At 65.1% G+C, this 53710-nt stretch carries 58 protein-coding genes (2 of these 58 only partly in view); 24 read left to right on the top strand and 34 right to left on the bottom strand.

All coding sequences use genetic code 11. From position 1 onward, the window contains the following. Positions 1 to 54: the 3' portion of a GGDEF domain-containing protein gene (locus ADE01S_RS04440; RefSeq protein ID WP_062680250.1), read on the top strand. Its footprint begins 1122 nt before the window's first position; the window shows 54 of its 1176 coding nt (coding positions 1123-1176); the start codon falls outside the window, past its left edge; the stop codon is at positions 52 to 54. Between the two features lie 10 nt (positions 55 to 64). On the opposite strand, the gene ADE01S_RS04435 is transcribed toward ADE01S_RS04440, so the two are convergent. Continuing rightward, complete coding sequence (locus ADE01S_RS04435) at positions 65 to 3361, bottom strand: autotransporter outer membrane beta-barrel domain-containing protein (RefSeq protein WP_062680249.1); 3297 nt, start codon at positions 3359 to 3361, stop codon at positions 65 to 67. A 471-nt stretch (positions 3362 to 3832) separates the two neighbouring features. Here ADE01S_RS04435 and ADE01S_RS04430 point away from each other — a divergent pair, with 471 nt between their 5' ends. Then, positions 3833 to 4978 (top strand): alpha-hydroxy acid oxidase, encoded by a 1146-nt coding sequence (locus ADE01S_RS04430; protein ID WP_062680248.1) that lies wholly within the window; start codon positions 3833 to 3835, stop codon positions 4976 to 4978. 51 nt (positions 4979 to 5029) lie between these two features. Here ADE01S_RS04430 and ADE01S_RS04425 read toward each other — a convergent pair whose 3' ends face one another. From ADE01S_RS04425 to ADE01S_RS04400, 6 genes are all read right to left on the bottom strand, one after another. Further along, a complete protein-coding gene (locus tag ADE01S_RS04425) occupies positions 5030 to 5479 on the bottom strand; it encodes a GNAT family N-acetyltransferase (RefSeq protein WP_062680247.1) in 450 nt (149 codons plus the stop codon). A gap of 3 nt (positions 5480 to 5482) precedes the next feature. Next, positions 5483 to 5872 (bottom strand): hypothetical protein, encoded by a 390-nt coding sequence (locus ADE01S_RS04420; RefSeq protein WP_370511529.1) that lies wholly within the window; start codon positions 5870 to 5872, stop codon positions 5483 to 5485. A 77-nt stretch (positions 5873 to 5949) separates the two neighbouring features. Further along, positions 5950 to 6843, bottom strand: a complete 894-nt coding sequence (locus tag ADE01S_RS04415) for an NAD(P)-dependent oxidoreductase (protein ID WP_062680245.1) — start codon at positions 6841 to 6843, stop codon at positions 5950 to 5952. Then, positions 6840 to 8582, bottom strand: coding sequence for a dihydroxy-acid dehydratase (ilvD, locus tag ADE01S_RS04410; protein ID WP_062680244.1), 1743 nt, complete (start codon positions 8580 to 8582; stop codon positions 6840 to 6842). The genes ADE01S_RS04415 and ilvD overlap by 4 nt, the downstream gene beginning before the upstream one ends. A gap of 25 nt (positions 8583 to 8607) precedes the next feature. After that, on the bottom strand, positions 8608 to 9387 hold the full coding sequence (locus ADE01S_RS04405; RefSeq protein ID WP_062680243.1) for an SDR family NAD(P)-dependent oxidoreductase: 780 nt from the start codon (positions 9385 to 9387) through the stop codon (positions 8608 to 8610). Then, positions 9384 to 10712, bottom strand: coding sequence for an MFS transporter (locus ADE01S_RS04400; RefSeq protein WP_062680242.1), 1329 nt, complete (start codon positions 10710 to 10712; stop codon positions 9384 to 9386). Before ADE01S_RS04400 ends, ADE01S_RS04405 begins: the two co-directional genes overlap by 4 nt. Before the next feature lie 284 nt (positions 10713 to 10996). On the opposite strand from ADE01S_RS04400, the gene ADE01S_RS04395 reads away from it, so the two are divergent. After that, positions 10997 to 11968 (top strand): LysR family transcriptional regulator, encoded by a 972-nt coding sequence (locus ADE01S_RS04395; RefSeq protein WP_062680241.1) that lies wholly within the window; start codon positions 10997 to 10999, stop codon positions 11966 to 11968. A gap of 27 nt (positions 11969 to 11995) precedes the next feature. Here the strand turns inward: ADE01S_RS04395 and ADE01S_RS04390 are convergent, their stop codons facing one another. After that, positions 11996 to 14263, bottom strand: coding sequence for a PHP domain-containing protein (locus ADE01S_RS04390; protein WP_062680240.1), 2268 nt, complete (start codon positions 14261 to 14263; stop codon positions 11996 to 11998). 92 nt (positions 14264 to 14355) lie between these two features. Between ADE01S_RS04390 and ADE01S_RS04385 the strand changes: the two genes are divergently transcribed. The 3 genes from ADE01S_RS04385 to ADE01S_RS04375 all read left to right on the top strand — a co-directional run bounded on the left by ADE01S_RS04385 (position 14356) and on the right by ADE01S_RS04375 (position 17261). Next, positions 14356 to 15282 (top strand): LysR family transcriptional regulator, encoded by a 927-nt coding sequence (locus ADE01S_RS04385; protein ID WP_062680239.1) that lies wholly within the window; start codon positions 14356 to 14358, stop codon positions 15280 to 15282. A gap of 112 nt (positions 15283 to 15394) precedes the next feature. Next, positions 15395 to 16363, top strand: a complete 969-nt coding sequence (locus tag ADE01S_RS04380; protein ID WP_062680238.1) for a Bug family tripartite tricarboxylate transporter substrate binding protein — start codon at positions 15395 to 15397, stop codon at positions 16361 to 16363. Between the two features lie 97 nt (positions 16364 to 16460). Further along, a complete protein-coding gene (locus tag ADE01S_RS04375; protein ID WP_062680237.1) occupies positions 16461 to 17261 on the top strand; it encodes a hypothetical protein in 801 nt (266 codons plus the stop codon). A gap of 84 nt (positions 17262 to 17345) precedes the next feature. On the opposite strand, the gene ADE01S_RS04370 is transcribed toward ADE01S_RS04375, so the two are convergent. The 3 genes from ADE01S_RS04370 to ADE01S_RS04360 form a co-directional block, all read right to left on the bottom strand. Next, positions 17346 to 17675 (bottom strand): YciI family protein, encoded by a 330-nt coding sequence (locus ADE01S_RS04370; RefSeq protein ID WP_062680236.1) that lies wholly within the window; start codon positions 17673 to 17675, stop codon positions 17346 to 17348. A gap of 90 nt (positions 17676 to 17765) precedes the next feature. Next, positions 17766 to 18362 (bottom strand): TetR/AcrR family transcriptional regulator, encoded by a 597-nt coding sequence (locus ADE01S_RS04365; protein WP_062680235.1) that lies wholly within the window; start codon positions 18360 to 18362, stop codon positions 17766 to 17768. A 5-nt stretch (positions 18363 to 18367) separates the two neighbouring features. Beyond that, entirely contained in the window at positions 18368 to 18826 is a 459-nt protein-coding gene (locus ADE01S_RS04360; RefSeq protein WP_062680234.1) for a MaoC family dehydratase, read from the bottom strand. 159 nt (positions 18827 to 18985) lie between these two features. Between ADE01S_RS04360 and ADE01S_RS04355 the strand changes: the two genes are divergently transcribed. From ADE01S_RS04355 to ADE01S_RS04340, 4 genes are all read left to right on the top strand, one after another. Then, on the top strand, positions 18986 to 19369 hold the full coding sequence (locus ADE01S_RS04355) for a tautomerase family protein (protein ID WP_062680233.1): 384 nt from the start codon (positions 18986 to 18988) through the stop codon (positions 19367 to 19369). 44 nt (positions 19370 to 19413) lie between these two features. After that, complete coding sequence (locus ADE01S_RS04350) at positions 19414 to 20241, top strand: AraC family transcriptional regulator (protein ID WP_062680232.1); 828 nt, start codon at positions 19414 to 19416, stop codon at positions 20239 to 20241. A 55-nt stretch (positions 20242 to 20296) separates the two neighbouring features. Continuing rightward, positions 20297 to 20704, top strand: a complete 408-nt coding sequence (locus ADE01S_RS04345) for a DUF2000 domain-containing protein (RefSeq protein WP_062680231.1) — start codon at positions 20297 to 20299, stop codon at positions 20702 to 20704. An 81-nt stretch (positions 20705 to 20785) separates the two neighbouring features. Then, entirely contained in the window at positions 20786 to 21667 is an 882-nt protein-coding gene (locus tag ADE01S_RS04340) for a prephenate dehydratase (protein ID WP_062680230.1), read from the top strand. A 66-nt stretch (positions 21668 to 21733) separates the two neighbouring features. On the opposite strand, the gene ADE01S_RS04335 is transcribed toward ADE01S_RS04340, so the two are convergent. Further along, positions 21734 to 22948 (bottom strand): GGDEF domain-containing protein, encoded by a 1215-nt coding sequence (locus tag ADE01S_RS04335; protein WP_062680229.1) that lies wholly within the window; start codon positions 22946 to 22948, stop codon positions 21734 to 21736. A 306-nt stretch (positions 22949 to 23254) separates the two neighbouring features. On the opposite strand from ADE01S_RS04335, the gene ADE01S_RS04330 reads away from it, so the two are divergent. From ADE01S_RS04330 to ADE01S_RS04310, 4 genes are all read left to right on the top strand, one after another. Beyond that, positions 23255 to 23596 (top strand): hypothetical protein, encoded by a 342-nt coding sequence (locus ADE01S_RS04330; protein ID WP_062680327.1) that lies wholly within the window; start codon positions 23255 to 23257, stop codon positions 23594 to 23596. Positions 23597 to 23848: 252 nt separating this feature from the next. After that, positions 23849 to 24367 (top strand): O-acetyl-ADP-ribose deacetylase, encoded by a 519-nt coding sequence (locus ADE01S_RS04325; RefSeq protein WP_062680228.1) that lies wholly within the window; start codon positions 23849 to 23851, stop codon positions 24365 to 24367. 396 nt (positions 24368 to 24763) lie between these two features. Then, on the top strand, positions 24764 to 25933 hold the full coding sequence (locus ADE01S_RS04315) for a hypothetical protein (RefSeq protein WP_075873425.1): 1170 nt from the start codon (positions 24764 to 24766) through the stop codon (positions 25931 to 25933). A 152-nt stretch (positions 25934 to 26085) separates the two neighbouring features. Further along, positions 26086 to 26298, top strand: coding sequence for a hypothetical protein (locus ADE01S_RS04310; protein ID WP_062680225.1), 213 nt, complete (start codon positions 26086 to 26088; stop codon positions 26296 to 26298). A gap of 42 nt (positions 26299 to 26340) precedes the next feature. Here the strand turns inward: ADE01S_RS04310 and ADE01S_RS04305 are convergent, their stop codons facing one another. After that, positions 26341 to 27267, bottom strand: a complete 927-nt coding sequence (locus tag ADE01S_RS04305; protein WP_075873426.1) for an alpha/beta fold hydrolase — start codon at positions 27265 to 27267, stop codon at positions 26341 to 26343. 142 nt (positions 27268 to 27409) lie between these two features. Then, positions 27410 to 28750, bottom strand: a complete 1341-nt coding sequence (locus tag ADE01S_RS04300) for a tetratricopeptide repeat protein (protein ID WP_115599011.1) — start codon at positions 28748 to 28750, stop codon at positions 27410 to 27412. A 352-nt stretch (positions 28751 to 29102) separates the two neighbouring features. Here ADE01S_RS04300 and ADE01S_RS31115 point away from each other — a divergent pair, with 352 nt between their 5' ends. The 4 genes from ADE01S_RS31115 (at position 29103) to ADE01S_RS32280 (ending at position 31845) form a co-directional block, all read left to right on the top strand. Continuing rightward, on the top strand, positions 29103 to 30587 hold the full coding sequence (locus tag ADE01S_RS31115) for an ATP-dependent nuclease (protein WP_075873427.1): 1485 nt from the start codon (positions 29103 to 29105) through the stop codon (positions 30585 to 30587). Between the two features lie 76 nt (positions 30588 to 30663). Beyond that, complete coding sequence (locus ADE01S_RS04290) at positions 30664 to 30996, top strand: transposase (RefSeq protein ID WP_062680221.1); 333 nt, start codon at positions 30664 to 30666, stop codon at positions 30994 to 30996. Continuing rightward, positions 30993 to 31727: an IS3 family transposase gene (locus tag ADE01S_RS04285; RefSeq protein WP_082775692.1), complete on the top strand. Its 735-nt coding sequence runs from the start codon at positions 30993 to 30995 to the stop codon at positions 31725 to 31727. The genes ADE01S_RS04290 and ADE01S_RS04285 overlap by 4 nt, the downstream gene beginning before the upstream one ends. Further along, positions 31711 to 31845: an IS3 family transposase gene (locus ADE01S_RS32280; protein ID WP_082775701.1), complete on the top strand. Its 135-nt coding sequence runs from the start codon at positions 31711 to 31713 to the stop codon at positions 31843 to 31845. The genes ADE01S_RS04285 and ADE01S_RS32280 overlap by 17 nt, the downstream gene beginning before the upstream one ends. 158 nt (positions 31846 to 32003) lie before the next feature. Here the strand turns inward: ADE01S_RS32280 and ADE01S_RS31105 are convergent, their stop codons facing one another. From ADE01S_RS31105 to ADE01S_RS04275, 3 genes are all read right to left on the bottom strand, one after another. Further along, complete coding sequence (locus ADE01S_RS31105) at positions 32004 to 32198, bottom strand: helix-turn-helix transcriptional regulator (protein WP_075873229.1); 195 nt, start codon at positions 32196 to 32198, stop codon at positions 32004 to 32006. After that, positions 32199 to 32609, bottom strand: a complete 411-nt coding sequence (locus tag ADE01S_RS04280) for a hypothetical protein (RefSeq protein WP_062680220.1) — start codon at positions 32607 to 32609, stop codon at positions 32199 to 32201. A gap of 145 nt (positions 32610 to 32754) precedes the next feature. Further along, entirely contained in the window at positions 32755 to 33618 is an 864-nt protein-coding gene (locus ADE01S_RS04275; protein WP_062680219.1) for a class I SAM-dependent methyltransferase, read from the bottom strand. Between the two features lie 221 nt (positions 33619 to 33839). On the opposite strand from ADE01S_RS04275, the gene ADE01S_RS04270 reads away from it, so the two are divergent. After that, positions 33840 to 34244 carry a VOC family protein gene (locus ADE01S_RS04270; protein WP_062680218.1) on the top strand — a complete coding sequence of 135 codons (405 nt, stop codon included), beginning with the start codon at positions 33840 to 33842 and terminating at the stop codon, positions 34242 to 34244. A gap of 34 nt (positions 34245 to 34278) precedes the next feature. Next, positions 34279 to 34908: a LysE family translocator gene (locus ADE01S_RS04265; protein WP_062680217.1), complete on the top strand. Its 630-nt coding sequence runs from the start codon at positions 34279 to 34281 to the stop codon at positions 34906 to 34908. A gap of 87 nt (positions 34909 to 34995) precedes the next feature. On the opposite strand, the gene ADE01S_RS31100 is transcribed toward ADE01S_RS04265, so the two are convergent. The 14 genes from ADE01S_RS31100 to ADE01S_RS04195 form a co-directional block, all read right to left on the bottom strand. Continuing rightward, on the bottom strand, positions 34996 to 36162 hold the full coding sequence (locus tag ADE01S_RS31100) for a CMD domain protein (RefSeq protein ID WP_075873230.1): 1167 nt from the start codon (positions 36160 to 36162) through the stop codon (positions 34996 to 34998). Between the two features lie 20 nt (positions 36163 to 36182). Further along, a complete protein-coding gene (locus tag ADE01S_RS04255; protein ID WP_062680216.1) occupies positions 36183 to 37481 on the bottom strand; it encodes an acyl-CoA thioesterase/bile acid-CoA:amino acid N-acyltransferase family protein in 1299 nt (432 codons plus the stop codon). Positions 37482 to 37484: 3 nt separating this feature from the next. Continuing rightward, positions 37485 to 39056, bottom strand: coding sequence for an ABC transporter substrate-binding protein (locus tag ADE01S_RS04250; protein ID WP_062680215.1), 1572 nt, complete (start codon positions 39054 to 39056; stop codon positions 37485 to 37487). 75 nt (positions 39057 to 39131) lie between these two features. Further along, on the bottom strand, positions 39132 to 40151 hold the full coding sequence (locus ADE01S_RS04245) for an ABC transporter ATP-binding protein (protein ID WP_062680214.1): 1020 nt from the start codon (positions 40149 to 40151) through the stop codon (positions 39132 to 39134). After that, entirely contained in the window at positions 40148 to 41158 is a 1011-nt protein-coding gene (locus ADE01S_RS04240) for an ABC transporter ATP-binding protein (RefSeq protein WP_062680213.1), read from the bottom strand. Before ADE01S_RS04240 ends, ADE01S_RS04245 begins: the two co-directional genes overlap by 4 nt. Further along, positions 41155 to 42072: an ABC transporter permease gene (locus ADE01S_RS04235; protein WP_062680212.1), complete on the bottom strand. Its 918-nt coding sequence runs from the start codon at positions 42070 to 42072 to the stop codon at positions 41155 to 41157. The genes ADE01S_RS04240 and ADE01S_RS04235 overlap by 4 nt, the downstream gene beginning before the upstream one ends. Next, positions 42069 to 43043 (bottom strand): ABC transporter permease, encoded by a 975-nt coding sequence (locus ADE01S_RS04230; protein WP_062680211.1) that lies wholly within the window; start codon positions 43041 to 43043, stop codon positions 42069 to 42071. The genes ADE01S_RS04235 and ADE01S_RS04230 overlap by 4 nt, the downstream gene beginning before the upstream one ends. After that, complete coding sequence (locus ADE01S_RS04225; RefSeq protein WP_062680210.1) at positions 43040 to 44521, bottom strand: flavin-containing monooxygenase; 1482 nt, start codon at positions 44519 to 44521, stop codon at positions 43040 to 43042. Before ADE01S_RS04225 ends, ADE01S_RS04230 begins: the two co-directional genes overlap by 4 nt. Beyond that, positions 44518 to 45495: a LysR family transcriptional regulator gene (locus ADE01S_RS04220; protein WP_062680209.1), complete on the bottom strand. Its 978-nt coding sequence runs from the start codon at positions 45493 to 45495 to the stop codon at positions 44518 to 44520. Before ADE01S_RS04220 ends, ADE01S_RS04225 begins: the two co-directional genes overlap by 4 nt. Before the next feature lie 218 nt (positions 45496 to 45713). After that, complete coding sequence (locus ADE01S_RS04215) at positions 45714 to 45914, bottom strand: hypothetical protein (RefSeq protein ID WP_370511530.1); 201 nt, start codon at positions 45912 to 45914, stop codon at positions 45714 to 45716. A 323-nt stretch (positions 45915 to 46237) separates the two neighbouring features. Next, on the bottom strand, positions 46238 to 46447 hold the full coding sequence (locus ADE01S_RS04210; RefSeq protein WP_062680207.1) for a DUF7661 family protein: 210 nt from the start codon (positions 46445 to 46447) through the stop codon (positions 46238 to 46240). Between the two features lie 49 nt (positions 46448 to 46496). Beyond that, positions 46497 to 47096: an OmpA family protein gene (locus ADE01S_RS04205; RefSeq protein WP_062680206.1), complete on the bottom strand. Its 600-nt coding sequence runs from the start codon at positions 47094 to 47096 to the stop codon at positions 46497 to 46499. Between the two features lie 2 nt (positions 47097 to 47098). Further along, on the bottom strand, positions 47099 to 47599 hold the full coding sequence (locus ADE01S_RS04200; RefSeq protein WP_244983322.1) for a hypothetical protein: 501 nt from the start codon (positions 47597 to 47599) through the stop codon (positions 47099 to 47101). Positions 47600 to 47749: 150 nt separating this feature from the next. Beyond that, positions 47750 to 47962, bottom strand: coding sequence for a hypothetical protein (locus ADE01S_RS04195; RefSeq protein ID WP_062680205.1), 213 nt, complete (start codon positions 47960 to 47962; stop codon positions 47750 to 47752). 192 nt (positions 47963 to 48154) lie between these two features. Here ADE01S_RS04195 and ADE01S_RS04190 point away from each other — a divergent pair, with 192 nt between their 5' ends. After that, positions 48155 to 48874 (top strand): carbonic anhydrase, encoded by a 720-nt coding sequence (locus ADE01S_RS04190; protein ID WP_062680204.1) that lies wholly within the window; start codon positions 48155 to 48157, stop codon positions 48872 to 48874. A gap of 43 nt (positions 48875 to 48917) precedes the next feature. Here ADE01S_RS04190 and ADE01S_RS04185 read toward each other — a convergent pair whose 3' ends face one another. Together ADE01S_RS04185 and ADE01S_RS04180 are read right to left on the bottom strand one after the other, a co-directional pair. Continuing rightward, positions 48918 to 49298, bottom strand: coding sequence for a DCC1-like thiol-disulfide oxidoreductase family protein (locus ADE01S_RS04185; RefSeq protein ID WP_062680203.1), 381 nt, complete (start codon positions 49296 to 49298; stop codon positions 48918 to 48920). A gap of 63 nt (positions 49299 to 49361) precedes the next feature. Continuing rightward, entirely contained in the window at positions 49362 to 50312 is a 951-nt protein-coding gene (locus ADE01S_RS04180; protein WP_062680202.1) for a GlxA family transcriptional regulator, read from the bottom strand. Between the two features lie 117 nt (positions 50313 to 50429). On the opposite strand from ADE01S_RS04180, the gene ADE01S_RS04175 reads away from it, so the two are divergent. Then, positions 50430 to 51023 (top strand): LysE family translocator, encoded by a 594-nt coding sequence (locus ADE01S_RS04175; RefSeq protein ID WP_062680201.1) that lies wholly within the window; start codon positions 50430 to 50432, stop codon positions 51021 to 51023. Positions 51024 to 51072: 49 nt separating this feature from the next. Here ADE01S_RS04175 and ADE01S_RS04170 read toward each other — a convergent pair whose 3' ends face one another. Beyond that, on the bottom strand, positions 51073 to 51693 hold the full coding sequence (locus ADE01S_RS04170) for a DUF2239 family protein (RefSeq protein ID WP_062680200.1): 621 nt from the start codon (positions 51691 to 51693) through the stop codon (positions 51073 to 51075). A gap of 192 nt (positions 51694 to 51885) precedes the next feature. Between ADE01S_RS04170 and guaB the strand changes: the two genes are divergently transcribed. Both guaB and guaA read left to right on the top strand, forming a co-directional pair. Next, positions 51886 to 53346, top strand: a complete 1461-nt coding sequence (gene guaB / locus ADE01S_RS04165; protein ID WP_062680199.1) for an IMP dehydrogenase — start codon at positions 51886 to 51888, stop codon at positions 53344 to 53346. A gap of 117 nt (positions 53347 to 53463) precedes the next feature. After that, positions 53464 to 53710 carry the start of a glutamine-hydrolyzing GMP synthase gene (gene guaA, locus ADE01S_RS04160; protein WP_062680198.1) on the top strand. It continues 1346 nt past the right edge of the window, so only the first 247 of its 1593 coding nucleotides appear in the window; the start codon lies at positions 53464 to 53466; the stop codon falls past the right edge of the window.

The raw sequence follows: 53710 nt of genomic DNA, 5'->3' as shown, positions 1-53710 counted from the left end.
GGCGGCAACCGGCTCGTCGCCGCGGCGGCGAACCTCCGCGTGGCCGCGGGCTGACGCGGCGTTCCTAAAACGCGACTTTCAGGCCGAGCTTGCCGTTCAGGCTGTGGCCGTCGCCTTCGAGGCTCGTCTCCGCCCCGATGCTGCCGTAGAAGGAGAGGTTGCGCTTGACCCCGACGTCCACTCCCAGATTGAACTGCGCCGACACGCCTTTCATGTCCGCCCGGAACGGCACGTACCCCTCCTGCGAGGAAAAGCGCGTGGTCGGCTGGGCCAGGAACTCGTTGACGAGGCTGGCGCGCAGCCAGGTCGTGGCGACGCGCCGCTTGTCGCCCTGGCCGGGTTCGAGCTCCACGGTGCGCGCCAGGCGCACGCCCAGGCGGCCCCGCAGGCTGTCCACGTCGCTGAAACGGATCTTGGCGGCGCCGTCGTTGGCGTCATTGAGATTGATGTTCTGATACACCAGCTGGGCCTGGGGCTCGATCACCCATTCCTCGTTCAGCCGAAACGGATAGCCGCCTTCGAGCGAGCTGGCGAAGCCGAAGCCGCGGGTGTCGAGATTCAGCCCGGCCGGCGAGCGGCCATTGTCGACGTCGTAGCGCGTGCCCTGGATGACGGCGTCGACGTACCAGCCCTGCTGGCCGATATGCGTCCAGTACCCGCCCAGCGTCACGCCGTTCATCGCGGCCTGGCCCGCGGAACGGCCGTCCAGGTGGTCGACGTCGGCGGTGGCGCGCCCGTAGGCCGCGTACACCCCCGCGTAGTCCATGCTGCCGTTGGCATTGGCCTGCCGGTAGAGGTCGACGCCGGCCTGCAGACCATAGATCTTGTAGTCGTAGTCCGGCCCGCGCGAGCCCAGGATGCCGGACCGGCTGCCGTCGCGTTCGCCGGTCACGCCGATCACGCGGCCCCAGGCGAGTCCGGGGCCGCCGGTGGCGGCGGGCGGATTGAAGAAGCGCTCCTCGCCGATGCGCTCGTGCAGGGTATCCAGCAAGGCCACGCCGTAGGCCAGCGCCAGCTGCGGCGTGGCCACGGCCGTGGACACCTCGGGCCGATAGTTCGGCGGCGCGGGCGGGGTCGGCGGGCCGGGCGGATTCGGCGGGACCGGATTCGGCGGGGTCGGGTCCGGACCAGGGTTCTGACAGGCGGGATTGCTGGGGGCGGCGGTGCAATCGAGGGTGGATCGGAGATACCAATTCTGCACGCCGCTGGCGTCCACACTGGAACGCTGGAGCGTGTACGCGTAAGGGCCGGCCGCCACATACCCGCCGGGGTTGCCCAGCGTGAAGGCGCCGGGCAGGGTGGTCGCGCCGTTGCGGGCCTCGACGACCTGGATGCCGTTGCCCGTGGTCAGGGCGCCGGCCCCGCCCACGTTGGTGACGACGATGGACGACGCGCCCGAGGCCGAACCGCCGTTGATGGCGAGCCGGTCCGAGGGCGAGGCGTCCGCGCCCAGATAGGTATTCATGGCGATGGCGCCGCCCAGGCCGACGTAGTTAGACGCCGCCAGTATCGTGCCCGGCGCGGCGCTGGCGCCCATGTTGACCAGCCCCGCGTTGCCCACCGCGGCGACGGCCTGGCTGTGGCCGTTCAGGTCCAGCGTGGCGCCGGCGGCCACGTTCACGTCCGAATTCGGGCTGAACGCGGACGCGATTCCCGCTCGCAGGACGCCACTGTTCACGTTGGTGGGCCCGGCGTAGGTATTGTTGGCCGTCAACACCGTGGCGCCGGCGCCTATCTGGTCGACGCCGCCGCTGCCCGAGACCAGGCCCGCGAACGCATAAGTGTCGGCGCGGTTGAACGCCAGCGTGCCGTTGTTCGCCACGTTGCCCGTGATCGCGCCCGTCGCGCCTCCATCGCCCAGTTGCAGCGTGCCGGCGGAAATCGCGGTGCCGCCCGTGTAGCTGTTGTCGCCCGTGAGGATCGTGGTCCCGGCGCCTCTTTGCTCGACCGCGCCGGTGCCGGACACCTGGCCCGCGAACGTCACCGTGTCGGCGCGGTTGAACGCCAGCGTGCCGTTGTTCGCCACATTGCCCACGATGCTGCCCGTGGTGCCGCCGTTGCCCAGCTGCAAGGTGCCGCCGTTGATCGCGGTGCCGCCGGTGTAGGTATGGTTGGCGGTCAGGGTCGTGGTGCCGGCGCCGATCTGGTTGACCGTGCCGCTGCCCGAGATCACGCCCGCGAAGCTCACGGCGTCGGACCGGTTGAACACCAGCGTGCCGTTGTTGGCGACGTTCCCCACGATGACGCCCGAGGTGCCGCCATTGCCCAGCTGCAGCGTGCCTCCGGCGATGGTGGTGCCGCCCGTGTAGCTATTGTTGGCGGTCAATACCGTGGTGCCGTTGTAGGTGGCGAGCTTGCCCGCGCCGGTGATCGCGGGTACGAACGCATAGCCCGCGGTGTTGGTGTGGTTGAACACCAGCGTGCCGGTAGCGCCCAGGGTGAGGGTAGGGCTGGGGGCGGTCAGCGTCAGGGTGCCGGGCGCCGCCGCCGCGGCCAGCGCCGCCGCGCCGATATTGATGACGCCTTGCGAACCGGCGGTTACGCCTGCCCTGGCGCTTGTCGCGGTGACGACGGCATTGTTCGAAATGGTCAACGTGCCCGAGCCGCCATTGCCCACCGTGAGCGTGCTGGAGTTCGTCCACGAGGAGCCGGCGCCGTCGACCGTGACCGTGCCCGTCGCGCTGGCGCCGCCGCCTAGGGTTCCCAGCGTGCTGGACACGGCGCCGCCGTTCGAGATGGTGAGCTGGCCCTTGCCGGTCGTGCCGACGCTGAGCTCGGCGCTGTTGTTCCACTGCGATCCCGCGCCGCTTACCGTCGCCACGCCCACGCCGGTCGTGTCGTAGCCGACGTAGCCCAGCCCATTCGTCACGACGGCGCCGCCCGTGATCTGCAAGGTGCCCTGGCCCGTCTGGCCCACGCGCATGAAGCCGGCGGTATTCAACTGCGAGCCCACGCCGCTGATCGTCAAGGTGCCGCTGCTGCCGGCGGCCACGCCCAGATAGGTATTGGTCGTGCTGGTGACATGGCCGCCATTGGCGATATTCAATGTGCCGGTGCCGAAGTTGCCGACATTGAGGCCGGGGCCTGCCGTCCATTGCGCGCCTGCGCCGCTTACCGACACATTGCCTACGCCGCCGACTTGGCGGCCGATAAAGCCGGAGCCGCTCGATACCACGCCGCCCGCGCCGATCAGCAGCGTGCCGGTGCCGGTATTGCCTATCGTCAGGGAATTGGTGCCGAGATTCCAGGGAGAGCTTTGCGTGCCCGGCACGGTAACGGTCGTTCCGCCGTCGATAACCTGCGCATGAGCGGGGGCGACGCCCAGCGCGATCAACGATGCGCCGGAAAGCTTGCACAGCAAGCGGACTTCAATTGGTGACCAGGGCTGCACGTTCGCGACTCACTGAAAGGGATTTAGTGAAGTTGATCGTCTGCGCAAATGCCTGCCAATTGGCTGCCAGAACGGATATTTGCCGCTGGCAGGGGGCAGAAACAAGCATAAGCCTGTTTATCGTGGTCGTTACAACGATAAATTGTGTCGTGGGATGGGGAATGGCGGCGCAGGGAGAGGGTGGTGCATACCGAGCGTGGCGCGTACGCAACACGCAAGACCAAGGGTATGCCGGACCGGACGCGGGGGAAAGACAACTTACAGCGCAGATCAAAGCGTTCGCGATCAGCGTAAACCGTTGTGGGCACATCGCCATTGACAGCTATCAAAGGCGGCGGACGGTTCGCCAGGATTTCCGGCTGGCGTACCTGTCGCGGCGCCCGGTTAGTTGTTACTCTCTGGGGCTGCCGTCCTGTCCGCGGCCTTGATAGAGGTCTTCTGATGCGCCTGAACCAGTGCCAGAATTTCCACGACTTTCGCCGCATGGCCCGCCAGCGGCTGCCGGGGCCCATCTTCAATTACATCGACGGCGCCGCCGACGATGAAACCACGTATCGGCGCAATACCCAGGCCTTCGAAGCCTGCGACCTGGTGCCCGACGTGCTGCGCGGCGTGGCGCAGGTGGACATGTCGGTAAGCGTCATGGGCCAGAAACTGGCGCTGCCGGTCTATTGCTCGCCGACCGCGCTCCAGCGCCTCTTCCATCACGACGGCGAGCGCGCCGTGGCCGCGGCCGCCGGCAAGTTCGGCACGATGTTCGGCGTGTCCTCGCTGGGCACCGTCAGCCTGGAAGAAGCCCGCAAGATCAGTGGCGGCCCGCAGGTCTACCAGTTCTATTTCCACAAGGACCGCGGCCTGAACCGCGACATGATGGCGCGCGCCAAGAAAGCCGGCGTCCAGGTCATGATGCTCACCGTCGACAGCATTACCGGCGGCAACCGCGAGCGCGACAAACGCACCGGCTTCGCCATCCCGTTCCGGCTGAACCTGGCCGGCATCGCCCAATTCGCCATCAAGCCCGCCTGGGCCGTCAACTACGTCACGCACGAACGCTTCAGGCTGCCGCAACTGGACGGCCACGTCGACATGGGGGGAGGGGCCATGTCCATCAGCCGCTACTTCACCGACATGCTGGACCCCGCCATGTCCTGGGACGACGTCGCCGCGATGGTCAAGGAGTGGGGCGGCCAGTTCTGCCTCAAAGGCATCATGTCGGTCGAAGACGCCAGGCGCGCCGTCGACATCGGCTGCACCGGCATCGTGCTCTCCAACCATGGCGGCCGCCAACTCGACGGGTCCCGCAGCGCCTTCGACCAATTGGCCGAAATCGTGGACGCCGTCGGCGACCGGATCGACGTCATGATGGACGGCGGCGTGCAGCGCGGCACGCACGTCTTGAAGGCCCTGGCCCTGGGCGCCAAAGCGGTCGGACTGGGCCGCTATTACCTGTTCCCGCTCGCGGCGGCCGGCCAGCCCGGGGTGGAAAGGGCGCTGGACCTGATGCGGATTGAAATCGAACGCGCCATGAAGCTGATGGGATGCCGGTCCGTGTCGGACCTGCAGCGGCGGCATCTCAGGTTTCGCTGAAACGGCGAAACGGCGGAGTCGCCCGGAAGGCTCGCCAATCGTGGGCTGCGCCTACCAGCGGCGTTCCAGCACTTCATCGCCCGCTTCGTCGAACTGCCCGGTGGATTGCCAGCCCAGATGGCGGTAGAACCCATGGGACCGCGACCGCGGATCGGCCGAGCAGGCCAGAAACGCGCGCTCGAAACCCAGCGCCTTCAAGTCCGCAAGCACGAGGGACAGCAATTCCTTGCCGATACCCTTGCCCTCGTATTCGGGAAGCAAGGCCAGCACCAGGACCTCGCCCGTGTCCCGGTCCGCGAAGCAGTATCCGGCCATGCGCGCGCGGGCCATCGCCACATGGCCCGGCAGATCCCCAGCCTCGATCCCCGCGCGCCAGCTCTCCCGCGTAATACCCAGCGCCGCCAGCTCCTCGGCGGAAAACGCGTTTTCACGGGTCTGGCCGCGCAGCGCGATGCATAGCTCCGCATCGTCCGGCACGGCCTTGCGATACACCAGATCCATGCGCTATTCCTCCGCTCGCCAAGACTTGCGCCGCGCCCGTTTCGGCTTGGGAATCACTCCCATGCGCGGATCCCGGGCCAGCGCAAGCGCCGCCAGCCGTGCCGCGACCGCCTCGAATTGCTCGTCCGACTGCGGCAGATACAGCCATTTCCCCAGCTCGGGATGGGGCAGCAGATTGGGGATGTCGGCCATCAAGGCCGCCTGGCGTTCCCTGGAGGTGCAGACGAGCACGCCGTTCCAGGGATCGTCGCGGTCGGCGACGACCAGGTACAGCGCCTCATCCAGGTACGCCGCGTCGCAGCCGAACATTTTCCGGTGAGCGTAGTTGGCGTCGCGCTCCAGGGGGTCAAGAATCCAGAGCAGCGAATTCAAGCGGGCGGCAGGCCGCTTCATGGGCGGGGCGAATGGGTCGGGGGGATTGCGCATTGGGGGAGTGTAGCGGGGGAAACCCCGCCACGCGCCGCCGCCCGCTACGCCTCGGGCCGACTTTCCGCCTCGCCGATCCGGAACACCTGCGAGAGATCCCAGTCCCCCATGCCGCGCTGCGCGGCATCCTGGAGCAGGCGCCGCACTTCCGGCAGCACGCGCTGCACCGTGGCGCTCGCCCGCGCGAGTTCGGCAATCGCGTCCAGATCCTTGAGCAGTACGCGCACCGTGCCCGTGGCATGCTCGGGCGGCGCGACCATCCGCGGCCACAGCGTTTGCAGCAGCACCGAATCGGCCCAGCCGCCTTGCAGCGCCAAGGGCAGGGCGGCGGTATCGATTCCGCTGCGCTTGGCCAGAACGAAGGCTTCGGCCAGGCCGGCGAGCGTCGTCGCGACGATGGCCTGATTGGCGAGCTTGGTGGTCTGGCCCGCCCCGACGTCGCCCATGCGCGTGACGCGAGCGGCGTAGGCGCGCAGCACGGGCGTTACCGATTCGATCATGTCCGCCGGCCCGCCCGCCATGATGGCCAGCGTGCCGGCCGCGGCGCCGGCCGTGCCGCCCGAGACGGGCGCGTCGATCCAGAGGCCGCCGGTTGCCTCGGCCCAGCGCCGGGCCAGGGAGCGCGTGAGCGCGGGCGACAAGGTCGAATGGTCGATGAGGCAGGAGGGCGGCGTGGCGGCGCGGGCCAGCCCATGCTCGCCGAACGCTACGTCCTCCACCGCCTGGCCGTCCCCCAGGCACAGCAGCACGACGTCGACGCAGCCGCCGAGGGCCTGCGGCGTGGCCCGGGCCACGGCTCCGGCAGCCGCGAGGGGGGCGAGCTTCGCGCTGGAGCGGTTCCAGACGGAGACGTCGTGACCGGAGGCCAGCAACCGCCGGGCCATGGGTTCGCCCATGCGGCCGATGCCGCAAAAACCGATGCGAGGCGTGCTGGTCATTGCTGGCTTCCCGGGGTGGGCGTTTCGGCCAGCGGGGCTTCGTAAGGCCAGTCCACGGCTCCGGAATGGGTCACGGCGCCCAGCTTGGCCGGACGCACGAGGGCTTCGTACTTCTCAAGCACGCCGCCCAGCCGGCCGCGCACGAACGGTTGGCTTGCCGCCGCCCGTTGCGCGAGTTCCTCGTCGGAAAGTTCGACGTCGAGGCTCCCCTTGATCGCGTCGATGTGTATGCGATCGCCGTCGCGCAGCAGGCGGATCGGCCCGCCGGCCGCGGCCTCGGGGCCGACGTAGCCGATGCACATCCCGCGCGTGGCGCCGGAGAACCGGCCATCGGTGAGCAGCGCAACCTTTTCACCCATGCCCTGCCCGTAGATCGCGGCGGTCACGCTCAGCATTTCGCGCATGCCCGGGCCGCCCTTGGGGCCTTCGTTTCGAATCACGAGCACATCGCCTTCCCGGTAGGTGCCGGCGGCGACCACCGCCATGCAGTCTTCTTCCGCCTCGAACACCCGGGCGGTGCCCGAGAACACCAGCTGCCTGAGGCCGGCGGTCTTCAGCGCGGCGCCGTCCGGGGCCAGGTTGCCGCGCAGCACCACCAGCCCCGCGTTGGGCGAGAGCGGCTCGTCATGCGGCTTGACCACGCGGCCGTCCGGGCCGGGGAAGGCGCGCAGCGCCGTTTCCAGCGTTTCGCCGCTTTGCGTGAGCGTGTCGCCGTGGATGTGTCCGGCCGCCAGCAGCGCGTTGAGCACCGCCGGTACGCCGCCGACATGATGCAGATCCACCGCAAGATAGCGTCCGCCGGGCTGCATGTCGCCGATGAGCGGCGTGCGCGCCAGCACTTCCGAGACGTCGTCGAGCGTGAATGCTATGCCGGCCTCGTGCGCGATGGCCGGGATATGCAGTATGGCATTGGTCGAGCCCCCGGTGGCGGCAACGGCGGCGCAGGCATTCTCCAGGCTCTTGCGCGTGACCAGATCGCGCGGCAGCGGCCCGCCGTTGCGCAGCGCGCGCATCACGTTTTCACCGGCGCGGCGGGCAATCGCGATGCGCTCGCTGTACACCGCCGGCACCATCGCCGAGCCCAGCGGGGCCAGGCCCAGCACTTCCGCGACCATCGCCATCGTGTTCGCCGTGAACTGCCCCGGGCAGGAGCCGGCGGTCGGCGTGCAGCGCTTTTCGATGCCGCGCAGCGTTTCGGCCGACATATCGCCGCGCTGCGCCGCGCCCACGGCCTCGATGGCCGTCAGGATCGTGGCCTGCGAGCCGTCCGGGGCCACGCCCGGCAACATGGCGCCGCCGAACAGGAACACCCCAGGGACGTTCACGCGCACCATGCCCATCAGGATGCCCGGCAGCGTCTTGTCGCAACCGGCCACGCCGACGAGCGCGTCGTAGCAGTGGGCGCGCACGAACAGTTCGACGCTGTCGGCGATGGTCTCGCGCGACACGAGCGAGAACCGCATGCCCGAGTGATTCATCGACGTCCCGTCGGAGACCGAGATCGCCGAGCCGCGTATCGGCACGCCGCCGCCGGCCGCGATCCCCAGACGGACGTTGTCGGAGATCTGGTTCAGCGACATGGAACAGGGCGTATTCTCGCCGAAGGTGTCCACGATGGCGACGAACGGCTTGTCGATGGCCTCGTCGTCGAGGCCCGTGGCACGCAGGAAGGCGCGGTGCGGCGCGCGCGTCACGCCTTCGGTGACTGTGCGGGAGCGGTGTTTGTGCAGATCTTTCATGGGGAAATTCCTTATATCGGTGGGCTCAAGTGTTGAGCAGCAAGCCGTTCTCGATGGCCAGCACCTGGCCGGTCATCGCCGGCGCGCGGGCCGCGACGAACCAGGCCAGCTCCGCGATTTCCGACGGCTGGGAAACCCGCTTGAGCGGCGCGTTCTCGCGCATGCCGTCGACCACGCGCCCGTAGGCGTCGTCGCCCAGCACGCGCCGCAGCAGGCCGTCGTCGACCATGCCCGGGGCGATGGCGTTCACGCGGACCTGCGGGGCGAGATTGCGGGCAAGCGACAGCGTCAGCGAATTGACCGCGCCCTTCGAGGCCGCATAGGCGATCGACGACCCCGTGCCATTGAGGGACGCCAGCGAAGAAATATTGACGACGCAGCCCGACCCGGAGCCCGCCGGACGGTCGCGCAGCAAAGGCGCCGCGGCGCGCGTCATCTGGAACATGCCGATGAGGTTCACGCGGTAGACGCGCTCGAACTCAACGGCGTCGATCGCTTCGAGGTCCGCGTGCGGAACCACGCGGGTCGTGCCCGCGCTGTTCACGACCGCGTCCAGCCGTCCCCACGTCGCCGCGACGGCGTCGACCATGGCGCGGCAGGCGGCGTCGTCGCCCACGTCGGCATCGACGATGAGGGCCTGGGCGCCGGCGTCGCGACACTGCGCGGCCACGGCCTCGGCCGCCGCGCGGGTGCCATGGTCGAAATTGTTGATGGCCACCGCCCAGCCCTCCTGCGCGAAACGCAGGGCCGTGGCGGCCCCGATTCCGCTGGCCGCGCCGGTGACCAGACAGACGGGTACGCTCATACCTGACCCCGCGTCGTTCGCAGCGACATCGCGATGAAGGCCCCGCCGACCAGCGCGCAGGCCAGCATGATCATGCCGGGCAGCAACTGCCCGGTGGTGTCCTTGAGAAAGCCGATGACGTACGGGCTCACGAAGCCGGCCAGGTTGCCGACCGAATTGATCAGCGCGATGGCCGCGGCCGCGCCCGCGCCGCTCATCATCGCCGTGGGGATGCCCCAGAAAACCGGCGCGATCGAGTTGATGCCGATGGCGGCAACGATCAGCGCCGCCATCGACCACCACAGGTGTTCGGCGAGCAGCACCGATACCAGCATGCCCGCGGCGCCCAGCACACAGCACACGGCCACGTGGATGCGGCGCTCGTTGCTGCGGTCCGCATGGCGCGCGATGAGTATCATCGCCACCGCGCTGACGAGCGACGGCACCGCCGACAACAGGCCGATATTGCCCAGGTTGGCGACGCCGGCGGCGCGTATCATCGTCGGCAGCCAGAACACCAGGCCGTAGTTGCCCATGGCGATGCAGAAATAGAGCAGGCCGAGCAGCCAGACTTTGCGGTCGCCGAACACCTGCCGCACGCTGTGGCGGGCGCGGGTGCTGTCGTCGGCGGCAAGATCCTGCGCGAGCAGGCGCTTCTCGTCCGCGCTGAGCCACTTCACCGTCTCGATCCGGTCCTGCAGCATGAAGAAGGCGGCAATGCCGACGACCAGCGACCCCAGGCCTTCGACCAGGAACAGCCATTGCCAGCCGGCGAGCTCGTGCAAGCCGCCGAACCGCTCCATGATCCAGCCGGACAACGGGCCGCCGATGGCGCCCGACACCGGGATGGCCACCATGAACAGGGCGATGATCTGCGAGCGCCGGTTCGACGGGAACCAGGTCGACAGGTACAGCACGATGCCCGGGAAGAAGCCGGCTTCGGCCACCCCCAGCAGGAAACGCAGCAGATAGAACGACAGCGGCCCCTGGGCGAACATCGTCAGACAGGAAATGATCGACCACGTGACCATGATGCGCGCGATCCAGATGCGCGCGCCCACGCGGTGCAGGATCAGGTTGCTCGGCACCTCGAAAAGGAAGTAGCCCAGGAAGAAGATGCCGGCCCCCAGGCCGTAGACCGTTTCCGACAGCGACAGGTCGGCCAGCATCTGCAGCTTCGCGAAACTCACGTTCACGCGGTCGATGTACGCGACGATGAACGACAGGAACAGGAACGGCATGATGTGCCAGGCCAGCTTGCGGTACAGCGCGTCAAGCTGCGCGGGGCTCCGCGCAGCCTGCGAGGCGGCATGCGCCTGCGCGCCGCCGGAAAGGGACGTGCTCATGGGTAGTGTCTCCGTGGGTGTGTGCCGTGCGGCACATCGAGTTATTCGGCAGCCTGTGAGTTAGGTTATGCGCGTGGCATCGAGGCCGGCGCCGTCATTGCGTCCGGGAATTCATCGATGTGCCACGAAATGTCCGCGCCACAGTGCTGTCCGTTCGAAGGGTAAGGTCTGCCCAGGCCGGGCGGCAAATCACACTTTGGGTGCTCGGCATTACCGTTTGGTTATGATTGGCGTATTGCGTCATCCCGCGATGACCGCCGCTTCCCGAGGCCATCCTTCCCGACATGTCCGCCAGCATCCCGCCCGACAACTCGATAGAACGTTTTTTCCGCAGCGGGCTGAAGCTCGGGCACCTGCGCATCCTGGTGACGCTGGGCGAATTGCGCCAGGTCACGCGGGTCGCGGCGGCGTTCCACGTCACCCAGCCCGCAATCTCCAAGCAGATCGCGGAGATCGAGGAAGCGCTGGGCACCCCGGTCGTGCGCCGGGTCGGCAACGCCGTCGAGCTGACGCGCATCGGGCGCGTGCTGGTCGAACGCGGCCGCGAGATCCTGCGGCAGATCGAACTGGCGCGGCGCGATGTCACCGCGCTGGCCTCCGGCACCGCGGGCCACGTGAGATTCGGCGCCGTGGTGACGATCCCCCAGCCCCTGATCGCGCACGCCGTCGAGCTGTTCACGCGGCGCGCGCCGAACGCGTCGTTTTCCTTCGTGGAGGCCACGCTCGATCGCCTGCTCAAGATGATGGACGAAGGCAATCTCGACCTGGCGCTGGGCCGCAACCGGGTGGGCGGCTATCTGCCCGTGATGCGCCACGAATCCCTGCACCACGAGCCGTTCGTATTCGTGGTGGGCACGCGCCACGCCCTGGGCGGCCCCGATACCCCCGTCGCCTGGGGCGACTTGCAGGACGCGCGCTGGATCACGCCGATGCAGGGGTCGCCCGCGTTCGCGACCGTGGTCGAGATTCTGGCCGAGCACGGCGTGACCTTGCTGCGTCCGACCATCGAATCGAGTTCCCTGGCGCTCAACCTGTCCTTGCTGCGCGACGGCGGCTACGTTTCGATCCTGCCCCTGTCGCTTGCGCGGCGCTACGTGCAGCGCGGAACGATGCGAATACTGCCGCTGCCGCCGCTAGGTCCGCTGGGCGAGGCGATCCTGTACTGGCGCGAAGACACCACGACTGCCACCGCGCAGCTGTTCGCAGAGTGTTTGCGGGAATCGTCGGCGGAATTGATCGATACGGCTGGCGTGTAGCGGCCGGGCGCCAGCCATTTCCTGCGCTTATGCTTGTCCGGACGCGGCCCGCTCCACGTAGATCGGGCTGGAATAGATGAAAAATCCGTCCTCCGTCGTGATGCGCAGGTACACGGCATTGTCCGAGCCCGTGTGCAGCGGCACGCGCACACGGGCCTGCATCCGCTGCGCCGGGTTTTCATCCGGCAGGCGATACACCTGCAGCCGGCGCCGAATGCCGCCGTTCTCCACGACCACGGGCTCCCGCCCGATCTGATCGACCGCGATTTCGGTGCTCACGACCGGCGTTTCTATCTTCAGCACGCCGGCGCGGGGATCGCGCAGCCGCGTGTCGATGCCGCTGAAGCCGCCGGTGGTCAGCGACCGCCAGCTCAGCATGTCCGGCCGCGGTTGCGCCAGGGTCTTGTCCAGGTTCCAGAAATTGATCGGCTGCGGATCCACGAAGGCATTGCCTTCGAGCGTCGCGCTGCCGTCCCACACCGTCTGCCGGCCGCGGCCGCGGTACTCCGATCCTTCCCAGACAATGCGGATGCGGCTGCCCAGCGAGGCTTCGTCGTAGGGATACAGCGTTTCCACGACGTCCATGCGGTTGCGGACCTCCACGCGCTCGATGGCGCCGTGGGTCAGCACCTCGAAAGACAACTCCAGCGAGTCGCCGTCATAGGACAGTATGGCGCCCATGTCCGCCTGCATGACGGGCTCTCGCGTGACCGGCGCGCCCAGCTTCGGATCGTCGGAGTAGCGCTGCGCCGGCCGGTCGAAATGCGCCTGCACGTCCAGATAGGCCCGGCATCCGGTGGTGGCGTAGTGGCGGCGCTGGCGCAGGCACTCGGCGATGGACTGGCGGGTGAGCCGGTCGGCGATGAGACAGCTCAGGCCGCCATAGGCGCCGAACAGGGACGCGCCGGGATGGCTGGCGCCGTGCCGGCCCTTGTGCCCGTCGCTGTTGGCCAGGATGCCGACCCGGTAGCCCAGCCGGAACGCGTCTTCCAGCAGCCATTCGAAAGTGCCCCAGTCCGAGTGGATTTCGATGGAACGCTCCAGCCGGGCGTCGTGCGAGCGCGTGATGTCGGCGTAGCGGCCGCCGATATGGGCGAACACCACCACGTCCTCGTCTTTCAGCGCGTCGAACAGCGCGTCGGCGTCGTTGGCATCCAGCGCCAGGTCCGACAGGTCGTCGATCAGGGCATGCGACGACCGGTGGATGGGCCGGCCTTCCTTCAGGTACAGCACGTTGCGGTCGCCGCCCAGGCCGGTGTTGCCCGACCATTCATAGCCCGGGAAGATGACGAACGACCCATCCTGGTTGTATTGCGCCGTAAGCTTGTTCAGCTGTTCCCAGAACGGCGTGGTGATCTGGAAGTCGTTGCCCTGGTGGCTCATGACGTCCAGAAAGGCGCGGTCCCGCGCGAACAGGATCAGGTCTTCGGCCGAATTGGTGCCTATCGTTTCCTCCGACTGCCCGTGCAGATCGGCCCAGTAATGCCGGCGCGTTCCGCTGGCGGCCGCCACGACCCGGCACGGCGTGCTGCGCGCCACGGGCTGGCCGTCGCGCAGCACCTCGATGCGCAGGTCCCCGGGCGCTTCCGCCACCAATCCTTCCAGCCGCGACGACAACTCGCCCTCGCGCATCGTGAAGGTCTCGGGCAGGCCGCGCAGCGGCAGGCTGCTGCGCACGGTGAACTCGCCGGACACCCGGTCGCTGGGGTTGCCCCATTTGTCCTCGCCCTTGAAACCCAGGCTGAACGCCTCTCCCGCGACCGCCTGGCTGGGCAGGATGGCCTTGTAGGCCACCGGCGGCCCGGCCACCACGGCGATGGTGGGCGAGTGCTCCAGCTCGGTGTAGTTGTAGGTGGCGAAGGCGTCCACCAGCACCTTGAATTCGAAGGTCGGCTCGCTGAACGTCTGCACCCGCATGCCGGGCGAGCCCTGCCGCGTATCGCCAAAGCGCACCACGATGCTGTCGCCTTCTTCCAGATAGCCGCGAACCACCCGGATGAACAGCGTCTTGTCCCAGGGCCGGATATTGCGCTTGCCGTCGTACTCGACCTGCAGCACCGCCCCGTTGGAAGCCTCGACCGTGGTGTAGTTCCAGCCGTCCGGCTGGTCGAACTGCGGCTTGCCCATATCGCTGGCGAAGCGGTGCACGATCTTGATCGAGCCGGTGTCGTCGATGCCGAAGTAGCCGGCGGTGTAGGTGAGCGTGAACGATGCCAGGCTGCCCGCTTCGAAGCGGCCCGAAGGTTCGACGATGGCCGATCCCATGCGGTCGGCGGCGTAGGAGGAGTGCGGCATTGCGATTCCGTGCGGGTTAGGGAAATCCCATCTTAGGGAGCGCGCACCCATATAGCTATAGTATGCAAACTATTCCATCATGACGTCGCTACATGGCCGAGCCGATCGAATCCGTGTCCCTGCGCCAGCTGCGCGCGCTCGTTGCGATCGGTGAAACCGCCAGCTTCACGGCCGCCGGCGAACGCCTGGGCCTGTCGCAACCCTCGGTCAGCCACCTGATCCGGCGCCTGGAAGCCGAAGTCGGCCAACCCCTGGTCGTGCGCGGCCGCGAAGTCTCCCTGACCCGGGACGGCCAGGCCATGGTCGACGCGGCGCGGCGCGCCATCCTGGCCATCGACAGCTCCATCCAGGAATGCCGCGAGCACTCCGACCTGAAGCAGGGCAAAGTCATGGTCGCCGTCGGCCACGTCACCGCCGCCACCTTGCTGCCGCACATCCTCCTGGAATTCCGCCAGCGCCATCCCCAGCTCGACCTGATCGTGGTTGACTGCATGGTGCAGCAGATCCGAACGCGGCTGTTCTCGCACGAGGCCGACGTCGGCCTGGGCGCGGTCATGCCCGACGACGACTCCCGCATCATGGTGGAACAGCTCTCGGACAGCGGCGTCGCGCTCTTCGTGCGCACCGACCACCCGCTGGCCCGGCACGACGAGGTCGACGCCAAAGTCCTCGCCGAGTTGCCCTGTATCCAGCTGAACCCGGAAGCGCCCGCCTGGCTCAACATCAGCCGCCGGCTGATCGCCGCCAACATCTATCCGCGCGTGGAGCAGCGCGTCGTGCTGCTGTCCACCGCGATCGGCCTGATACAGGCCGGCATGGGCGTGGCCATGCTGCCGCAGATCTCGCGGGGCCAGATGCCCGCCGGCATCAAAGGCATCGCGTTGCGCAATCCGGCGCTGGAATGGCCCATCTCCATTGCGCGGTTGGCCAACTACCCCTTGTCCCCGGCGGCCCAGGCCTTCGTCGCCGTGGTCCGTTCCGTCTCCCAGCGCCTGCGCCGCGAAGCCGCCATGCCATGATGGCATGACGCTATAAGCCCCCGCGTATTTTTCGGGGCCGCCGCCTCGGATACGCTGCTGGCAACATGCAAGCCCGCATGGTTTCCATCGCTCGCGCCACCGCGGAGGCATCATGAAAGCACTACTGGGGGTTCTACTGGCCTGTGCGCCGTTCATCATGGCGCCTGCGGGCGCGGCATCGTTTCCGGATCGTCCCATCACCCTGGTCGTGCCGCTGGCGGCCGGCAGCACGGCGGATATCCTGGCCCGCTCCATCCAACCCGGCCTGAGCCAGCAACTGGGGCAGACCGTCGTCGTCGAAAACAAGCCCGGCGGCGGCGGCCAGATCGCCATGAGCTACGTCGCCAAGGCAGCGCCCGACGGCTACACGCTGGTTCTAGGTTCCAACAACACCTGGGCCATCAACCTGGGGCTGTTCTCCAGGCTGTCTTACGACCCCACCAAGGATTTCGTGCCGGTCGCCTATCTGGCGGGCGGCTCCAATGTGCTGGTCGTGCCGTCCGACAGCCCCTACCGCTCGGTGCGCGAACTCGTCGCCGCCCTGAAAGCCCAGCCGGGCAAACTGATGTACTCGTCCGGCGGCAACGGCACCACCCACCATCTCTCCGCCGAATTGCTGCTGTCGATCACCGGCGCCCAGGCATCGCACATCCCCTACCGCGGCGCTCCGCAAGGGGTGGCCGCCGTCATGGCGCACGAAGTCGCGTTCGCCTTCTACAACACGCCCAGCGTGTCCGGCCTGGTCAAGGAGGGCAAGTTGCGTGCGCTGGCGGTCACCGGCGAAGCGCGGTCCCCCTTGCTGCCCGACGTGCCCACCATGATGGAAGAGGGCGTGAACGGCTACGTGATCACCGTCGACCTGGGCCTCATGGCTCCCGCCGGCACGCCGCCGGAGGTCGTGGCCAAACTCAACGCCGCCGCGCGCAAGGTCATGGACAGCGGCGAACAGCGCCAGCGCCTGCAGGCGCTGGGCTATGAGATCTTCCACGACGGACCGCCGAGCGGGCTGGCGGCGTTCATCCAGGCGGACATCGCCAAATGGGTGCCGCTCGTGCAGCGGTCGGGGGCGAAAGTGGATTGAGCGTACGCGCGGCCTGATTCCTCTGCCTGCCAAAAAACGCAGGGTACCCGCTTACAATTCGCCGGCCCCAACCACCTCAGCAGAGCGAGTCCCGCCCATGTCCGAACACCACCAGTTCCTGTGCCCACGCGATATGCACCTGCCGCCGCCGGACTGGCGGGCGCTGGAAACCCAGCTGCTGCAAGGTGGATACCTGCTCGAACCGCGCGGCGACGGCATTCCGTATCGCGCCTTGCTGAACCTGAGCTTCGGCCTGGCCAGCCTGAACGAAGGGTCGTACCAGCATCGAGAAGGCCTGCGCACCACGGGAGACGTGATCGCCATGTACGTGCGGGCGGGCTATCTGCCGGCGGACCTGCCGATACGCCACGACGACACCATGGAAGAAGCGCTGGCGCTCCTGGCCGAACACGGCATCGTGCCGGGGGACCTGTATCTCGACAATGAGGGCAGCGACTGGAACAGCCCGCAGTACTGCCTGGGCCCGGCGGCGCGCCCCTACCTGACCGACGACACGCGAGTCTCCTACGACGCGGACCCCAAGAACTTCCCGCTGATGCTGCTGGCCTATGACGGCCCTGAACCGAACGTCGCGGTAGGGGAAAATCTCTCCGAACCCAGCCTCCCGGGCTCGGACCAGCTGCTGGAATCCATGCCCCCGTTCGACTCCCACGTCGACTTCATCGGCGTGGCCTACGAGGACCCCGCCGCGCAATGGCATTGCGAGGAAAACGGCCGCGACTACCGGATCTTCGAACTGGATTGGCAGTTCAGCCTGGCAATGGGCTTTCGCATGATCCGGACGGAATGGCTGGATCAGGGGAGCGCCGAGGGGCTGGCCAGGTTGATCGGAGAGCTGACCGGGCAGCCCATGGTTTGCAGCCATCGGCATTTGTGAATCCACGGGGCAGGGGAGCGCAGCCAGGCTGCCACCGCACGCCTCCCGCCAGGCCTGACGCCTTGCCGCGGATGAACGCCGCGGCTACGGCTGTTCCAGCGGCCACACCTCAACCACCCCGTGCGCCACCGCGCAGGGCGTGCGCGACACCATTTCTATCGCCTCGGCCAGATCGGCCGCCTCGATGATCGCAAAGCCGGCCACCGGCAAGGACGACGTCATGAACGGGCCGTCCGCCGTTTCGACCCCCGCGGCGGCGGGATTGCGCACCTGCACAGGCTTGCCCGCGATCCCCATCAATACGCCGTCTTTCCGCAAGGTCGCATCGTGGGCGTGGGCGGCGTTTCGGATGGCCGGCGGCGTGCGGTCGTAACCCGCCTGGTCGCCATAGCCGATCGTTACGAACTTGGGCATGGGGTGTCTCCTTGACGTGGACGCGATTCGGACAGGCTGGCGGTATCAATATACGGCAAGGGGGAAAGCCCAGCGGCGCATGGGAAGCGTCTACCGATAGGGCGGCGCAGCCGAATCGAATGACGCCGCTTTCTCGTCGATCGCGGCTTCGAGCGCGCGCATCCAGTCCGTCTTGCCAGCGGCTTGTTCCAGTACACGGTAACCTACCATCGCGGCGAACAACACCATGGCCTGCGCGTCGTCGCCGCCCCGGGCGCGGGTATCCTCCAGGAACTGATTGAACAGTTTGCCGGCGCCGGCGGTGTAGGCGAGCGCCGCGTCGCTACTCGCGGCGCTTTGAGCCGCGTGGGGCGCGAATGCCAGCAAAGGGCAGCGGCGTTCGGCGCGCCGGTTGCACAGATATTGGGGCACCAACGTGCCGACCCGGCTTTGCTTGCGTTCATCGGCCCCTTCGAAAACCCTTTGCCACGAAGCCGTAGCCTGGTCGAACACGCCCGAGACGGCTTGCGCGGCGAGATCATCCTTGGACGTGAAATGCTTGTAGAAGCCTCCCACCGTCAAGCCGCACGCGCGCATCACGTCCGCGATCGAAACGCCATCGATGCCGTGCGCGCGGAACAAGCGCTCGGCGGCATCCAGAATTCTCTGGCGATTCTCGCCCGCCTTTTCCTGGGATGAACGGCCCATAGCGCCTATCTCCTTCTGAAGCTGACGATCTTGCTGGTCAGCTTCTGCACTTCCTCGCCGTCCTGGTTCGAGGTAATGGTTTCCACCACGACAATGCCGCGATCCTGCTTGCTGCGGGACGGTGTAATGCTCAGGATCGTGCTCTTGACGGTGAGTATGTCGCCCGGCCGCGTCGGCCGCGCCCAGCTGATCTCGGCGCCCGCGCCGATTACGCCGTCGGCTAGCGGCAGGCTGTCGACCAGCAGCCGCATCGTGATGGCCACGGTGTGCCAGCCGCTCGCGGCCAGCCCCTGGAATAGCGAGGCCCGGGCTGCTGTTTCATCCAGATGGAAGGGCTGGGGGTCGAACTCGGCGGCAAAGCGGCGGATCTGGTCCGCATTCAGCTGATGCGGGGCGCTGGTGAACGTGTCGCCGACCGCAAGATCGTCGAGGAACAGCTTCTCTGAGGTTCCGGGGTGTTCCATGTGCCGCGTCCTTTCAACAATGGGAGGAAAGCTGGGAGCGTGTTCAAGCTGCTTTTTCACAATAGATTATTAGTGTAATCTAAAAAAATCCGCAAGCCGCCCGACATGCCCCGAGGGCGAAGAAAGCGGCTTTTCCAACGAAGCGCAAGGAGCGCCGACATGCCTTTGGTTCGCATCGATATCCGGAAGAACGATGATCCGCTCTTCGCAAAGAAGATCGGCGAGGTCATCTATCGCTCATTGAGGGCGGCGATGAACGTTCCCGACAAGGACAATTTCCAGATCCTGAACGAGCACGACGCCGCGCACTTCATCTACGATCCCGCCTACCTCGGCATCGCTCGTACCGACGGGCTGGTCTACATCCAGATCACGCTCAATGAGGGGCGTACGCTGGACCAAAAAAAGCAGCTCTACAAAGCCATCGCCGAGGGGCTTCTTACGGCGCTTGCGATCAGGAAAGAAGACGTCTTCATCAACCTGGTCGAGGTAAAGAAGGAGAACTGGTCCTTCGGCAACGGCGACGCCCAGTACGCCAATTGAATCGCGTCGGAGTCCGCCGCTCCGCGCATGGATAACGTCCCGCAATGACCCAAGAAGACTGGATCCAGGTGCGTCGCGATGAGGCGACCGGAATCGAGGTTGTGCATGCCCACTTTCGCGGGCATGCCTACGATCCGCACGACCATGACGAAATGCTGGTGGGAATTACGTTGCAAGGCGTCCAGCAGTTCCATTGCGCTCGGCGGACGCACAACAGCACCCCGGGCAACGCAATGCTCATCGAACCCGGCGCCGTTCATGACGGCCAGGCCGGCAACGAACAGGGGTTCACGTACTCGATGCTCTATCTGCCCCTGGCATGGGTCGGCAATGCCATGGAGCGGCGCGAACGCAGGCCCGGGCGCGGCGCTTTCTCCCTGTTTCGCGCGTCGCTATCGAAAACGCCCACGCTAGTCAATGCTATCGCGACGGCGTTGCGAAGCTTCGAGCCGGGCTGCCCGCAGCTGGCGCGCGACGAAGCGCTGGACTGCCTCATCGCGCAACTGGCTGCCGACGAGGAAGTCCCGCCCGGATCCGCGCCTCGTCCTGCGCCGTCAAGCCTGCGCCGGGCGCAGGCGTTCATAGACGCCCACATGGCCGCCGACATCAGCATGGACCAGGTGGCCCGGAATTCGGGAATGGACCGCCACGCCCTGGCCCGGCAGTTTCGTCGCGAATTGGGCATGGCCCCGCACGCCTACCTGGTGAACGCGAGGCTGAAGCGGGCGCGCGCGTTGTTGGCCCAGGGAATCCTGCCTGCGGAAGTGGCGGCACAGGTCGGTTTTGCCGACCAAAGCCATCTGGGCAGGTGGTTCAAACGCGCCTACCGGATCACGCCGGCAAGATACCTCCAGTGCGCTCAAACGTTCTAGACCGCCGCCAGACGGCGCGCGACGATGGCGTTTTCCCTTGACGCGGAGTCTCGTTATGTTTGACACCAAAGTAGCCATCGTCGTCCGTAACGATCTGGCAGCCTGGCAACGCCTTAACGTGGTCGCCTTCCTCTCCACCGGCCTGGCGTCCGCCGCGCCCGACATGCTGGGCGCGCCATACGTGGACGCAGCGGGGCGGCCCTACGCCAGCATGTCGGCGCAACCCATCCTGGTCTTCGAAGCGGACCTGCCCGGCATCCAGGGCGCGCATCGCACCGCCTTGGATCGCGGGATCACTATCGTTCCCTTCATCCAGGCCATGTTCGCCACCGGCCATGACGAAGCAAACCGGGACGTCTTTCGTGCCGAAGACGTCGACAACATGAACTGGGCCGGTATCGCGGTGCGCGGACCGAAAAAGGCGGTCGATAAGACGGTGAAGGGGCTCAAGCTGCATCCCTGAGACGGCGCTGGCTGGAGGGCTGCGTTCCCGATGTTCTCGGTATCATGTCCCGAACCTGCCCGCGACCTCCAGGAACGGAACATGAAAGCCCTCACATCGCTCACTGTCTTAGGCCTGCTCACCCTCAATCTCTCCGCCAGCGCGGCGGCGGCCGCAGGCTCCATCGCCTACCTGGGCCCCGCCGGCTCCTGGACCCACCAGGCCTGCCTCGACCTCTTCGGCGACAAAGACCTGGTGCCGCTCACCCGCGACGAGCTTTTCAGAAGCTACGCCGACGGCAAAGTCGAACGCGCCTGCGTCCCCGTCACCACCTCGGTCGTCGGCGTCACACCCTATCTGGATGCCGTCCTCGACCTGCCCAACGTCACCGTCGTCGCCGAATATCCCAAGATGCTCGGCTACAGCCTCCTGGCCAGGCCCGGCGCCAAGCGCGAAGACATCAGGGAAGTCTACGCGCACCCCGTCGCCTTCGAAGAAGTCAAACCCTGGGCAGACCGCGAAATGCCCAGCGTCCGCCGCACCGACGCCGCCAGCGGCGGCGCCGCCGCCCAGCTAGTGGCCAACAGCCCGACCCTGGACAAAGCCTCGTTCGGCCCCAAAGTCGGCGCCAGCGTCTACTCCCTGGTGTCGCTCGCCGACGGCATCGAAGAAGGCCCCCACAACGTCACCCGCTGGTGGGTCCTCGGACGCGACATGCCCGCGCCCACCGGCAACGACAAGACCTCCTTGCTCCTCGACACTTCCGACGACAAATTCGGCGCCTCGCTGGCCGCGCTCACCGGGGCAGGCGTGCAAGTGCTCACCGTATATGAACGGCCCAGCAAGAAAACCCTGGACACGCATCGCTACCTGATCGAAGTCGCGGGGCATGCCAAGCAAGGGAAACTGACGGAATTTCTTGAGAAGAACGGTGAGTTCCGGGTGTTGGGGTCTTATCCTCGATACAGCAAGCCATCCAGATAGGCGGCGTCGCCTGCTTGGGCGGGGCGAAAGGGGCGGAGCCAGGAGGCAGGGGAGAAAAGCCGGATTCTATGTTTCAGCACAATGCGCGTGGCTGCCCACCTTATCGCCAAACGTGGCTGGGCCATGTGTGATGCCGGCCGGTGCTTCATCCGCAACCGTGCAGTTCCGGCCGCGTTGCTTGGCTGTATAGAGCAAGTCGTCCGCTCGCTTCAATGCGCTGGCGAAAGGTTCCTCCGGCTGTACCAGGGTTACGCCCATACTGGCGGTGAAACGCGAATTGGGCGCGTGCTGCCCCCAGCGCTGCGCGACAAAATTCGCGCGGATCTCCTCGGCGATTGCGGCAGCGTGCGCGAGATTTGCCGCCGGCAGCATCAAAAGGAACTCTTCTCCTCCCAGCCGCGCAGCGCAAATGTGGATGCCTGCCACAGGCCGGAGCAGGGCGCCAAACCGCGCCAGCACCATGTCACCGAACGGGTGGCCGAAGACATCGTTAATGCGTTTGAAATTGTCGATATCTGCCACGATAAGCGCAGTCGGCGTTGCCGCCTCCGGCAAGGGGCGCTTCGCAACGGAGGCGAGAAAGTTATCCAGACCCTGCCGGTTCAGCAACCCCGTCAGCGCATCGGTATGGGCTTGATGCCGATATTTCTCTATGGCGTCGTAGCTCGTCGCGATGAAGACCGCGAAGGTCAGGACAATGCTACCCAATAGGCCGGTGTATTGGATCAGAGTCCCCCACACCGACATTCTCCACTCCCCCGTGGCGAGAGCGGGTGTCGGAGCGGCAAGATACAAAACGCATTGGCCCGTCAACACCAGCGCGATGAAGAGAAACGCCGCCGTGAGCACCTTATCCGACGTCGTTGCCGCTTGCCTGGCAAAGGGGAGCGTGCTCCGCCAGAGCACCAGCGCGCAACAGGCCTGAACGAAGAACGTCTCCAGTTTTGCGCTGCCAAACAGAACGACCGAGACGATGACCATCGCCGTCGAGGCCAGCAGGACCGCAATATCGATGTACGGAGGAGTCTGCCTGCGGCTACGGCGCTGCAGTGCGCGACACGCCAAAATGACGCCGCCTAGAATGAAAGCATCCTCGACGACTTGTTTGTAAGGGGACAGCTCATCGGCCTGAACAAGCATGATGGCGTAGCCGGTGCCCAGGCAGGCAACGGCGCCGCCCCAGCGGAGTGTGTTGAAACCCACGAGACGCGCGGCGCAGAGTCCCACGCCGCACAACAGGATCGCGGCGGGCACAGACCATTCAAGCAGGGTTGCAGGCATCGACAGGCGAGTACATAAAACAAGGGAGGCACAGTATTCGTGGGAAAAGATTACAGTGTGTCGCAATGTATCGCCACGGCTCAACAGTCAAGCATTGTCAAGCGATGCCCGCGCAGTACCCGACGACGAGCGCATCGGCTGGAGAGCCTGCAAGTTGCGCAGCGAGTATTTTGGCGTTTCGCCTCGAAATAGCGATTCGGTCAATACGAAAGCGCATATAGACCCCCGCTGACACCCAACGATGAACCTTGCGCCTTTACTTTATGTAGGCATAATCCCGCGTTGGCCATCAGGGAGGGTCTTCGCATGTACGAGCCGAAAGGGCACCCGCTGCTATCCACAAGGCGCTTCGTTTTCCGGATGCTATGGCATCTCTTCTGGGCGATAGCAGTCATAGGCATGGTTGCCTGCGTGGGCATCGTCGCCCATCTGTGGTTTGAAGATATCAGTTGGCACGACGCCATGCTCAACACCGCGCTTATCATCGGCGGTATCGGGCCATTTATCGTGCCTGCCTCAATGGGCGGGAAAATCTTCTTCTCGTTCTACAGCCTGCTGGTCGGGCTGCTGTTCGTCGGCACTCTAGGATTGATTCTCGCCCCGGTCGCGCATCGCTTGATTCATAAGTTTCATTTGGATGGGGATTGAGGGGCTTAGGCCGCTCTTTGGGGAGGTGTCGGACGAAAATCTGGCTAGTTAAATTGTAGTCTGACACTATTTTTATTCTGCCGTCCCGGAACATCTACAAACTCCCGAAATTGCCTCCGACAAGGCCATGCTGCGATACAGCGCGGAAGGCGAAAGCCCTTCGATCTATTATTGCGCTCCCAACAGACATAAAATCCAACTGACGGGGCCCGCAACCTAGAGCGAGAATACCCGTTTCCCGGGAGCAAAAGCATGCCCACCAGCCTACGTGCAATCCGTGCAGATATCACCACGCTTCAGGTGGACGCCATCGTCAACGCTGCAAACTCCTCACTGCTGGGCGGTGGCGGCGTGGATGGCGCCATACATCGCGCCGCGGGCCCGGACCTCGTGCACGAATGCCGGCTGCTTGGCGGTTGCAAGACTGGCGACGCGAAGGTCACCAAAGCCTATCGTCTCTCCGCTCAGTACATCATTCACACGGTAGGCCCAGTGTGGAGGGGCGGAGATAACGGGGAGCCGGAATTGCTGTCCAGCTGCTATCGACGCTGCATTGAGTTTGCGGAAGAAAGGGCGATCGCTACGATTGCGTTCCCAAGCATCAGCACTGGCATATACGGCTATCCCGTCGAATTGGCGGCGGAGATCGCTGTTGAAAGCGCGCGTGATAGCTTGTCAGGCGACTCGTCTGTTCAAGAGGTGGTCTTCTGCTGTTTTTCACTGGAAGACCTTCATCAGTATGAGCGCCTATTGCGTAGGCCGTTTGCATGACTCGATGGAGGGGTGCGGCCTTCAAGGCGCAACCATAGTCTGCTGGAATCTGTCGCAGGCCTTCCAGGCCTTCGACTTGGACCGCTTCAACGCCCTCGACGGCTCCGAGGAACATCGAAAGGGCGGCGGGATCCAGCCGTCTTTCGCCGAAACCGCCCGCGGCATCCTGCGAGCCGAGTGGGACGTACATCCTGGCTAGCCGGCCGCGAGACACCTGTTGCTCAAACATCATGCGTGATTTACGCTGACACGAGCACTGAATTGCGCGCCACCGCGCCGCCGTGGCGGCCAAGTCAGTCCAAAGGACGGGGGCTCTGAACCATGAGTCGCTACCTGGGTTTTGGATCGCAACGCACAGACCGCAGCCCCCCGACTGCCGACGATATCCGACGGGATATGCAGAACTTCTCGGTGGTGCTGGGCGGCCCGCTATTCCAGCTTCTGCGCCGGGCGCACATTGCCGATGATGCGCTGGAGATGGTGCGCCAGCGGGTTCTCGTCATCTCGCTCATCGCATGGCTGCCGCTACTGGTGCTCGCTGCCGTGGAAGGACGACTGCTGGACGGTAGTGTGGCCATACCGTTCCTGCTGGACCTGGAAGTTCACATCCGATTCCTTGTAGCGGTGCCGCTGCTGATAGTCGCCGAACTGGTGGTGCATCGGCGCCTGCGCCCGATTGCGCGGGCATTCCTCGACCGGGGGATCATCCCAGAAGCGTCCGTGGCGCAGTTCGACGAGGCCGTAAGGTCGGCGTTCCGCCTGCGCAATTCCGTGGCGGCCGAGTTGTTGCTGATCGCGGTGGTCTACGGCGTGGGTATTTTCGTCGTGTGGCACCACTACAGCGCCTTGCAAACGACTGCGACATGGTACGCAGTACCCAGCCCCGACGGTTTGACACTTTCGCTTGCCGGATTCTGGTATGCCTACGTGAGCGTCCCGATATTCCAGTTCCTGTTGCTCCGCTGGTATTTCCGGCTGTTCGTATGGACGCGGTTTCTCTGGCACGTATCGCGCATTGAGCTGAGCCTCATTCCCACGCACCCCGATCGCGTTGGCGGCCTGGGATTTCTTGCCAATACCGTCTATGCGTTCATGGCCCTTCTTGCGGCGCATGGCGCAATGCTCTCCGCTCAGTTCGCCAACCGTATTTTTTTCGCCGGCGCTTCGCTGACAGACTTCAAGGTTGAGACTGGCGCAATGGTGCTCTTCCTGCTGTGCCTTATCTTTGTCCCTTTGCTGGTGTTTTCGCCTCAACTGGCCAACGCGAAGCGAAAGGGCCTGAGCGAATACGGGATGCTGGCCCAACGATACGTGCGCGAGTACGACGCCAAGTGGTTGCGGGGCGGCGCGCCTGCCGACGAGCCGTTGGTGGGGAGCGCCGATATCCAGTCGCTCGCGGATCTCGGCAACAGTTTCGACGTCATCCGAACCATGCGTATCGCTCCCATGACCAAGGATGCCGTCCTGCGCCTGGCTGTCGCGGTGCTGTTGCCGATCTTGCCGCTGGCTCTGACGATGATGTCCTTGGAAGACCTGCTGAAAAGACTGTTCGGGTTGGTGTTCTAGCGCCTTATCCGTTTGGTCAGGTAACTTGATTGCGCAGCGTCAGCGACGCCGCCGATAACTCCGCCGCGTCAGAGAAAAGGTATCAGACTACGACCCCGCCCGACCTCGCCATCTCCATCCCGTACACTACCTGGCTATCACCAGGGAGCGATATGTCGATTCAAACCTTAGGCCGTTGCAGCATCGTCCTGTTTCTCACCGCGCTGACTTCGGGTTGTTCGTTGGGCGGCGAGTGCGGATGGAACCGCAGCAGCTGCATGTATGAAGGCAAGTACGAGCAGGGCGAGGAAGACTACGCGGAAGCCGAAGCAAAGCGTCTGAACAAGAATTCGGCCGATCGGTTGCGCCGTAGCTCCGGCAGCTGATCCGCAGAGCGAGCCTTTCTCGCTCGTGAGGTTCTAAGCGGCCTACTGCGAAGAAGCCAGGAATCCTCTGATCAACCCGACCGTAGCACCGGTGCTTTCTTCCATCAGCCAGTGCCCGGCTCCCGGCACGACTTCTCCGCGCACATTGGTCGCCGCATTGCGCATGACGACCGCCATGTTGTCACCAAAGGATTTCTCTCCGCCGATGGCGAGGACCGGCATGGCAAGCTTGGTCTTGGAAAACGCGATGTTGTCGGCGACATCGCTCTTGGCAATGGCGTTGAACTGCGCGAAGGCGGCGCGCATCGCGCCCGGCTGGGAATAGAGCTTGGTGTAGTGGCGTCGCGTCGCTTCATCGATCTTCGAAGGCGTGCCCGCGAACTCGTTCCAGAAACGGTCGAGATAAATACGCTCCCTGCCGGCGACCAGCCGCTCAAAATCGGGGCCTCCGGCATTGAAGTGCCACAGCGCGGGCCACAGAATGATCTCATCCCACGGCGCGATACCGGGCACGGGCGCATCCATCACCACGAGTTTGTCGACCTTGTTGGGGTAGCTCGCCGCATACGCATAGGCCACCATCGTGCCTATGTCGTGGCCGACGACAGCGGTCTTGTCCTGCTTTAGCGCCGTCACGACCGTGCGTATGTCGACAGCCTGCGATTTCTTGTCGTAGCCACTGGCGGCTTTGGACGATTTCCCCATGCCGCGCAGGTCCGGCACGATCACCAGGTGCGACTTCGCGAGCTCTTTCGCGAGCGGCGCCCACATGTCGCCCGTGTCGCCGAACCCATGGATGAGCACCACGGCCGGGCCGCTCCCTGCGGAGCGGACGAAAATCTTCGCGCCGTCCGCCATGGTGATGGTCTGGCTCTTGAAGCTGCTCGGGAATGTAGGCTGTGCTGCGGCATTTGTGATGCACAGCACTCCCGTCAATAGCGCTACTGTCATTGCAAGGCGACTTTTCATGTCGGCACTCCAATATCGGGGATCGGATCCGCCCGGAATATTGTGAGGCCTAGTCGCGCTTGTCGGCGAAGATATTTGGTTTCAGCCGAAAAACGGTGTCAGACTACAAATTCGCCAGGGGAGGGGACGCGGGCGCTGCGCGCTATCCGGGGGCGCGGTCGGCCTCGGATAGCGGCTTCAGGGCGCATGCCGCCGCCGGTGCCATGCCGCGGCGCAGCGCCTCGTCCGACGGCGGCGCTATCGACCGCCTGGGATGCGCGTAATTCCAGCCCGACCACATCGGACCGATCCGTCGGCGGTCCAGCATTCCCGCCGCGTCCGCCTGACGAACCCAATAGTGCATGAGTTCCTCGCGTTCCTGGCGGGTGTACTGCTCGCGCGCGTCCTCGGCCTCGTAGGTCTCCACCATTGCCAGCATGGCCGCGCCCATGCCGCGCTGCGCCGCAGCGGCAAAGCAGGCGCGCACCGCGGCCATGGTCGTTGGCTCGTACGCGGACTTGCCGGACGCGCCTTTTGCCGCTTCCCGCTGCAATATGATTCCAATGTTGTAGAGCGCCAGCACGTCGCCGTTGGCTGCCGCCAGCGTCACCCACCGCGCGCCGGCCTCGCGGTCCTTCAACAAGGCCGGATCGTCCGGATAGCGCGCATTCAGCTTCAGCCATAGCTCTGGCGTCCAGCGTATCTGCTGGAAGGTAAAGTCCAGATACCGCAACCCTAACCGCCCCTGCGCGGGCGGGTAGCCCAGCTTGGCCGCATCGGTAAGGGCATGGATCGCCTTGGCCTCGCAGCCGTCCCATTCCGGGCGCGCATTGCACCAGTTATCCAGGTCATAGAGCGTCGGCGCATAGCCGTCATCGGCCGCCTGGCCCAGCCAGCGCCAGGCCTCGGGCAGATCCCGCGCGCCGCGGTCGTCCCGATAAAACTCCGCAAGGACCGCCGCGCTCTGCGGCAGCCCCAGTTCCGCCGCCCGCCGATAGAGCGATAGCGCGGCGGCCGGCATGTCGCCCTGCGGTCCGGCCTCCCGCTGCAGCTGGGCTGCCTGATTGAACAACGCTCTGCGATGGCCCTGGTCCGCGGCAAGCTCATTCCACTTGCGCGCCGCCCGCTTATCCTGACGGCCACCCCAGCCCGCCTGCAACATGCGCGCAAGAGACGCCTGCGCGGCGGCATTTCCGCCCCGCGCGGCTGCCTCATACCAGCGCCGCGCCTGGGCCAGGTCCTGAGGCACATGCTGACCCGCCTCCAGGGCCACGGCGGCGCGGTACTGGGTCGTGGTATCGCCTTGCGGCGCATCGCGCAGCCACTGCCGCACTTCGGCGGCGCTCCAACGGCCTGGATCCTGGTCGTACCAGATGGCCGAATCCAGCCATTGGGGGCGAGTCTCCGTGGGCGCTGCGTGCGCCATTTGCGGTGATAGCGCGAGCAATGCCAACGCGGCGAGTGCTTGCAGAGGGAGTTGGGGTTTGGGAAGGGAAGAGAACATCAAAAAAGTGTCAGACTGCAAATTCGCTGGCTAGATACTGCGAAATTGTAGTCTGACACCTATTTTGCTTGTTTTGGATGACGCCGAATGTTCCTGGTGTTTAGGCCGTTGAATCGGATCTGCGCACTCGTTACGTTCAAAATTCTTGCCTTTTGCTGCAGAAGCTTCAGCGTTTCTTCAGCGACTTGTCGTCCATTCCATAAGAAAGTAAAGTTGATGTAATTTTTTGTATGCGTACATTTCATCGAGAAATGGGTTCGATAACCGTGGGCCTAGAACGATTTCGTCTCCCATCGGTGTGGACGCTTTTCTATATATTTATAGTAATAAATAGTTGGAGAGGTACTTATCAATGAAGCTTAATATGGTGATTAATAAAATAAAATCTATTTCAAACCTGGAAATAGATTTACCTGTTGTTAAGGGGTTGTACGCCATTACTGGGCAGAATGGTTCGGGGAAAAGCACGTTGGTTACTTGTGCATCCACTGTATTCTTCAATATGAGAATGAAAGACTACCTTGGCGTGACCGATGAGGACTCCTACATATCATTTGAATTGAATGGTGCAAAACGGTCTTGGCGAAAAAATAGAAAAGGAAAATGGGCAAAAAGTTCGGTTGGTGATATGGTTTTGAAAGGTTTCTACGAGGGAAGCATTATCTATGGAACGAGATTTAGGAATGCTAGCTACCACATTCTTTTGCAAATAGAAAAAATTGATGGTGATAAGCTGACGCTGGCTGATGATTTTATTAGAGAGAATCTTGGAAAAATCCTTCATAATAATAAGAACTTCTATGAGAGGGTCTTAAAAATAAATAGCAATGATGCCGGGCCTGATGTTTTGTTTAGTGGTGATATTTTTTATTATGAAAAAAATGGTCGGCGCGTAAGCCAGTTTCATATGTCGACTGGGGAAAATTTATTGATAAGTGTCCTTAATTCCATAAATTTAAGGAACAACGATAGGGCGAGTTTGAGCAAGCCTTGCGTGATGATGTTGGATGAGATTGAGTTGGCGTTGCATCCGTCTTCCCTAAAGCGTCTTTTGAAATTCTTAAAGGAAATGTCGGACAAGTACAATTATGCGATTTATTTTTCAACTCATTCTATTGAATTGGTAGGTGCAATCAGGCCAGATAATATTTTTTTTATGGAGCGACACGCCGATGGTACTGTGGAAGTATTGAATCCTTGTTACCCTGCATATGCGACTCGAATTCTCTATGATCATGCTGGATACGATTATGTATTCCTCGTTGAAGATGACCTTGCAAAAGAAATAATTAGTCGACTGCTGCGGGATAATCACTTGCTTTCCAGTAAGCTTGTGCATGTCCTCCCGTGCGGTGGCTATACTAATGTAATTGAGCTGGCGAGGGAGGTGGTTAATAGCAACTTGTTGGGGAAACATTCAAAAATCTCAATTATATTAGATGGAGATGTTAAGGAGGATGCTAAGGAATACATAGCGAAGAATGATATAAAAAATAATGTTCCCTTGACATATCTGCCTATTGAGAGTCTCGAAAAGTTCTTGAAGAGTAAGCTACATGATGATGTGGACCATCAGCTGTTTAGAAAGCTAAATGATTTTGTATTTCATCAGGTAAGTCTTTCGGAAATTATTGAGAAATATACTATTGATGTTGATGTTTCTAAAGACGGTAATGGGAAAAAATTGTATAGACGTATCGACGATGAGCTTCGAGAGCGAGGAAAAAATAGAAGTGAGATAGTTGAAATTGTTGTGGATCATCTGATAGATCAAAAGAATGAGGAGCTTTCGAAGATCGTGGACTATTTGAAAAGGCAACTGGAATGTGGGCTGTAATAGAGGTAGTCAAACTGAGCTAACCCAGGTTTTCCGGACACCCGAAGAAGTAGACAATACTTGAAGGAGGTGTCCCATGGATAAATCCAAACCCGAAGTCGAACCGAGCGATACCAAGCGCCAGCACCATAGCCGGGAGTTCAAGATCGAGGCGGTGCGGCAGTTGGAGGAAGGCAAGATCAACGGCACCCAGTTGGCATTGATGTTGGGCGTGAAGCGTTCGATCATCTACCGATGGAAGAAAGAGCTGGCGACCCATGGGCCAGACGTCTCGTTTCCCGGTAAAGGCAAGACGCGTACCGACGAACAGACCGAGATCCAACGTCTCAAGCGCCAGCTTGCCGAAGTCACCGAAGAGCGCGACATCTTAAAAAAAGCGGCAGCGTACTTTGCGCGGGAACTGCCGTGAGGTACGCCTTTGTGCAGGCTCATCAGCAGCAGTTCCGGGTCGCTCGGCTATGCCGGGCTTTACAGGTCAGCCGCAGCGGTTACTACGAGTGGCAACGTCGCGAGCCGTCTGCAAGGCAGCAGGAAGACGTGAAGCTGCTGGCGGCGATAGAGCATACGCATCGAGCGTATCGGCAGGCGTACGGAGCCCAGAAGACATGGCGCGTGCTCAATGCCAACGGTGTGGTGTGCGGCAAGCATCGTGTAGCGCGCCTGCGGCGCCAGGCCGGCATCGAGGCACTGCGTAAGCAGCGGTTCCGCAGACTGGAGAAACACTCCCTCCTCGGGCCGGCACCCAACCGTCTGGAGCGACGGTTTACGGTGCACTGTCCGAACAAAGTCTGGGTCGGCGATATCACGGTTGTGTCGACGCGAACCGGCTGGCTGTATCTCGCGGTATTGCTGGATCTTTACTCGCGCTCAGTAGTCGGTTGGAGCATGTCCGAAAAGCGGGACCGAAGTCTGGTCATCCAGGCACTGTTAATGGCGATGACCAGACGCAAGCCACAGCCGGGGCTAATGCACCACAGCGATCGGGGCGCTCAATACAGTTCTGCCGAATATCGCGCAATGCTGACAGGCAACGGCATTACTATCAGCATGAGCGCCAAAGGCGATCCTTACGATAATGCCGTGGCAGAGAGTTTCTTCAGTAACCTCAAGAACGAATTAACGCATCACCAAGTCTTTTAGCCGAGAGCACGCACGGCTGGCGATCTTCAACTACATCGAGGTCTTCTACAACCGCCAGCGAATCCATCAGGGGCTAGGCTATCGAACCCCTGCTCAGGTCGAGGCCTCTGTGCCTTAACCAAACTGTCCGGAAAATCCGGGTTAGTCCAGACTACAAGCTCGCAGCGTCTAACTAGCGAATTTGTAGTCTTACACCTATTTGTCTTACGTCTGATCGCCTGACGGCCGAGACGGTATCTATTTTTGCGACATCAGCCTGCCTTTCCCCGCCGCACTCTAATGAGGATTCTCAAAAATATCCTCAACACGCCTCTTGAACAGCGCACTGATCCGAAACGCCAGATCCAAAGACGGATCATGCTTCTCAGTTTCCAGCGCATTGACGGCCTGGCGTGAGACGCCCAACCGTTCCGCCAGTTCCGCCTGTGTCCAACCCGCTTCGGTCCGCAGGACTCGCAATCTGTTTTTCATTCAATTGCTCGTGCGGACGAAGGGAGATAACAGCGCGTAGATTCCCCAGAATATGGGGTAGAAGAGCCATCCGGGAATATGGGGAGCGGCCGCATAGGTTTCGCCAAACCCCCACGCGGTCCAGAGCGCCATGGTGGCGCCAGCGGCCAGGATGAAGCACTTGGCGACGATCACGCGCACGTATTCATCGCTTTGCGCTATGAGCCGTAGCGTGGCCCATATCTGGCCGGCGACGAGCAGCGCCGCCAGCGCTGCGACGGCCCATCCTGCCGGTTTGCCCAAGATGCTATCGAAGAGGCCCGCAATGGCGGCAGCGTGGACCAGCACGTAAGCGCTCATGAAGGCAACGGTGCGGACGGCGTAGCTGCGGCCAGGGGAAGTCGCACGGGCGGAGGCAACGTGAGTGGGCATGGCAATGACCTATGTAAAGAAAACCTGACTTTAATGATGTCAAGTTTACTTGTCAATAAGTCATGTTTTCTTTACATGCCGTGGATTGCTCGGTTCGAGCACTGCGGCACGTCGGCGTGCGCCGCGATCGGGACGCTGTTCCCGGCTACTTGGAGGTGGTCACAGAATCCTGAGGCAGAAAAAACCGATCCTTCAATTCCTGCAACCCAATCCGATCCAGCATCTCCGTCAGCCGTTCCGCCGGCTTCCGACGCGGCAAATCCTTGTACTGCGCAATGATCAGCTCATTCTTCATCGAATGCTCCCACCCCACCAGCTCAGTCACGCTGACCTGATATCCATGCGCCTCCAGCTGCAGGCACCGCAGCACATTCGTAATCTGGCTCCCAAACTCCCGCGTATGCAGCGGATGCCGCCAGATCTCAGCCAGCGGATCCGCCAGCGCCTTGGCCTTGTTCTTCCTCAGCACCGAAGCCACTTCCGCCTGGCAGCAGGGCACGACGACGATGTACTTGGCCTTCTTCTCCAGGGCGAAATGAATCGCGTCGTCGGTGGCGGTGTTGCAGGCGTGCAGGGCGGTGACCACATCAATCGTGGCAGGCAACTTGTCCGACGTGATCGAATCGGCCACCGACAGGTTCAGGAACGACATGCCGCCAAACCCCAGCCGCTTGGCCAGTTCTTCGGACGACTTCACCAGTTCTTCGCGGGTTTCGATGCCGTAGATGTGGGAGCCGTTCTTCAGCGTTTCGGTCTGTTCTTTGAAGAACAGGTCGTAGAGGATGAAGCCCAGGTACGACTTGCCCGCGCCGTGGTCGGCGAGGGTGACGGCGCCGCGTTGTTGTTGGACGTCTTTGAGCAGCGGTTCGATGAACTGGAACAGGTGGTAGACCTGTTTGAGTTTGCGGCGGCTGTCCTGGTTCATCTTGCCGTCGCGGGTCAGGATGTGCAGGGCCTTGAGCAGTTCGATCGACTGGCCGGGGCGGATGTCGTGGGTTTTTTCGGACATGGGGTAAGGCAATGCGCCCCGCGATGAGCGGGGCGCATGAGAAGGCGGAAAGCGTCAGTTTAACGAAAACGCGGCCGGCCCTGGCGGAACGGGCGCGGGCTGCGCCTCTTCTTGTGATCCGCATGATTTGGCAGGCGAGTAACATGCCCGATGCGATTGGAGCATGTCATGCAGTTCTGAAAGCGCCTGGCCGCCAGGGCGGGCGCAGGGAGAGTCGTCAAATGTTCAGCCACATCACTGTCGGGACGCGTGATCTTGAACGCGCGGGCCGTTTTTATGACGCGGTGCTGCTTCCGCTCGGGTTGAAGCGTCGCGTTGTCACGCCGGATGGCGGGCCCTTGGCGCTTTGCTGGGTGACCGGCCAGGCGCTGCTGCCGCGCTTCTATGTCTACATGCCCTACGACGGCGAGCCGGCGTCGGCGGGCAATGGCAGCATGGTGGCTTTTCTGGCTCCTACGCAGGAAGCCGTGAGCACGGCCCATGCGGGCGGGCTGGCGCAGGGCGGGACCGATGAAGGGGCGCCGGGGATGCGCCCTCATTATGGCGACGGCTACTTCGGCGCGTATCTGCGCGATCCTGACGGGAACAAGGTGCATATCGTTCATCGCGGGGACCTCCCGCTGTAAGGCGGAGAGGCCCGACATCCCTGGAGAAACGCAAATGCTCGTGAGTCAGCTTGCTCTTGTGTACGGCACTTATCTGATTGCCACCGCCAGTCCCGGCCCCAGCAATATGGCGATCATGGCAACGGCGATGCGCGACGGCCGTGTGCCGGCCTTGGCGCTGGCGGCGGGCGTCATTACGGGCTCGTTGTTCTGGGCGACCCTGGCGGCAACCGGCATTTCCGCCGTGTTGGCGGCTTCCGCCCAGGCGCTTTTCATCATCAAGATGGTGGGAGGCGTCTATCTGCTTTATCTGGCGTTCCGCAGCGGCCGATCGGCGCTGAGGCCGGGCGCGGCATTTGCGAAGGTGGAAACGGGGCGCGCGACGCCGCGCTACCGGGTGCTCTACCGCCAGGGCGTGCTGATGCACATCGGCAACCCCAAGGCGGTGCTGGCCTGGATGGCGATCATGTCGCTGGGGCTGGGGGAGAGCGCGTCGGACGGCACCTTGCCCGCGATCATTGGCGGTTGCGCGTTGCTCGGCGTCATGGTGTTCGGCGGCTATGCCGTCGCGTTTTCGACCGCGCCGATGATTGCGCTGTACGCCAGGCTACGGCGCTGGATCGACGGGACGGTGGCCGTGGTGTTTGGCGTTGCGGGCGTCAAGCTGCTGACCTGGCAGCGTTGATAGGGCGGCTCGTCATCGCCGGCCAGTGTCGGCGACGACGTGCGCTAGGCAAGGCATCCGGCACGCACGCGGCCGGACGCCGCGGGATCAGGCAGCCGGGAACACCGGCTCGCCCAGGTTCAGCATCAGGCGATTCGCCCACGCAAAGATCGCGTCCGAGTGCAGCAGGTCCAGGACCTCGCCTTCATTCAAGCCCACGTCCTTCAGGGCCTGGATGCTGTCGGCGTTCACCGAAGCCGGGGCGTCGGTGATCTGGATCGAGAACTTGCCGATGGCCAGTTCGCGGGCGGTGGTGCCGGCGGTGGCGGGGTCTTCGAACACCTGGGCGATGACGTCGTTGCGCTTGGCCAGCTGCTCGAAGCGCTGGGCGTGGACCGAGGCGCAGTAGACGCAGCCATTGACGCGCGACACGACGGTGGCGCCCAGTTCGCGCTCTGCGCGGGACAGGCCGCCGGGCGCGTACATGATGGCGTTGAAGGCCGTGGAGCGCTGGCGCAGGATTTCGGGCTGGTGGACCAGGAACAGGTAGTAATCCGAGACCTTGGCCTTGGGGTGGCTTTCTTCCAGGACGGCGACCTGTTCGGGCGTGGCCGTTTCCACATTGACCACGTCTAGCCAGGCCTTCCATTCCAGGCTTTCGTTGGTGAAGCCGTGGGCCTTGATGACGGCGCCGGGCGCGGTGGCCGCCGTGTTGGGCGGGAAGGGCGCAGGCGGGGTGCCGGTGGCGGCAGGCTGGATTTCCAGGGCCTTCATGGCTTCCAGGCCGGCGACCAGGCGGACCTGGTAGGACAGGAAGGCGATGAGCTGCGACAGGATGACCACGGCGGGCGTGGAGACGCCGGCGGCGGGCAGGGTCTTGAGCGCGGCTTCGTCGCCTTCGACCGGTTTCTCGATCAGCTTGCGCGTGTATTCGAGGATGGCGGCCAGGCGCGGGCTGGAGGCGTCGGCGGGCTTGCCGGATTCGGCGACGGCGATGTCGGCGGGCGTGGCACCGGCGTCGGTCAGGCGGGCGCGGTAGTGCGCGGCCAGGACGGGCGACGGCGTGATGCGGGCGGCGTACAGCGCGACCAGCAGGCGCTCGGCCAGCGACAGGCCGGGCAGGGCGGGGTCGAAGAGGGCGTCGTAGCTGCCTTGGGTGGCGGCGGCGACTTTCTCGCGCTGGTGGCGCGCTTCGTAGGTCTTGGTGCCGGGCGCGAGGGCGATCAGGCGATCGACCAGGTCGTCGGTGACGTTGTAGACGATGGGTTCAGCCATGCGGGATCTCCTTGTTTCTCTCAGGCGGCGCGGGCGCGGACGGCGGCGTCCAGGAACTTCAGCACGCCTTCCCAGGATTCCTGGTCGGCGCGGGCGTTGTCGCGCGGGGTGCCGCCGCTGGTGCTGATCTTGCCGGACACGGGGTGGGCGTACACGTGCTGGGTGGTGGGCACGTACGGGAACAGGATGGAGTGCCCGCCGTTCTCGTAGTCCAGCCATTGGACCGGGTAGGGGTGCTTCACTTCGGCCAGCTTGTCCTGCACCATCTTGGAGTACAGGCTGGACGGCCAGGAGCCGTCGTCGGTGCCCGACAGCAGGATGACGGGGCCCTGGATGTTCTCGACCTTGATGCGGGCGCGGGCGACGGCGTCGGGGTCTTGCAGCGCGGTGAGGATGGCCTTCTCGTGGCGGTGCGGCGCGGGGCCTTCGTCGAAGGGCGCCCAGGTGGCGGTGCGGTTGTTTTCCCAGACGTGGGGGATGGGCTTGCCGCCCAGCAGCCACGTGGGGCCTTCGCGGCCGATCTTGGGATCGCAGGCGTTCTGGCCGCTGTGGACCACGGCGCCGGGCACGTAGGCGACCACGGCGGACACTTCCTCGGGGAAGGTGGCGCCCAGCAGCAGCACCAGTTCGCCGCCGCGCGACTGGCCGCTGATGGCGACGAAGTCGTGCTTGGGTTGCACCTTCTTGCGCAGCCAGCGCAGGCCGGTCTGGAAGTACTCCAGCGGGGTGTTGGAGATGTAGTCGGACAGGCCGGGCGCCTTGAAGTACGCCAGCGCGAAGGCGGCGTAGCCGCGCGAGGCGTAGAGCGCGGCGCGCGGTTCGTTGATGCCGCCGCCCGAGCCGTTCAGGATCATGACGGCGGGATGCGTGCCCGGGCCGGCGCCGGGCGGCAGGTACAGCGTGCCGACCAGGCCTTCCTCGCGCACGTCCTGGCGGGTGACGCCCTCGCACGCCAGGCGCTGGATGAAGCTGGCCTGGGCCTGCGCGCCGCCGGCGCGGGCCACCACGTCGGTGACCAGGGGCTCGGCGACCGGCTGGTTGAACTGTTCGCGGCTGGGCGAATCCACGGGCGACTGCGACCAGATCAGGCCCATGGGGGCCACGCCGGCGTAGTCGCCGGATACGGGGGCCTGGCGCGTCAGGTCGACGATGCCGGCCGCGTCCGCCACGAAGGTGGCCTGGCTTTGCCAGAGCACGCCCTTGCGGCGCGTGAGGGCGGTGATCTCCACCGTTTCGCCGGGCTGGGCCTGCTCGACCCGGATGCAGCGCGGCACGTCGATCAGGGCGTCCGCGGGGGTGATGGTGAGTACGGGCGCCATGGCTTACTTGCCGGAGTCCTTGGTCACCATCATGGCGGCCGTGCGGTCGCTGGTCATGGGGGTGACCTTCAGGCCCTTCTTGGTGGCCCAGATGTTCTTGTAGTGGAAGAGCGGGATGATGCCCACGTCGTCCGACACGATCTTGACGGAGTCGCGCAGGATGGCTTCACGCTTGGCCACGTCGAATTCCGAGGTGGACTGCTCCAGGGCGGCGTCGACCTTGGCGTTGCTGTAGCGGCCCCAGTTGGAGGCGCCCAGGCCCTTCTTGGCGTCGGCGGTGGCCAGGATGTTGACCAGCGCGTAGCTGCCTTCGCCGGTGCCGTTGCCCCAGGCCAGCATGCTGACCGCGAATTCGTTCTTGTTGGCGCGGCCCGAGTACACGGCCCACGGCACGACTTCCACCTGGGTCTTCACGCCGATGCGGGTCCAGAACTGGGCCACCGCCTGGGCGGTTTCCGGGCCCTGGGGGTAGCGGTCGTTGGGAACGTGCATGGTCAGCTTGAAGCCGTCGGGAAAGCCGGCTTCGGCCAGCAGCTTCTTGGCCTGGGCGACGTCGTTGGGGATGTCCTTGACGTCGGGGTTGTAGCCGAAGGTGCCCTTGGGCATCCACTGGTTGGCTTCGGTGGCGGCGCCTTGCAGGATGCGGTCGGAGATGGCCTTGCGGTTGATGGCCAGGTTCAGCGCCTGGCGCACGCGCACGTCCAGCAACGGGTTCTTGTCCAGCGCCTTGCCGTTGTTGTCGGTGATGTACTGGTTGGGCGCGGGGTTGAAGCTGGGCTGCAGGATCATGACGCGCAGGCCGTCGTAGGGGTAGACAGAGATGTTGGACGCCTTTTGCAGCTTGGCCAGGTCCGACACCGAGACCTTGTCGATCACGTCCACGTCGCCGGCCAGCAGCGCGGCGGTGCGGGCGGCGGCGTTATTGATGTAGCGGTAGTTGACCTTGTCCCAGATCTGCTTGTCGCCCCAGTAGGCGTCGTTGCGTTCCATGATGACGCGGTCGCCGGGGGTGTAGGACACGAACTTGTACGGGCCGGTGCCGATCATGGCCTTGCCCGAGTTGTAGTCTTCCGTGGTCGACTTTTCACCGACGTGCTTGCTGACCACGTGCACGGAGGCCAGGTTCAGCGGCAGGTCGGGGTTGGGGGCCTTGGTCTTGATGATCAGGGTCAGCGGGTCCTTGGCGGTCATCGTGTCGATGGTGCGCAGGTAGCCGGCGTAGGTGGCCACGCTGCCCGGCACGGCGCGCGCGCGGGTGTAGGAATAGATCAGGTCGTCGGCGGTGAAGGGCGTGCCGTCCTGCCACTTGACGCCTTCGCGCAGCTTGAATTCCCAGGTCTTGTCGTCCAGCGGCTTCCAACTGGCGACCAGGCCGGGCTGGAGCTTGTTCCACTTGTTCTCGATCGCCAGGTCCCAGAAGTGCAGGGCCACCGAGCGGTCGCCGGCGTGGTTGTTCAACTGCGGGTCCAGCGACGACAGCGGGTCGGCGAAGCCGATGGACAGGTCGTCCGCGCTGGCGGCGGCCGAGGCGCCGAGGAGGGCGGCGGTCAGGGTGGTGAGAATCAGGCGTTTCATGTTCGGAGTCCTTGGTACAGGGGGAACTGGCGGTCAATTCCGGAAGCCGCGGCGCGGGCGCCGCGGCGGATGCGGTCAGGCCATGTCGTTCAGGTGACAGGCGCTCAGGTGGTTGATGGCGATTCCCTTCAGCGTGGGAACCTCGGTCTTGCAGCGCGGCATCGCATGCGGACATCGCGGATGGAAATGGCAGCCGCCGGGCGGGTTCAGCGGGCTGGGGATCTCGCCCTTGATCGCGGTAAAGGTCTTGTGGCGCGACTTCAGGCTGGGGATCTCGGCCAGCAGGGCCTGCGTGTACGGGTGGTTGGGGCGGCGGAACACTTCTTCCACCGTGGCCGTTTCCACGACGCGGCCCAGGTACATGATCACGACGCGGTCGGACAGGTGCTCGACCACGCCCAGGTCATGGCTGATGAAAAGATAGGTCAGGCCAAGGTCTTCGCGCAGGTCCATGAATAGGTTCAGGATCTGCGCCTGGATGGAGACGTCCAGCGCGGCGACGGCTTCGTCGCACACCAGCATGGACGGCTGCACCGCCAGCGCGCGGGCGATGCCGATGCGCTGGCGCTGGCCGCCGCTGAACTGGTGCGGATAGCGCTGGCGCAGCGCCGGGTCCAGGCCGGCGCGTTCCATCTGGGCGCTGACGTAGTCGTCGAAGTCGCCGTTGCCGACCAGGCCATGGATGCGGGCCGCTTCGCCCACGATCTCGTCCACGCGCAGACGCGGGTTGAGGCTGGCGTAGGGGTCCTGGAAAATCATCTGCACGCGCAGGCGCGCGGCGTGGGCCTCGGCGGCGTTCATGTCGGCCGGGCGCACGCCGTTGATGCGGATCTCGCCGCCCGAGGGCGTGAGCAGGCCGGCCGCGATGCGGCCCAGCGTGGACTTGCCGCAGCCGGACTCGCCGACCAGGCCGACCACTTCGCCGGGGTTGACGATCAAGTCCACGTTGTCGACGGCGCGGGTGACGGCGGGCGGCTTGGACAGGCCCATGCGCTGCAGGGCGCGGCCGGCCGGGCCGACGCGGCGCTCGCCGAAGCGCTTGCTGACGCCGCTCAGGTCGATCAGCGGGGTGGGGGCGGAGACGGGCGTCGTCATGCCGTTACCTCGCTGGCCTGGAGGCTGGGGTGGAAGCAGCGCACGCGATGGCCGGGCAGGGCGTCGGTGATGGCGGGCTGCTGGCCGCAGGCGGCCGAGGCGCGCGGGCAGCGCGCCGCAAAGGCACAGCCGGCGGGCAGGTTGAGCAGGTTGGGCGTCATGCCGGGAATCTGGCGCAGGCGTTGGCCGCGCTGGTTGTTGCTGGGCAGGCTGTCGATCAGGCCCACGGTGTAGGGATGCTGCGGGCGGTCCAGCACGTCGTCCACGGTGCCGTGCTCGACGATGCGGCCGGCATACATGACGGCCACGTCGTCGGCCAGCCCGGCCACGACCGACAGGTCGTGCGTGATCCAGATCAGGCTGGTGCCGTGCTGCTGCGCAAGCTTCTGCACTTCCGACAGGATCTGCGCCTGGATGGTGACGTCCAGCGCGGTGGTGGGCTCGTCCGCGATGATCAGGTCGGGGCGGTGCAGCATGGCGATGGCGATGGCCACGCGCTGGCGCATGCCGCCGGACAATTGGTGCGGATAGGCCCGCAGGCGTTCCTCGGGGCTGGGAATGCCCATCATGCCCAGGGTGTCGCGCGACAGGGCGCGGGCCTGGGCCACGCTCATCTTGTTGTGCGCGCGCACGGTCTCGATCATTTGCGCATCCACCCGCAGCACGGGGTTCAGCGTCATCATCGGGTCCTGGAAGATCATGGCGATGCGGTTGCCCTGGAGCTTCCTCAGTTCGCGCGGCGCCAGCTTGGTCAGGTCGCGGCCCTGGAACAGCACTTCGCCGCCGACCACGCGGCCCGGGGCGTCCACCAGGCCCATGATGGAGAAGCCCGTGACGGACTTGCCCGAGCCGGACTCGCCGACCAGGCCCAGGATCTTGCCGCGTTCAAGCTTGAAAGAGACGTCGTCCACGGCGGGCAGCACGCCCGCGCGGGTAAAGAAGTGGGTGCGCAGGTTGCGCACCTCCAGCGTGGCCGGCGCGCCGGAAGGGGTGCGGGCGGCGGTCATTTGTGGTTCCTCGGGTTCAGCACGTCGCGCAGGCGGTCGCCCACCAGGTTGATCGCCACGATGGTGACGAGCAGCGCGATGCCGGGATAGAAGCTGATCCAGTACTCGCCGGACAGCATGGTCTGGAAGCCGTTGGAGATCAGCAGCCCCAGCGACGGCTCGGTCACGGGCACGCCCAGGCCCAGGAAGCTCAGCGTGGCTTCCAGCGTGATGGCGCGCGCGATCTGCAACGTGCCGATGACGATGAGCGGCGGCAGGCAGTTGGGCAGGATGTGCTTCAACATGATCCGCCAATTGGGGATGTCCAGGCAGCGGGCGGCTTCCACGTATTCGCGGCGGCGCTCCACCAGGGCCTGGCCGCGCGCGGTGCGGGCGTAATAGGCCCATTCCAGGATCACCAGCGTCAGCACGACGTTGCCCACGCCCTTGCCCAGGTAGGCCAGGATCATCATGGCCACGAGTATCGACGGGAACGACAGGATCAGGTCCACCAGGCGCATGATCAGCGCGTCGACCTTGCCGCCGGCATAGGCGGCCAAGAGGCCCAGCAGCGTGCCGACCACGCCGGCGATGAGCGCCGAACCCACGCCCACGACCAGGCTGATGCGCAGGCCGTACAGGATGCCGGACAGCAGGTCGCGGCCCTGGCCGTCGGTGCCCAGCCAGTAGTGGAACGTGTCCAGCCCGTTCATGGTGCCCGGCGGCAGGCGGGCGTCCAGCACGTCGATCTGCAGCAGGTCGTAGGGGTTCTGCGGCGCGATCCAGGGCGCCAGCGCGGCGGCCAGGATCAGCAGCACCGACACCGCCAGGCCCAGCACGGCCGTCTTGGACGACAGGAACTCGGCCAGGTTGCGGCGCCAGGGCGATTCGCGGCGCAGCGCGGGCGCCTGGGGTTGAGTGGATACTGCGCTCATGCCGAGGTCTCCAGCCGAACCCGCGGGTCCAGCACTTTGTACAGAATGTCCACGATCAGGTTCAGCGTCACGAACAGGAAGACCACCACGATCAGGTAGGCCACGATCACCGGGCGGTCCAGCGCGTTCAGGCTGTCCAGGATCAGCTTGCCGGCGCCGGACCAGGCGAAGATGCTCTCCGTGACGACGGCGAAGGCGATGGTGGAGCCCAGTTCCAGGCCCAGCACCGTCACCAGCGGGATCATGGTGTTGCGCAGCACGTGCACGCCGACCACGCGGGCGGGCGACAGGCCCTTGGCGCGGGCGAACTTCACGAAGTCCTGCGGCAGCACGTCGCGCACGCCGGCGCGAGTCAGGCGGATCACCAGCGAAATCTTGAAGAGCGACAGGTTGAACGCCGGCAGGATCAGGTGGCGCCAGCCGTCGGCCGTCAGCCACGACCACTGGAAGCCCAGGAACTCCACCGTCTGGCCGCGCCCGCTGGCCGGCAGCCAGCCCAGCGACACGCTGAAGGTCATGATCAGCATCAGGGCGATCCAGAACGTCGGCAGGGAGAAGCCCACGATGCTGCCCGCCATGATCATCTTGGAGAACCTGCTGTCCGGATACAGGCCTGCGTACAGGCCCAGCGGCAGGCCCACGACCACGGCCAGCATCATGGCGGCGATGGCCAGCTCGAAGGTGGCGGGCAGGCGCTGGATCACCAGTTCCACGGCCGGGATGTTGTAGACGAAGCTGTTGCCCAGGTTGCCGTGCAGGGCGCCGTTCAGGAACGCCAGGTATTGTTCCCACAGCGGCTTGTCCAGGCCCAGCTCGGCAATGATGCGGGCGCGGTCCACCTGGTCCACGTCCTGGCCGATCAGGATGTCCACCGGATTGCCGATGGCGTGCAGGCCCACGAAGACGATCAGCGTCATCAGGAAAACGACCACCGCGGCTTGCGCCACGCGGCGCAGCAACCAGCCCGTCATTGCGCGGTCTCCGACTGCGGGACGGACGCCTGGGCGGGAGCCGGGGCCGGGACCCATTCGTCGCCGAACACTTCCGGTTCGGAGAACGCTTCCATATTGGCGTAGTGCGTGGCCACGTCTTCGCGGTAGAACAGGCCGGCGATGCCCTGGGCCAGGCGCTTGGCGCCTTCGCTGATCGCCGGGATGTCGCCCGAGATCGTGCCCTGGGTCAGCGCCGCCGGGTACGAGAAGCAGTGCACCCGGTCCAGGCCGGGACAGGCGCCCGGCGTTTTTTCCTGCAATTCGAAGACGGCGCCCAGGTCGGGCGAATCATGCAGTTCCTGGTCTTCCTCGCCGGCCGGCGGCACGTAGCGGTCGCCCCAGGCGCGCACGTGCGGCGCGAGCGCCGCGAACTCCGGACGCACGGTCCAGTCGATTCGGAAGCCCGTGGAGAAGATCAGGAAGTCCAGCGCGAACACGCCCTTGGGCGTGGTGACGCGGATTTCGTCGTCCACCAGGGCCAGGTCCTGCACGCCTGCGCCCAGATTGAAGCGGGCGTTCGGATGGCGCGACACGCGCAGCGTGCTGCCGCGAGGCGGCGGCACCTGGGCGGCGTTGATGTAGTGGCGGATCTTCCACTTCCACTCGTCGGGCAGCGTCAGGTGGCCGTGGGTCAGGCCGGGGTTGCCGGCGCCCTTGCCCTTGTTGATGCGCGGAATATCGTTGCGGCGGATCAGCAGGTCCACGCTGGCGGCGCCCGCCTCCAGCGCGGTCGCGGCGCTGTCCATGGCGGACGCGCCGGCGCCGACCACGCCCACCCGCTTGCCGGCGAGCGTGGCGTAGTCCATCACGTCGGACGAGTGCGCCCAGCGGTCGCGCGGCAGTTTCTTCGCGAAATCAGGCACGTAGGCGCCGCCCAGGCCGTCGCGCCCGGTTGCCAGCACCACGCGGCGCGCCAGCACCGTCTCGCGTCCGGCGGGGGATTCGATGTCGAGCTGCACCAGGTCGTCGGCGCGCGGCAGCACGGCCAGGATGCGGTGCTCGTTCCGCACGTCCAGTTCCAGCACGCGGCGGTACCAGCGCAGGTAGTCCATCCATTGAAGGCGCGGGATCTTGTCCAGCGCTTCCCAGGCGTCGGCGCCGAACTGCGCTTCGAACCAGGCGCGGAAGGTCAGCGCGGGCAGGCCCAGCGCGGGGCCGGTCAGCTGCTTGGGCGAACGCAGGGTTTCCATGCGGGCGGTGGTGGCCCAGGGGCCTTCATAGCCTTCGGGCGCCTGGTCGAAAATCGGCGCGGCGATGCCCAGGTGCTTGAGCGACGCCGCCGCCGCCAGGCCGGCCATGCCGCCGCCGACGACGGCCACGTCCAGCACCTGCCGGCCGTCGACGTGGCGGGGCGTGACCCAGTTCTTGGCGGGGATTTCCAGCCACGACAGGTCTTGCCGCAGGCGCGCTTCCAGCGCTGCGAGACCTTGCGGCGGGATGGCTACGGGCAGATTCATAATGCAGGGGATTCCGTAAGAGGGGCGTCGTCACCGTAGATCGACTGCAATAGCGCCGAATGCTCGCAGGCGTCGTGCAGCACGAAGCCGGGCAGCAGGTCCGCCGCGGCTTGCGCCAGCGCGTCCGCCATGGCCTGGCAGGCCGGCGTCAGCGTTTGCGACTGCGGGGTGATGACCCCGAAGAAAAAGGGGATGTCCAGGTCGATGGGGCGGATCGCCACGCCCGCCATCGGCGCGCCGTAGGCGGTGATCGGCTCCAGCACCGACACGCCCAGTCCGGCGCGCACGGCGGCCAGGGCGTTGACGGACGAATTGGTTTCCAGGGTGCCGGGCATCTGGCCGTTGGGCGCGAGCGCGGCATCCAGCCGGCGGCGCAGCCGGAAAGGATTGGCCATGGTGATCAGGCGGCGGCCCGCCAGCGCGGACACCGGCACCACCGCTTGCTGCGCCACCGGATCGTCTTCCGGCAGCGCGGCCACACAGGGCGCCTGCCCGATCCAGTGCACCGTTAGGCCGCGGTGTTCCAGCGGCAGGCTGGTCGCGCCCAGTTGCGCGGCGCCCGAGAGCACCGCGTGCACCACCTGTTCCGGCGATGCGCTGCGCAGTTGGACACGGGCCGCGCCGATGCGGGTTTCGATGCGTTTGAGCGCGTTCGGCACCAGCCCGGCGGCCAGGGCGGAGGTGGCGGCCATCAGCAGCGGCTGGGCCTGGCCCCGGGCGATCTCCTCGGCCCGGCCGCGGATCTGCTGCAGGCTGGTCAGCGCGCGCTCGACGTCGTCATACAGCAGGAAGCCTTGCTCGGTGGGCGTCACGCGGGGGCCGCTGCGCGCGAACAGGGGATAGCCGATCTCGGCCTCCAGTTCCTGCAGCAACCGGCTGATCGCCGGCTGCGAGCGTCCAAGCAGCCGTCCGGCAGCGGTGACGCTGCCCGTGGACATGACGGCCGCGAAGGCCTCTAGTTGACGAAGTTCCATCTGTCTTGATTTATGCCAAGGACGAATTCTTGCCCGGCAAGTATGCGCTTTGCAAATAATTAAAGCGCATAAGCAAATACCCTAATCGGGTTTTCCTTAGGCAATTTCATTACCGCCAGTTATTTCAAGGACTTAGGCGAGGACGCGAACCCGGCGGGCGGACGGTCATTAAAAAGCCCGCCGGGGCGGCGGGCATCTTGAGGCGGGGGGCGGGCGCGTTACGAATAGCCGCGGCCCTCGCGCCGGTAATACAGATAGCGTTCGATCTCGGCTTGTTCCACCGCGGGATCCAGCAGCCGCCATCGGACCACGTAGCCGCGATAGGCGGGCGGCATCCAACCCAATACGGAGTACATGGTGACCTCGGTTTCGCCCGTATTGAATTCGGTTTCGTAGAACCCCTGACGTTGCGGTGGCATGCTGCCACATATCCAGTCTGAACCTGGCATGACGTTCTCCCCATGCAGCGCTCTGTTCCCATCCTACGCCGCCCGCCCCGGGAATCGCATGCGTTCTAGCCCCGATGCGGGGCGGGGCCGCCTTGTGTTAGAAACACGGATGGAGCTGCTTCGAGACAGTGATCGCAAACTTTGCGAACCTTTGCAGTTCGATCGCGGGGTTGCGGTTAGCATTCGGGCATTGAAAATCGAGGAGCCCTCCATGGAAACCCCGCAACCCCCGCCCGAGCCCGCCAAGCGCCGCTGGCCTTTCGGCTACGGCGAGGAAGCATAGGGCGCTGCCGTCAGCCGATGCGCGAAATCTCGTCGCCCGGGCGCGACAGCTCGTGGTAGACGTCGTCCAGGTAGGCGGGCAGTTCGTCTGCGGAGACGTCCGGCGGGATGGCAAGTTCCTCGGCCCGCACGCGCTTGCCCGCCTCCGACCGGTAGGCCGCCCAGGCGTCGCCTTCGCGCCGGATGTCCAGCTGGAACTTGCCGTAGATGTCGAATTTCATGGCTGTCGGGAACGCGGTGGGGGCTGGCCGCGCGCCGGCAGGGCGGCGCTCAGCGCTTGGGCAGCACGAATTCCACGCGCCGGTTCTGGGCGCGGCCCTGCGGATTGTCGGCGCCGTTGGCCAGCTTGTTGGGCTGGACCGGCCGGGTATCGCCCAGGCCTTTGGTGCTGAGCCGCGCCGGGTCCACGCCCTGGCTTGCCAGCCATTGTGCCACCGCCTTGGCGCGCCGCAGCGACAACTCCTTGTTGTAGGACGCCGACCCCTTGGAATCGGTATGCCCTTCGATCGTCACGACGCCGGCGGAACTGGATTTGACGAGGCTGGCGATGTCCCGCAGCGTGGGTTCGGCGGCGGGCCGGATGGCGGCCTTATCGAAGTCGAACAGCACGTCGCCCAGCATCGAGACGGTCACGGCGTTCTTGTCCTGCCGCACCGACAGCCCTTCGTGGCGCGCGGCCAGCCCGTCGATCTGCGAAGTCAGGTCCGATATGCCGCCGCTGGCGTCGGAAGGCAGGCCCTTCAGGTCCAGGATGGTGGCCTGCAGATCCCGGATCTCGGCCTTGTAGGGGGGCTCTTGCGCCACGGAGCCGGCGGCGGCGGCCAACAGCGCCGCGGCCAGGAGAGACGACGCGCCCGGATGGCCGGCCATGGCTAGCGGTCGGTGATCTTGATGGCGTCGAAGGTCTCGACGCCCGGTATGGTCAGCGAGACCTCTTTGATCTCCTTGGGCGGGGCGGGGAACTTGCCCTGCCAGGAGCCGGCGATCGGGGCGTCCTTCGCGGTCCTGATCATCAGCTTGGGATTGGTCAGCGGCTTGTCGTTGCTGTCTTTCAGCAGCAGGTGCTTTTTGTTGCCGGCGATGACGTAGAAGCTATTTTCGTAGTCGTCCTTGCTTATCTGCGGATAGATCATCTCCGTCTTGCCGGCCACGATGGGCTTGAACCGCACCTTGATGGACAGGATGTCGCCGCTGCGCACCGCTTCGACCACCTGGCCCTCGGCGCTGCCGGAGTCGGTCAGGCCGGTGGCCAGGGGCGCGGGGGAGTCGGCCTGGCCTTGGGCAAAAGCGGCCTGGCCGGTCGCCGCCAGGGCCAGGAGGGCGCCCAGCGCACAGGCGGCGGCAGTCTTTCTGATCAAAGTCACGATAAGCATCCTCTGTCGTTGAAAACCATCCAGGGCAAGGCATCCGGACTCATCCTTTTGGTGCCGTCCGGCGGCCAACGCACGATGGTGCGACTTTCAGGCGCTTATTGCAGTTTGATGTTTTTCCAAGAAGTTACGGAATCTAGCCGGAGCGCGTGCCTATCCGCCCCGATGGCCGTGGTATCGCGGGGCGGCCACGCTACGGGTGTTTTCCTTGTGCTGCGATCCGACCAGGGCCTTGCGCCGGGCTTCCTCGTGCTGATGATCGGCCCGCGCCCGGTCTTTCTCCGCATGCGGCAGCGAGTGCGTGTCGGGCGAGCCGGAATCGGGCGTGGCCTGGGCCGGCTTGGGGTGGGGAGTGGTGGGCGTCATGATGCGTGCCTATGCAGGTGCCGCGGCTTATGCCGCCATTCCACGTTACGCCCGAGGTGCCCGTAGCTCAAGCGGCAATTGCGACAGGCTTTTTCCGGGGTATTCCTCGTTTTTTTTGAGCCGCCGGCGGCCAGGTCGCGGCAAAATAAGCATGCGCTGGTTTCCTAGACGTTCGTCTTTCAGGAGCGCCTCATGTGCGACTGTTCCTCTTGCGCGAATCCCCTGCATCTCAATCGCCGCCGCCTGCTGTTCGGCGCTGCCGCCATGGCGGCGGCCGGCGCCTCGGGCTGGCTGGGCGATGCCCGGGCCGCCGTGCCCTCGAACGATATCGGCCCCGACGCGGCCTTGAAACGCCTGATGGCCGGCAATGCCCGCTACGCCGCCAACAAGCCGAACTTGCGGGACTACTCGGCAGGGCGCGCCGCCCGCGCCGTGAAGCAGAAGCCCATCGCCGCCATCCTGGGCTGTTCGGATTCGCGCGTGGCGCCGGAACTGGCTTTCGACCAGGGGCCGGGCGATCTGTTCATCGTGCGCGTGGCCGGCAATTTCGTGAACGAGGACGGCCTGGCCAGCCTGGAGTACGGGACGCTGGTGCTGCATGCGCCGCTGATCCTGGTCCTGGGCCACGACAACTGCGGCGCGGTGGACGCGACGGTGAAAGCGCTCAAGGACAAAACCGAGTTTCCGGGCCACCTGCCCGCGCTGGTGAACGCGATCAAGCCCGCCGTCGAGATCGCGAGCCAGTCGGGCGCGAAGGACCTGGTCAGCGCGGCCGTCCGGGAGAACGTGCGCCTGGCGGTCGAGCGCCTGAAAACGGCGCAGCCGCTGCTGCAAGACATGGTGCGGCAGAAAAAGCTGGGGGTGGTCGGGGGCGTGTACAGCCTGGCCACGGGCAAGGTGAGCCTGGTCTAGCGGCGGGCGTTGCGAACGCGGCTTGGCTAGGGCCGCGCGGCCCCTAGACCTGCATCTTCTTCTTGCCCAGCAACGTCAGCGCCAGGCTGCGGCCCGTGCGCATGAACGGATACAGGGCGGTCGACAGGCAGGGATTGCGGAAGATGGCCGCGTTGACGCTGTTGAACAGATCGTTGCCGGTGCTGATGAGCGCCAGCCGGTTGATGCAGTCCGCGCCGAAGTAATCCTGCCCGTCCAGGTGCAGCAGCATGCCCTGGTTCAGGTCGTACCCTTGCGCCTTGTAGGCCACCGCCAGGTCGGGGTGGTCGCGCATGTTCAGCATGTCGATCGGGCCCACGGCCTTTTGCAGTTGCAGCATCTGCACGTAGTTCGAGCAGAAAGGGCAGTCGCCGTCGTAGAGCAGGAAGTTCTTCGCAATGGCCATAATGCACCGTAGAAAATGCGCGGCCGCGAAAAGCGCGTCCGCCAGCCCCGATTAAAGCGCATATCAGCGCAGTTCGCGCACGCCCTGGCCCAGCCGACGCCGCAACAGGTTGCGCAGCGTGACGCCGTCGGCGTAGCCCACCTGCGCCGCGATCCGCTCCAGCGACAGGCTGCTGGTCTTGAGCAGGTGGGCCGCGCGTTCGACCCGCAGATCCTGGAAGAACGACAGGGGACTCTTGCCCAGCACCTGTTGCGTGCGCCGCGCCAGGGTGCGCTTGCTGGCGCCCAGTTCGCGTGCGGCCGCGTCCAGCGAGAACCCCTGCGCCAGATGCTCGCGCGCCCAGCGTTCGAAAGCCTGGACCAGCGGATCGGCATGCGCCAGGTGGTCCGACAGCGCGTAGGCGGATTGCGCGGGACGCTGGTCCACGATCAGGTAGCGCGCAACCAGCGAGGCGAGTTCCGGGCTGGCCTGGCGCACCAGCCACAGCGCCATGTCCATGTGGCTCAGGGCCGCGCCCGCCGTCAGGAACGACGACGAACGGACCAGCATGCGGCTGTCTTCCAGCGCCACCGCCGGATAGCGCTGCCGGAACAGCGGCGCCAGCCACCAGGTGGTGGTGGCCTTCTGGCCGTCCAGCAGGCCCGATTCCGCCAGCACGAAGGTGCCGATGCAGGCGGCGGCCGTGTTGGCCCCGGGCGCGCGTTCGCGCAGCATCCTGCCGCTGTCGCGCACGTCGGGCCGCGCCAGCGCCGGCACCAGCGTTTCGGGCATCTTGTAGCCGATGGCCGGGATCACGATCCAGTCCGGATCGGCTGGGTCCGGGCTGCCCGCGACCGGCACGCTCAAGCCCTGCGACGTTCGCACCTTGCGCCGCATCCCCACGATGCGGCTCTCGAAGGGCGGCACCGGCGCCGACAGCATCGGCGCCAGCTCGTTGGCCGTCGCGAATACGTCCAGAATGGCCGACAAACCGGTATCGAACACGCCGTCCAACGTGAGGATCTGCATTTTCATGGCAAGAACGCTATCAAAGATGTCAATAGCGCCAATGGTAAACAGGCCGGCGCAGGCCCACAATGCCGCTGTCTTTCATCTGCGGCAGCGCGCGCGGCGCGCGACGGGAGCGGTATCTTGTCCATCGAAAACCTGCTCGCCCTGGCAACCTTCGCCTTGGTGACGTCCATCTCGCCAGGGCCCAGCAACGTCATGCTGATGACCTCCGGCGCCAACTTCGGCTTCGCCAGGACGATGCCCCAGATCCTGGGCATCACGGCCGGCTTCACCGCGCTGCTGCTGGGCGTAGGGATGGGCCTGGGCGCGCTGTTCCAGGCCTGGCCGGCCCTGTCCACCGGCTTGAAGATCGTGGGCGCGGCCTATCTGCTGTACCTCGCGTGGCGCATCGCCGGGTCTCGATCGATCGCGCCGGACCCGGTGGCGGCGCGGCCGCTCAGCTTCAGCGAGTCGGCGCTGTTCCAGTGGGTCAATCCCAAGGCCTGGATCGTCGCGCTCGCGGCCGTGGCGGTCTATATGGATGCGGCCGCGCCCTGGGTGTCGCTTGCGCGCCTGTGCGCGGTGTTCGCGCTGGTGAACCTGCCTGCCGTCTCCGTGTGGGCCGGCTTTGGCGTGGCGCTGCGCGGCTTCCTGTCGGACCCCCGCCGCCTGAGGGGATTCAACCTGGCCATGGGCGCGGCGCTGGCGTTGACGCTGTGGCCCATGCTGCGCTAGATCGCCGAGCCGGGCCGAGCCGGGTCGGGCCCGCCACACGACTGTGCGCTCAGCCCTCGTCCGGCCAGGCCAAGCCCAGGGCGTAGCCGCGCACGTCCTGCGGCCAGCTCGCGACCTGGGCCGCGAAACGCTCGCGGTCTTCGGCATAGAGCGCCCGCGTGGCCTCTTCGAAGCCGGGCAGGTTGCCCGCCATGGCCGACATGAATCGATAGGCGGCTTCCTGCCGCTGGCGCCGGCGATCCGCCGATTCGTTGTCGCGTCGCGCCTGCTCCACCAGCTTGCGCAGCACGACCGAGGCGCCGCCGGGTTGCGCGGCCAGCCAGTCCCAATGGCGGGGCAGCAGCGTAACTTCGCGCGCCACTACGCCCAGCTTGGGCCGCCCGCGGCCGCGCGGCTGGGTCTCTTCGGCGGCCGCGTCCGGCGCTTCGGGTGCCGGGGGCGCCGCGTCGGCCGGGGGGCGGTGGCGTTCGGCCACGGCGGCATCGTCGCCGCGCAGGTCCAAGTCCACCTGCTTGCCCGACAGGTCGTCGAACACCAGGATGGGATCGTTGCTGCGAGCGGCCAGGGCGCGCTTGACGGCCAGCGCCACGTCGGCGAGGGCGCCCGCGGCCAGGATGCGATGGCCGGCGAAGGCGGTGTGGGGGTCGGTGGGGTGGATCGATGAGGTCATAATTTTGTCCGGGTATAAATTGCAGATGAATTATGATCCGGGTAAAAATACAAGTCAATACGCCCGGGTAAAAATATTTGAACCAGGCAAGGGGCCGGAGGGAGGGGCAGAAATATCCCCGCGAACCTAGGGTCAACACCTAGGCAAAATACACAGGCGGCGTATAATCTTGCTTTGCGCCCGGAGTTACCCATGCGTCTCGTACAAAAAGCGCTCACCTTCGACGATGTGTTGCTGGTGCCTGCGTATTCCGAGGTCCTGCCTCGCGACACTTCCCTGGCCACGCGCCTCACCCGCAATATCAACCTGAACATCCCGCTCGTGTCCGCCGCCATGGACACCGTGACGGAATCGCGCTTGGCCATCGCCATGGCGCAAGAGGGTGGCATCGGGATCATCCACAAGAACCTGTCGGCGGAAGCCCAGGCCCGTGAAGTGGCCCGCGTCAAGCGCCACGAGTTCGGCATCGTGATCGATCCGGTCACCGTCACCCCCCAGATGAAAGTCCGCGACGCCATCGCGTTGCAGCGCCAGCATGGCATCTCGGGCCTGCCGGTGGTGGAAGGGCGCAAGCTGGTCGGCATCGTCACCAACCGCGACCTGCGCTTCGAAGAGAACCTGGATCAGCCCCTGCGCAACATCATGACGCCGCAGGAACGCCTGGTCACCATGAAGGAAGGCGCCACGCTGGACGAGGCGCAGGCCCTGATGCACAAGCACCGCCTGGAGCGCGTGCTGATCGTGAACGACGGCTTCGAACTGCGCGGCCTGGCCACGGTCAAGGACATCGTCAAGAACACCGAGCACCCGATGGCCAGCAAGGACGCCCAAGGCCAGCTGCGCGTGGGCGCGGCGGTGGGCGTGGGCGCCGGCACCGAAGAACGCGTCGAGAAGCTGGTTGCGGCCGGCGTGGACGTGCTCATCGTCGACACCGCGCACGGCCACTCCAAGGGCGTGCTGGAAGGCGTGCGCTGGGTCAAGCAGAACTATCCCAAGGTTGAAGTCATCGGCGGCAACATCGCCACCGCCGCCGCCGCGCGCGCGCTGGTCGAGTACGGCGCCGACGGCGTGAAGGTCGGCATCGGCCCCGGCTCCATCTGCACCACCCGCATCGTGGCGGGCGTGGGCGTGCCGCAGATTCACGCGATCTCCGAAGTCGCCAAGGCGCTGGAAGGCACGGGCGTGCCGCTGATCGCCGACGGCGGCATCCGCTACTCGGGCGACGTCGCCAAGGCGCTGGCCGCCGGCGCGTTCGCCTGCATGATGGGCGGCATGTTCGCCGGCACCGAAGAGGCGCCGGGCGAAGTGGTGCTGTTCCAGGGCCGCTCGTACAAGTCGTACCGCGGCATGGGCAGCCTGGGCGCCATGACGGACGGCTCCGCCGACCGCTACTTCCAGGATCCGGCCAACAACGCCGACAAGCTGGTCCCCGAAGGCATCGAAGGCCGCGTCCCCTACAAGGGCAGCGTGCTGGCCATCATTTACCAGCTGGTCGGCGGCATCCGCGCCTCCATGGGCTACTGCGGCGCCGCCACCATCGACGACATGCGCACCAAGACCGAATTCGTGGAGATCACCTCCGCGGGCGTTCGCGAGTCCCACGTGCACGACGTGCAGATCACCAAGGAAGCGCCCAACTACCGCGCCGACTGATCCGTACAGTCAACTACAATGTCATGCATCACGCACCGGCAGAACCGCAAATGAACCAGCGGTTCTGCCGGTGCGGTTTTATTTACTGCGATTTCATTCATTACCGGTAGAGTCTCCATGCACCAGCGCATCCTCATTCTCGACTACGGTTCGCAAGTCACCCAACTGATCGCCCGCCGCGTCCGCGAAGCCGGCGTGTATTCCGAAGTGCACCCGGGCGACGTCGACGACGCCTTCGTGCGCGAACAGATGGCGCAAGGCCTGAAGGGCATCATCCTGTCGGGCAGCCATGCTTCCGCCTACGAAGAAGGCTCCATGCGCGTGCCCCACGCCGTGTTCGAGCTGGGCGTGCCCGTGCTGGGCA

This window comes from Achromobacter denitrificans NBRC 15125 (assembly GCF_001571365.1).
Lineage (GTDB): Bacteria > Pseudomonadota > Gammaproteobacteria > Burkholderiales > Burkholderiaceae_B > Achromobacter > Achromobacter denitrificans.
The sequence above is the reverse complement of the archived record's forward strand: the minus strand, read 5'-3'. Positions and strand labels throughout refer to the sequence as shown.

What these genes read in the sequence shown, in the direction of transcription:
- ADE01S_RS04395 (WP_062680241.1), top strand. Translation starts at nt 10,997, where the DNA reads ATGTCCGCCAGCATCCCGCCCGACAACTCGATAGAACGTTTTTTCCGC.
- ADE01S_RS31100 (WP_075873230.1), bottom strand. Translation starts at nt 36,162, where the DNA reads ATGGCTGAACCCATCGTCTACAACGTCACCGACGACCTGGTCGATCGC.
- ADE01S_RS04255 (WP_062680216.1), bottom strand. Translation starts at nt 37,481, where the DNA reads ATGGCGCCCGTACTCACCATCACCCCCGCGGACGCCCTGATCGACGTG.
- ADE01S_RS04415 (WP_062680245.1), bottom strand. Translation starts at nt 6,843, where the DNA reads ATGACCAGCACGCCTCGCATCGGTTTTTGCGGCATCGGCCGCATGGGC.
- ADE01S_RS04355 (WP_062680233.1), top strand. Translation starts at nt 18,986, where the DNA reads ATGCCTTTGGTTCGCATCGATATCCGGAAGAACGATGATCCGCTCTTC.
- ADE01S_RS04390 (WP_062680240.1), bottom strand. Translation starts at nt 14,263, where the DNA reads ATGCCGCACTCCTCCTACGCCGCCGACCGCATGGGATCGGCCATCGTC.
- ADE01S_RS04365 (WP_062680235.1), bottom strand. Translation starts at nt 18,362, where the DNA reads ATGGGCCGTTCATCCCAGGAAAAGGCGGGCGAGAATCGCCAGAGAATT.
- ADE01S_RS04210 (WP_062680207.1), bottom strand. Translation starts at nt 46,447, where the DNA reads ATGAAATTCGACATCTACGGCAAGTTCCAGCTGGACATCCGGCGCGAA.
- ADE01S_RS31115 (WP_075873427.1), top strand. Translation starts at nt 29,103, where the DNA reads ATGAAGCTTAATATGGTGATTAATAAAATAAAATCTATTTCAAACCTG.
- ADE01S_RS04430 (WP_062680248.1), top strand. Translation starts at nt 3,833, where the DNA reads ATGCGCCTGAACCAGTGCCAGAATTTCCACGACTTTCGCCGCATGGCC.
- ADE01S_RS04400 (WP_062680242.1), bottom strand. Translation starts at nt 10,712, where the DNA reads ATGAGCACGTCCCTTTCCGGCGGCGCGCAGGCGCATGCCGCCTCGCAG.
- ADE01S_RS31105 (WP_075873229.1), bottom strand. Translation starts at nt 32,198, where the DNA reads ATGAAAAACAGATTGCGAGTCCTGCGGACCGAAGCGGGTTGGACACAG.
- ADE01S_RS04240 (WP_062680213.1), bottom strand. Translation starts at nt 41,158, where the DNA reads ATGACCGCCGCCCGCACCCCTTCCGGCGCGCCGGCCACGCTGGAGGTG.
- ADE01S_RS04180 (WP_062680202.1), bottom strand. Translation starts at nt 50,312, where the DNA reads ATGAAAATGCAGATCCTCACGTTGGACGGCGTGTTCGATACCGGTTTG.
- ADE01S_RS04280 (WP_062680220.1), bottom strand. Translation starts at nt 32,609, where the DNA reads ATGCCCACTCACGTTGCCTCCGCCCGTGCGACTTCCCCTGGCCGCAGC.
- ilvD (WP_062680244.1), bottom strand. Translation starts at nt 8,582, where the DNA reads ATGAAAGATCTGCACAAACACCGCTCCCGCACAGTCACCGAAGGCGTG.
- ADE01S_RS04225 (WP_062680210.1), bottom strand. Translation starts at nt 44,521, where the DNA reads ATGAATCTGCCCGTAGCCATCCCGCCGCAAGGTCTCGCAGCGCTGGAA.
- ADE01S_RS04185 (WP_062680203.1), bottom strand. Translation starts at nt 49,298, where the DNA reads ATGGCCATTGCGAAGAACTTCCTGCTCTACGACGGCGACTGCCCTTTC.
- ADE01S_RS04360 (WP_062680234.1), bottom strand. Translation starts at nt 18,826, where the DNA reads ATGGAACACCCCGGAACCTCAGAGAAGCTGTTCCTCGACGATCTTGCG.
- ADE01S_RS04420 (WP_370511529.1), bottom strand. Translation starts at nt 5,872, where the DNA reads ATGAAGCGGCCTGCCGCCCGCTTGAATTCGCTGCTCTGGATTCTTGAC.
- ADE01S_RS04200 (WP_244983322.1), bottom strand. Translation starts at nt 47,599, where the DNA reads ATGCTTATCGTGACTTTGATCAGAAAGACTGCCGCCGCCTGTGCGCTG.
- ADE01S_RS04170 (WP_062680200.1), bottom strand. Translation starts at nt 51,693, where the DNA reads ATGACCTCATCGATCCACCCCACCGACCCCCACACCGCCTTCGCCGGC.
- ADE01S_RS04190 (WP_062680204.1), top strand. Translation starts at nt 48,155, where the DNA reads ATGTGCGACTGTTCCTCTTGCGCGAATCCCCTGCATCTCAATCGCCGC.
- ADE01S_RS04220 (WP_062680209.1), bottom strand. Translation starts at nt 45,495, where the DNA reads ATGGAACTTCGTCAACTAGAGGCCTTCGCGGCCGTCATGTCCACGGGC.
- ADE01S_RS04405 (WP_062680243.1), bottom strand. Translation starts at nt 9,387, where the DNA reads ATGAGCGTACCCGTCTGTCTGGTCACCGGCGCGGCCAGCGGAATCGGG.
- ADE01S_RS04425 (WP_062680247.1), bottom strand. Translation starts at nt 5,479, where the DNA reads ATGGATCTGGTGTATCGCAAGGCCGTGCCGGACGATGCGGAGCTATGC.
- ADE01S_RS04310 (WP_062680225.1), top strand. Translation starts at nt 26,086, where the DNA reads ATGTCGATTCAAACCTTAGGCCGTTGCAGCATCGTCCTGTTTCTCACC.
- ADE01S_RS04235 (WP_062680212.1), bottom strand. Translation starts at nt 42,072, where the DNA reads ATGAGCGCAGTATCCACTCAACCCCAGGCGCCCGCGCTGCGCCGCGAA.
- guaB (WP_062680199.1), top strand. Translation starts at nt 51,886, where the DNA reads ATGCGTCTCGTACAAAAAGCGCTCACCTTCGACGATGTGTTGCTGGTG.
- ADE01S_RS04380 (WP_062680238.1), top strand. Translation starts at nt 15,395, where the DNA reads ATGAAAGCACTACTGGGGGTTCTACTGGCCTGTGCGCCGTTCATCATG.
- ADE01S_RS04385 (WP_062680239.1), top strand. Translation starts at nt 14,356, where the DNA reads ATGGCCGAGCCGATCGAATCCGTGTCCCTGCGCCAGCTGCGCGCGCTC.
- ADE01S_RS04230 (WP_062680211.1), bottom strand. Translation starts at nt 43,043, where the DNA reads ATGACGGGCTGGTTGCTGCGCCGCGTGGCGCAAGCCGCGGTGGTCGTT.
- ADE01S_RS04345 (WP_062680231.1), top strand. Translation starts at nt 20,297, where the DNA reads ATGTTTGACACCAAAGTAGCCATCGTCGTCCGTAACGATCTGGCAGCC.
- ADE01S_RS04215 (WP_370511530.1), bottom strand. Translation starts at nt 45,914, where the DNA reads ATGCCACCGCAACGTCAGGGGTTCTACGAAACCGAATTCAATACGGGC.
- ADE01S_RS04305 (WP_075873426.1), bottom strand. Translation starts at nt 27,267, where the DNA reads ATGAAAAGTCGCCTTGCAATGACAGTAGCGCTATTGACGGGAGTGCTG.
- ADE01S_RS04270 (WP_062680218.1), top strand. Translation starts at nt 33,840, where the DNA reads ATGTTCAGCCACATCACTGTCGGGACGCGTGATCTTGAACGCGCGGGC.
- ADE01S_RS04350 (WP_062680232.1), top strand. Translation starts at nt 19,414, where the DNA reads ATGACCCAAGAAGACTGGATCCAGGTGCGTCGCGATGAGGCGACCGGA.
- ADE01S_RS04340 (WP_062680230.1), top strand. Translation starts at nt 20,786, where the DNA reads ATGAAAGCCCTCACATCGCTCACTGTCTTAGGCCTGCTCACCCTCAAT.
- ADE01S_RS04335 (WP_062680229.1), bottom strand. Translation starts at nt 22,948, where the DNA reads ATGCCTGCAACCCTGCTTGAATGGTCTGTGCCCGCCGCGATCCTGTTG.
- ADE01S_RS04315 (WP_075873425.1), top strand. Translation starts at nt 24,764, where the DNA reads ATGCAGAACTTCTCGGTGGTGCTGGGCGGCCCGCTATTCCAGCTTCTG.
- ADE01S_RS04375 (WP_062680237.1), top strand. Translation starts at nt 16,461, where the DNA reads ATGTCCGAACACCACCAGTTCCTGTGCCCACGCGATATGCACCTGCCG.
- ADE01S_RS04370 (WP_062680236.1), bottom strand. Translation starts at nt 17,675, where the DNA reads ATGCCCAAGTTCGTAACGATCGGCTATGGCGACCAGGCGGGTTACGAC.
- ADE01S_RS04195 (WP_062680205.1), bottom strand. Translation starts at nt 47,962, where the DNA reads ATGACGCCCACCACTCCCCACCCCAAGCCGGCCCAGGCCACGCCCGAT.
- ADE01S_RS04300 (WP_115599011.1), bottom strand. Translation starts at nt 28,750, where the DNA reads ATGTTCTCTTCCCTTCCCAAACCCCAACTCCCTCTGCAAGCACTCGCC.
- ADE01S_RS04265 (WP_062680217.1), top strand. Translation starts at nt 34,279, where the DNA reads ATGCTCGTGAGTCAGCTTGCTCTTGTGTACGGCACTTATCTGATTGCC.
- ADE01S_RS04245 (WP_062680214.1), bottom strand. Translation starts at nt 40,151, where the DNA reads ATGACGACGCCCGTCTCCGCCCCCACCCCGCTGATCGACCTGAGCGGC.
- ADE01S_RS04330 (WP_062680327.1), top strand. Translation starts at nt 23,255, where the DNA reads ATGTACGAGCCGAAAGGGCACCCGCTGCTATCCACAAGGCGCTTCGTT.
- ADE01S_RS04290 (WP_062680221.1), top strand. Translation starts at nt 30,664, where the DNA reads ATGGATAAATCCAAACCCGAAGTCGAACCGAGCGATACCAAGCGCCAG.
- ADE01S_RS04205 (WP_062680206.1), bottom strand. Translation starts at nt 47,096, where the DNA reads ATGGCCGGCCATCCGGGCGCGTCGTCTCTCCTGGCCGCGGCGCTGTTG.
- ADE01S_RS04275 (WP_062680219.1), bottom strand. Translation starts at nt 33,618, where the DNA reads ATGTCCGAAAAAACCCACGACATCCGCCCCGGCCAGTCGATCGAACTG.
- ADE01S_RS04325 (WP_062680228.1), top strand. Translation starts at nt 23,849, where the DNA reads ATGCCCACCAGCCTACGTGCAATCCGTGCAGATATCACCACGCTTCAG.
- ADE01S_RS04250 (WP_062680215.1), bottom strand. Translation starts at nt 39,056, where the DNA reads ATGAAACGCCTGATTCTCACCACCCTGACCGCCGCCCTCCTCGGCGCC.